This window comes from Streptomyces sp. NPDC059917, from assembly GCF_042730635.1.
Taxonomy (GTDB): Bacteria; Actinomycetota; Actinomycetes; order Streptomycetales; family Streptomycetaceae; genus Streptomyces.
On record NZ_JBHWLC010000003.1, the window covers coordinates 55,918 to 101,218 of the forward strand.

The 45,301-nt window shown below is 74.3% G+C and carries 36 protein-coding genes; 20 read left to right on the forward strand and 16 right to left on the reverse strand.

The genetic code is table 11. The features are described 5' to 3' along the window. Nucleotides 1-54: 54 nt before the first annotated feature. Together ACFWAR_RS02505 and ACFWAR_RS02510 are read right to left on the reverse strand one after the other, a co-directional pair. Entirely contained in the window at nucleotides 55-2,367 is a 2,313-nt protein-coding gene (locus ACFWAR_RS02505; protein WP_385772424.1) for an FdhF/YdeP family oxidoreductase, read from the reverse strand. A 244-nt stretch (nucleotides 2,368-2,611) separates the two neighbouring features. Continuing rightward, the gene (locus ACFWAR_RS02510; RefSeq protein ID WP_385772425.1) at nucleotides 2,612-3,307 is read right to left on the reverse strand and encodes a DUF3152 domain-containing protein; all 696 of its coding nucleotides are present in this window, start codon (nucleotides 3,305-3,307) and stop codon (nucleotides 2,612-2,614) included. A gap of 259 nt (nucleotides 3,308-3,566) precedes the next feature. Here ACFWAR_RS02510 and ACFWAR_RS02515 point away from each other — a divergent pair, with 259 nt between their 5' ends. After that, nucleotides 3,567-4,451 (forward strand): aminoglycoside phosphotransferase family protein, encoded by an 885-nt coding sequence (locus tag ACFWAR_RS02515; protein WP_385772577.1) that lies wholly within the window; start codon nucleotides 3,567-3,569, stop codon nucleotides 4,449-4,451. Between the two features lie 33 nt (nucleotides 4,452-4,484). Here the strand turns inward: ACFWAR_RS02515 and ACFWAR_RS02520 are convergent, their stop codons facing one another. Next, on the reverse strand, nucleotides 4,485-5,759 hold the full coding sequence (locus ACFWAR_RS02520) for a GDSL-type esterase/lipase family protein (RefSeq protein ID WP_385772426.1): 1,275 nt from the start codon (nucleotides 5,757-5,759) through the stop codon (nucleotides 4,485-4,487). Next, a complete protein-coding gene (locus ACFWAR_RS02525) occupies nucleotides 5,756-6,394 on the reverse strand; it encodes a TetR/AcrR family transcriptional regulator (RefSeq protein ID WP_385772427.1) in 639 nt (212 codons plus the stop codon). The genes ACFWAR_RS02520 and ACFWAR_RS02525 overlap by 4 nt, the downstream gene beginning before the upstream one ends. 203 nt (nucleotides 6,395-6,597) lie before the next feature. Between ACFWAR_RS02525 and ACFWAR_RS02530 the strand changes: the two genes are divergently transcribed. From ACFWAR_RS02530 to ACFWAR_RS02540, 3 genes are all read left to right on the forward strand, one after another. Continuing rightward, nucleotides 6,598-8,514 carry a hypothetical protein gene (locus ACFWAR_RS02530; RefSeq protein WP_385772428.1) on the forward strand — a complete coding sequence of 639 codons (1,917 nt, stop codon included), beginning with the start codon at nucleotides 6,598-6,600 and terminating at the stop codon, nucleotides 8,512-8,514. A 161-nt stretch (nucleotides 8,515-8,675) separates the two neighbouring features. Continuing rightward, on the forward strand, nucleotides 8,676-9,158 hold the full coding sequence (locus tag ACFWAR_RS02535; protein ID WP_385772429.1) for a hypothetical protein: 483 nt from the start codon (nucleotides 8,676-8,678) through the stop codon (nucleotides 9,156-9,158). 270 nt (nucleotides 9,159-9,428) lie between these two features. Next, a complete protein-coding gene (locus tag ACFWAR_RS02540; RefSeq protein WP_385772430.1) occupies nucleotides 9,429-11,036 on the forward strand; it encodes an alpha/beta hydrolase in 1,608 nt (535 codons plus the stop codon). A 69-nt stretch (nucleotides 11,037-11,105) separates the two neighbouring features. Here ACFWAR_RS02540 and ACFWAR_RS02545 read toward each other — a convergent pair whose 3' ends face one another. Next, nucleotides 11,106-12,440, reverse strand: a complete 1,335-nt coding sequence (locus ACFWAR_RS02545) for an alpha/beta fold hydrolase (protein WP_385772431.1) — start codon at nucleotides 12,438-12,440, stop codon at nucleotides 11,106-11,108. A 68-nt stretch (nucleotides 12,441-12,508) separates the two neighbouring features. On the opposite strand from ACFWAR_RS02545, the gene ACFWAR_RS02550 reads away from it, so the two are divergent. Continuing rightward, complete coding sequence (locus ACFWAR_RS02550; RefSeq protein WP_385772432.1) at nucleotides 12,509-13,126, forward strand: TetR/AcrR family transcriptional regulator; 618 nt, start codon at nucleotides 12,509-12,511, stop codon at nucleotides 13,124-13,126. A gap of 86 nt (nucleotides 13,127-13,212) precedes the next feature. Here the strand turns inward: ACFWAR_RS02550 and ACFWAR_RS02555 are convergent, their stop codons facing one another. Continuing rightward, complete coding sequence (locus tag ACFWAR_RS02555) at nucleotides 13,213-14,304, reverse strand: alpha/beta fold hydrolase (RefSeq protein ID WP_385772433.1); 1,092 nt, start codon at nucleotides 14,302-14,304, stop codon at nucleotides 13,213-13,215. 101 nt (nucleotides 14,305-14,405) lie between these two features. Here ACFWAR_RS02555 and ACFWAR_RS02560 point away from each other — a divergent pair, with 101 nt between their 5' ends. Next, nucleotides 14,406-15,158 (forward strand): TetR/AcrR family transcriptional regulator, encoded by a 753-nt coding sequence (locus ACFWAR_RS02560; RefSeq protein ID WP_385772434.1) that lies wholly within the window; start codon nucleotides 14,406-14,408, stop codon nucleotides 15,156-15,158. 245 nt (nucleotides 15,159-15,403) lie between these two features. Continuing rightward, entirely contained in the window at nucleotides 15,404-16,066 is a 663-nt protein-coding gene (locus tag ACFWAR_RS02565) for a DUF4232 domain-containing protein (RefSeq protein WP_385772435.1), read from the forward strand. Between the two features lie 43 nt (nucleotides 16,067-16,109). On the opposite strand, the gene ACFWAR_RS02570 is transcribed toward ACFWAR_RS02565, so the two are convergent. Further along, on the reverse strand, nucleotides 16,110-17,147 hold the full coding sequence (locus ACFWAR_RS02570) for a PP2C family protein-serine/threonine phosphatase (protein ID WP_385772436.1): 1,038 nt from the start codon (nucleotides 17,145-17,147) through the stop codon (nucleotides 16,110-16,112). Between the two features lie 112 nt (nucleotides 17,148-17,259). Then, nucleotides 17,260-18,654 (reverse strand): serine/threonine-protein kinase, encoded by a 1,395-nt coding sequence (locus ACFWAR_RS02575; RefSeq protein WP_385772437.1) that lies wholly within the window; start codon nucleotides 18,652-18,654, stop codon nucleotides 17,260-17,262. Between the two features lie 116 nt (nucleotides 18,655-18,770). Between ACFWAR_RS02575 and ACFWAR_RS02580 the strand changes: the two genes are divergently transcribed. After that, the gene (locus ACFWAR_RS02580; protein ID WP_385772438.1) at nucleotides 18,771-19,328 is read left to right on the forward strand and encodes a hypothetical protein; all 558 of its coding nucleotides are present in this window, start codon (nucleotides 18,771-18,773) and stop codon (nucleotides 19,326-19,328) included. A gap of 44 nt (nucleotides 19,329-19,372) precedes the next feature. Here the strand turns inward: ACFWAR_RS02580 and ACFWAR_RS02585 are convergent, their stop codons facing one another. The 5 genes from ACFWAR_RS02585 to ACFWAR_RS02605 form a co-directional block, all read right to left on the reverse strand. Then, entirely contained in the window at nucleotides 19,373-19,663 is a 291-nt protein-coding gene (locus ACFWAR_RS02585; RefSeq protein WP_385772439.1) for a hypothetical protein, read from the reverse strand. After that, nucleotides 19,660-20,415 (reverse strand): DUF1524 domain-containing protein, encoded by a 756-nt coding sequence (locus tag ACFWAR_RS02590; RefSeq protein ID WP_385772440.1) that lies wholly within the window; start codon nucleotides 20,413-20,415, stop codon nucleotides 19,660-19,662. The genes ACFWAR_RS02585 and ACFWAR_RS02590 overlap by 4 nt, the downstream gene beginning before the upstream one ends. A 192-nt stretch (nucleotides 20,416-20,607) precedes the next feature. Then, entirely contained in the window at nucleotides 20,608-22,218 is a 1,611-nt protein-coding gene (locus ACFWAR_RS02595; protein WP_385772441.1) for an alpha/beta hydrolase, read from the reverse strand. 310 nt (nucleotides 22,219-22,528) lie between these two features. Next, nucleotides 22,529-24,172: a hypothetical protein gene (locus ACFWAR_RS02600; RefSeq protein ID WP_385772442.1), complete on the reverse strand. Its 1,644-nt coding sequence runs from the start codon at nucleotides 24,170-24,172 to the stop codon at nucleotides 22,529-22,531. A 52-nt stretch (nucleotides 24,173-24,224) separates the two neighbouring features. Beyond that, the gene (locus ACFWAR_RS02605; RefSeq protein ID WP_385772443.1) at nucleotides 24,225-26,387 is read right to left on the reverse strand and encodes a hypothetical protein; all 2,163 of its coding nucleotides are present in this window, start codon (nucleotides 26,385-26,387) and stop codon (nucleotides 24,225-24,227) included. A gap of 283 nt (nucleotides 26,388-26,670) precedes the next feature. Here ACFWAR_RS02605 and ACFWAR_RS02610 point away from each other — a divergent pair, with 283 nt between their 5' ends. From ACFWAR_RS02610 to ACFWAR_RS02645, 8 genes are all read left to right on the forward strand, one after another. After that, nucleotides 26,671-27,372, forward strand: coding sequence for an NPP1 family protein (locus ACFWAR_RS02610; protein WP_385772578.1), 702 nt, complete (start codon nucleotides 26,671-26,673; stop codon nucleotides 27,370-27,372). 108 nt (nucleotides 27,373-27,480) lie between these two features. After that, nucleotides 27,481-31,359 (forward strand): helix-turn-helix domain-containing protein, encoded by a 3,879-nt coding sequence (locus ACFWAR_RS02615; protein WP_385772444.1) that lies wholly within the window; start codon nucleotides 27,481-27,483, stop codon nucleotides 31,357-31,359. Nucleotides 31,360-31,548: 189 nt separating this feature from the next. Next, nucleotides 31,549-32,439, forward strand: a complete 891-nt coding sequence (locus ACFWAR_RS02620) for a C40 family peptidase (protein WP_385772445.1) — start codon at nucleotides 31,549-31,551, stop codon at nucleotides 32,437-32,439. A 44-nt stretch (nucleotides 32,440-32,483) separates the two neighbouring features. Further along, nucleotides 32,484-32,867 (forward strand): hypothetical protein, encoded by a 384-nt coding sequence (locus ACFWAR_RS02625; protein ID WP_385772446.1) that lies wholly within the window; start codon nucleotides 32,484-32,486, stop codon nucleotides 32,865-32,867. 161 nt (nucleotides 32,868-33,028) lie between these two features. Continuing rightward, nucleotides 33,029-33,739 (forward strand): response regulator transcription factor, encoded by a 711-nt coding sequence (locus tag ACFWAR_RS02630; protein WP_385772447.1) that lies wholly within the window; start codon nucleotides 33,029-33,031, stop codon nucleotides 33,737-33,739. After that, entirely contained in the window at nucleotides 33,736-35,235 is a 1,500-nt protein-coding gene (locus ACFWAR_RS02635) for a sensor histidine kinase (protein WP_385772448.1), read from the forward strand. The genes ACFWAR_RS02630 and ACFWAR_RS02635 overlap by 4 nt, the downstream gene beginning before the upstream one ends. 60 nt (nucleotides 35,236-35,295) lie before the next feature. Continuing rightward, a complete protein-coding gene (locus ACFWAR_RS02640) occupies nucleotides 35,296-35,712 on the forward strand; it encodes a hypothetical protein (RefSeq protein ID WP_385772449.1) in 417 nt (138 codons plus the stop codon). Continuing rightward, nucleotides 35,709-35,906: a hypothetical protein gene (locus ACFWAR_RS02645; protein ID WP_385772450.1), complete on the forward strand. Its 198-nt coding sequence runs from the start codon at nucleotides 35,709-35,711 to the stop codon at nucleotides 35,904-35,906. The genes ACFWAR_RS02640 and ACFWAR_RS02645 overlap by 4 nt, the downstream gene beginning before the upstream one ends. A gap of 5 nt (nucleotides 35,907-35,911) precedes the next feature. Here ACFWAR_RS02645 and ACFWAR_RS02650 read toward each other — a convergent pair whose 3' ends face one another. Further along, nucleotides 35,912-36,262 carry a hypothetical protein gene (locus ACFWAR_RS02650; protein WP_385772451.1) on the reverse strand — a complete coding sequence of 117 codons (351 nt, stop codon included), beginning with the start codon at nucleotides 36,260-36,262 and terminating at the stop codon, nucleotides 35,912-35,914. Between the two features lie 129 nt (nucleotides 36,263-36,391). Next, nucleotides 36,392-36,901, reverse strand: a complete 510-nt coding sequence (locus ACFWAR_RS02655; RefSeq protein ID WP_385772452.1) for a DUF664 domain-containing protein — start codon at nucleotides 36,899-36,901, stop codon at nucleotides 36,392-36,394. Nucleotides 36,902-37,180: 279 nt separating this feature from the next. Here ACFWAR_RS02655 and ACFWAR_RS02660 point away from each other — a divergent pair, with 279 nt between their 5' ends. Next, nucleotides 37,181-38,017, forward strand: a complete 837-nt coding sequence (locus ACFWAR_RS02660; protein WP_385772453.1) for an undecaprenyl-diphosphate phosphatase — start codon at nucleotides 37,181-37,183, stop codon at nucleotides 38,015-38,017. A gap of 76 nt (nucleotides 38,018-38,093) precedes the next feature. Beyond that, on the forward strand, nucleotides 38,094-39,341 hold the full coding sequence (locus ACFWAR_RS02665) for a monooxygenase (protein ID WP_385772454.1): 1,248 nt from the start codon (nucleotides 38,094-38,096) through the stop codon (nucleotides 39,339-39,341). A 114-nt stretch (nucleotides 39,342-39,455) separates the two neighbouring features. On the opposite strand, the gene ACFWAR_RS02670 is transcribed toward ACFWAR_RS02665, so the two are convergent. Next, the gene (locus ACFWAR_RS02670; protein ID WP_385772455.1) at nucleotides 39,456-42,260 is read right to left on the reverse strand and encodes a LuxR C-terminal-related transcriptional regulator; all 2,805 of its coding nucleotides are present in this window, start codon (nucleotides 42,258-42,260) and stop codon (nucleotides 39,456-39,458) included. Between the two features lie 159 nt (nucleotides 42,261-42,419). Here ACFWAR_RS02670 and ACFWAR_RS02675 point away from each other — a divergent pair, with 159 nt between their 5' ends. Together ACFWAR_RS02675 and ACFWAR_RS02680 are read left to right on the forward strand one after the other, a co-directional pair. Beyond that, a complete protein-coding gene (locus ACFWAR_RS02675; RefSeq protein ID WP_385772456.1) occupies nucleotides 42,420-42,992 on the forward strand; it encodes an exonuclease domain-containing protein in 573 nt (190 codons plus the stop codon). A 321-nt stretch (nucleotides 42,993-43,313) separates the two neighbouring features. Then, on the forward strand, nucleotides 43,314-45,080 hold the full coding sequence (locus tag ACFWAR_RS02680) for a putative Ig domain-containing protein (protein ID WP_385772457.1): 1,767 nt from the start codon (nucleotides 43,314-43,316) through the stop codon (nucleotides 45,078-45,080). The last annotated feature ends 221 nt before the right edge of the window (nucleotides 45,081-45,301 follow it).

The window sequence follows — 45,301 nt, forward strand, 5'->3', positions numbered from 1 at the left end:
GCCGCCCCGGCGGGCCGGTGCGGTCGGCCCGGCCGGGGCGTCGGCGGTCGGTCCTCAGATCACCACGACCGCGTCCGGTCCGCTGTCCGGCTCGAAGCGGATGACGACCGACTTGTACGCGGGGGTGTTGCTGATGTCCGAGGTGTGGTCGAGGGGCACCAGGACGGTCGCCTCCGGCATGTAGGCGGCCGCGCAGCCCCGCGCCGTGGGGTAGGACACCACCTTGAAGTGGGCGGCCCGGCGCTCGCGGCCGTCGGGCCACTCGGAGACGAGGTCGACGTAGGCCCCCGCGGTCAGGCGGAGCGCGGCGATGTCCGCGGGGCTGACCAGGACCACGCGCCGTCCGTCGTGGACCCCGCGGTAGCGGTCGTCGAGGCCGTAGATCGTGGTGTTGTACTGGTCGTGCGAGCGCAGCGTCTGGAGCAGCAGCCGCCCTTCGGGGACGTCGAGCACCACCATGTCGTTGACCGTGAAGTTGGCCCTGCCCGTGTGGGTGGGGAAGCTGCGCGCGTCCCGGGGCGCGTGCGGCAGCACGAATCCGCCGGACCGGCGCACCCGGGCGTTGAAGTCGTCGAAGCCCGGGACCACCCGCTCGATGCGGTCCCGCAGCCGGTCGTAGTCGGCGGCGAACTCCTCCCAGGGGACGTCGTCGCCGGGGCCGAGCGCCGCGCGGGCCATCGCGCAGACGATGGCGGTCTCCGAGCGCAGCATCGGTTCGGGCCTCAGCCGCCCGCGCGAGGCGTGCACCCGTCCCATCGAGTCCTCCACGGTCACGAACTGCGGCCCCGCCTGCGTGCGGTCCTCGTCCGAGCGTCCCAGCGTGGGCAGGATCAGCGCGCGCCGGCCCGTGACCAGGTGGGACCGGTTGGGCTTGGTGGAGATCTGCACCGTCAGGGAGCAGCGGCGCAGGGCCTCCTCGGTGACCGGGGTGTCGGGGGCGGCGGCCGCGAAGTTGCCGCCCATGCCGACGAAGACCTTCACCTTGCCGTCACGCATCGCCTTGATGGCGCTCACCGAGTCGTAGCCGTGGTGGCGCGGCGAGGTGAAGCCGAACTCCGCGCCCAGCGCCCGGTGGAAGGCCTCGGTGGGGCGCTCGTAGATGCCCATCGTGCGGTCGCCCTGCACATTGGAGTGGCCGCGGACCGGGCAGACGCCCGCGCCCGGGCGGCCCACGTTGCCGCGCAGCAGCAGGAAGTTGACGATCTCCCGCAGCGTGGGCACGGAGTGCTTGTGCTGGGTCAGGCCGAGCGCCCAGCACACGATCACGCTCTTGGACTCCAGGACCATCCGCGCGGCCGCTTCGATCTGCTCCATGGGCAGACCGGTGGCGGCCAGCACCTCGTCCCGGTCGGTGGCGCGGGCGTCCCGCTCCCAGGCCTCGAAGCCGAGGGTGTGTTCGGCGATGAACTCCCGGTCGAGGACGGTGCCCGGGGCCTCGTCCTCCGCGCGCAACAGCAGCTGGTTCAGGGCCCGGAACAGGGCGAGGTCGCCGCCCGTACGGATCTGGAGGAACAGGTCGGTGAGCCGGGTGCCCTCGCCCACGACGCCGCGCGGGCGCTGGGGGTTCTTGAACCGCTCAAGTCCGGCTTCGGGCAGCGGGTTCACGCTGATGACCCGGCCGCCGTTGCCCTTGGTCTGTTCCAGCGCGGCCATCATCCGGGGGTGGTTGGTGCCGGGGTTCTGCCCGGCGACGATGACCAGGTCGGCGTGGTGGATGTCCTCCAGGGAGACGCTCCCCTTGCCGACGCCGAGGGTCTCCACCAGGGCGTCCCCAGTGGCCTCGTGGCACATGTTGGCGCAGTCCGGCAGGTTGTTGGTGCCCAGCCGCCGGGCGAAGAGCTGGAGTGCGAAGGCCGGCTCGTTCGGGGTCCGCCCGGAGGTGTAGAAGACGGCCTCGTCGGGCGAGTCGAGGGCGGCGAACTCCTCGCCGATGATCTCGTACGCCCGCTCCCAGCTGACCGGGACGTAGTGCGTGGCGCCCTCGTCCAGCAGCATCGGGTGGGTGAGGCGGCCCTGTTGTCCCAGCCAGTAGCCGGACCTGCCGAGCAGGTCGGCCACCGCGTGTTCGGCGAAGAAGGCGGGCGTCACCCGCCGCCGGGTGGCCTCCTCGGCCACGGCCTTGGCGCCGTTCTCGCAGAACTCCGCCCGGTGCACCCGGTCTTCCTCGGGCCAGGCGCAGCCGGGGCAGTCGAAGCCGTCCGGCTGGTTGACCCGCAACAGGGTGCGGGCGCTGCGCAGGACGCCCATCTGCCGCTGTGCCAGCCGCATCGCGGTGGTCACGGCGTGCACGCCGACGGCGTGGTGGCTGGGCTCCGTGATGCGGGGGGCGTCCTGGGCGGGGTCGGATCCGGGCGCGCGGCCGGCCATCGTGCTCCTTGGGTTGGTACCGGACCCGCCGCGCCGTGGGCGTCGTCCCGCGGGGCACGGTGGGACCGCCGGTGCGTTCTCCGTATCGGCCTTCGAAGGCTACGGGGACGGGAGCGGCCCGATCATGAGGCGAAGGCCCCGCCGTCCCCACGACCAAGGGACCCCCTTCCACGTGCCGAAGGCCCGTGCCGAAGGCCCGTGGGGCAGGCCCGGACCGCGGGCGTGTGCCGGGGCCCGGGCGCCGTCACTGCGTGTCGGGGCCCGTGAGGAAGGTGCCGTCCGCGGTGTAGGGCCAGGCGTTGGACACGCAGCCGTCCAGGCCCTTGATCTGCTGCATCATCACCGGCGCCGGTCGGCCGGGGCCCGGGCACCCCATGTGCCGGCGGTAGCCGATCATGTGACCCACCTCGTGGTTGATGATGAGGTGCCGGTACTCGGTGGCCGGTCCGTCGTACTGCGGCGAACCCTGCGTCCAGCGCTTGAGGTTGACGACGACTCCCCCGGTGATCTCGCAGTTCAGCTCCCCGCGGGTGTTGCCGACCGGCGCGCAGAGGGTGTCGGTGGTCTTCGGGGTGGCGATCTTGATGGTGACGTCGGCATCGGCGTCGACCAGCTGGAACCGGCCCTGGCCGTGCGCGGCCCAGCTCCTCGGGTCGGAGAGGATCGCCTGGATCTCCGTGGCCGCCTGTACGGGCGACACGTCGATGCCGTCCTCGACCTCGACCCGGTAGCGCCGCAGCGGCCCGCCGCTCCCGATGACGGCTCCGGACGCCTGCGCGCTGGTGAAGGTGCCGGGCCCGGAGGCGGGCACCGCGGGCGAACCGTGCCCGGGGGGCGGCGTGCCGCTCCCGGACCGCTGGGATAGGGCGAAACCGCCGGTGAGCGCCAACCCCAGGAGGGAGAGGGCGATGACCGGCAGTCGGCTGTGCCGCGCTGCCACGGTGTGGATCCTGCCTTTCCTGGGCGCCGGTCACGGCGGTCGGTTCCGCCGACCGGTGCGTCCTTCGAGCAGTCTGGGAGACCGACGTTTCCAGCATCGCGGGGTCACCGGTCGGGAACCGCACGATCATGTATCAACCGCGTATCAGGGCCCGGAGCGGTTCGCCGCGCACCTTTCGAGCGGGAAACCCGTTTGACGCCCGCGGTGCCCGACGGTCGGATGGGCTGCCATGAGCACAGACGCAGTGGGCACCGAACCGATGCACGCGGACTGCCACCCGATCGACGACGACCTCGTACGGCGCCTGGTCGCCCGCCGGTTCCCGCAGTGGGCCGGGCTGCCGGTGCGGCGGATCGCGTCGGGCGGCACGGTCAACGCCGTGTACCGGCTGGGCGGGACGAGGCTGGTCCGGTTGCCGCTGACGGCCGACGGCGCGGGGGACGTACCGCACGAGCAGGCGTGGCTGCCCCGGCTGGCCCCGCTGCTCCCGACGGCCGTCCCCGAGGTGCTGGGGGTCGGCGGGCCCGCCGAGGGGTACCCGTGGTCGTGGTCGGTGTACCGGTGGTTGGAGGGCGAGAACCCCGAGGCGGGGGCGCTGGACGCGCCCGGGGCACTGGCCGGGGACCTGGCCGCCTTCGTGGCGGCGATGCGGAAGGTCACGCTGGCACCGGCGCCGCGGGCCCACCGCGGCGGGCCGCTCGCCTCGCTCGACGCGGCGACCCGGGCGGCCCTCGCGGAGTTGCGCGGGATCCCGGGCGAGGCCGTCGACTGCGACGCGCTGACGGCCGTATGGGACGCGGCGTCGCGCGCCCCGGCGTGGGACGGACCTCCCGTGTGGCTGCACGCCGACCTCATGCCGGGGAACGTGCTGGTGCGCGACGGGCGGCTCGCCTCGGTGATCGACTTCGGGTGTGCGGGGGTGGGCGATCCGGCCTGCGACCTGTTCCCCGCCTGGAACCTGCTGCCCGCCGACGCCCGGGAGGTGTTCCGCACGGCCCTCGGCGTGGACGACGCGACCTGGCTGCGCGGCCGCGCCCGGGCTCTGTCCCAGGCGGTGATCGCGCTGCCGTACTACCGCAACACGAACCCGGCGATGGCCCGCAACGCCCGGCACGTGATCGGGGCGGTGCTGGCGCAGGGGTGAGGCCGCGGGCCCGGCCGGTCCCGGGCCGCGGGTTCAGGCGGTCGGGTCCGCGAAGGGGCCCTCGGGTGCGAAGGCGCGTGCGGCGAAGCGCTCGCCGATGCGGCGGTGGGTGGCCGCGTCCGGGTGCAGCTCGTCGGGCAGCGGCAGCTCGGCGTTGTCGGCCTCGCCGTACAGCTCGCGGCCGTCCAGGTAGTGCAGGTTCGGGTCCTCGACCGCCCGCTCGGCCACGATCCGGGCCAGTTCCTCCCGGACGACGCCGAGGGTCAGCTTGCCGCTCGCGCGCTCCGCCGGATCACCGGTGGCCAGGAAGCGCAGTCGACCGGCGCTGAAAGCGGCGTAGTCGGGGGCGCTGGGGCCCGGGGTGTCCTCGTGGATCGGGCACAGGATGGAGGACACCACCAGCAGCGGCACGTCGGGGTGGCCCTCGCGGATGGTGTCCAGGAAGCCGTGGACGGCGGGGCCGAAGGCCCGCAGCCGCATCACGTCGGTGTTGACCAGGTTGATGCCGATCTTGAGGCTGATCAGGTCGGCGGGGGCGTCGCGCATGGCGCGGGCGGTGAACGGGTCGAGCAGGGCGCTGCCGCCCAGGCCCAGGTTGGTCAGCTCCACCCCGCCGAGGGCGGCGGCCAGCGCGGGCCAGGTGGTGCTGGGGCTCGCGGCGTCGGATCCGTGGCTGATCGAGCTGCCGTGGTGCAGCCACACCCTGCGTCCGCGGTCCGGCGCGGGCTCGACGGGCGCGTCGGAGCGCAGGGCCACCAGGCGGGTGGTCTCGTTGTGCGGCAGCCAGATCTCCACGTCCTTGTCCGTGGCGGCGAGGCCGGTGAAGCGCAGGGTGCCGACCGGGCCGCGCTGTTCGGTGGTGGTGCCCGTCGCCAGGTCGATGGTCAGGGTGGCGCCCCCGGCGACACCGGCCCGCCCGGCCAGGCTGCCGTCGACCAGCAGGTCGTAGACGCCCTCCGGGCGCGGCGGGGCGCCCACGTAGACGCGCTTGGTGGGGAGGGTGTCGAGTTCGAGGGCGGTGGCCCGGGTGCGGAAGACGAGCCGTACGCCGGAGGGCTGCGACTGCGCCATGGCGAGCTGGCCGTCGGTGTTCTGGGCGCGGGCCCGGGCGGGCAGCCGGTGCGGCAGGAGGCCCTCTTCGGTGTGCTCCAGGTCCAGCGCTCCGCGCAGGAGGTCCGCAGTGATCCGCGTGGTGATCCACCGGCGCTCGGCGCGGCGACCGCCGGTGTGCGGAGCATCGCTGTTCGGGGCGCCGCTGTTGGGTGCGTCGGTGTTGGTTTCGTCGGTGTTCGTCGCGTCGGTGCTCATGGTGTCATCGGCCTGTCCGTCGAGGGGGCCGCATCGCTGGGATGCGGCGGGGCGCCACCACTGTGCGCCGGTGCGGTCCAGCTGCGCAGGAGGGCGTCCAGCCGGTCGAGGATCCACGACCAGGTCTCCTGCGAGCCGGGAGCGCTGTGGCTGAAGCCGCCGGACAGCTCCAGGGTGACGTAACCGTGGAAGACGCTCCCCAACAGCCGCACCGCGTGCGTCTGGTCGGGCTCCGTCAGGTCGTACCCGCGCAGGATCGCCCGGGTCATCCGGGCGTGCCGGCCGCCCGCGCTCGCGGCGGCCGCCTCCGGGTCGAGCGGGAACTGCGCCGCGGCGTACCGTCCGGGGTGTTGGCGGGCGTAGTCGCGGTAGACGTTCGCGAAGGCCGCCAGGGCGTCCTTGCCCGCCCGCCCGGCGAGGGCGACGGCGACCGCGTCGGCGAGTTCCTCCAGCGCGAGCAGGGCGATCCCGGTCTTGAGGTCGTGGGAGTTCTTCACGTGCGAGTAGAGGCTCGCGACCTTGACGTCGAACTGTCGGGCGAGCGCCGAGACGGTCACCTGCTCGAAGCCGACCTCGTCGGCCAGCTCCGCCCCCGCCCGCACCAGTCGGGCCGTCGTCAATCCCGCGCGTGCCATGTCCATCCCTCCATCAACCTGAAGCCATTATGGATTTACCTAAATGCTTTAGGCAAATCTCGTGCTCCTTGGTCTCTCCGGGTCGATCCTGCGAGCCGGGAGGAACGCGGTGCGCCGGCCCTCGTTACCCACGCATGACGTGCGTCCGCGGCGCCCCCGCGGTGTAGCGGCGGTGACGGCACGTCACCGAACGAGGGAGGCTCATGGCCCCGTCCATCACCCTGTCGGCCGTCCTGGCGACAGCCCTGCTGAGCATTCCCGGACCCACCACGGACACCACCACCGACACCACCGGCACCGGCGCCGGAGCGGCCGCCTCCGCCCCGCGCGCGGAACAGGTCCGGCACGACGTCGGCCTGTTCGACGTCAAGGCCGCGGACCACGCGGCGGCGCAGGAGTTCACCGCCGCCACCTCCCGTCTCGACCGGGTCGGGTTCTACCTGACCAGCGCGGCCGCCACCGGCACGGTGACCGTGCAGGTGCGCACGGCGCTGGACGGCGCCGCGTCCGCCGTCGCCACCCGGACGCTGGACCTGGCCGCCCTCGGCGGTGCGGGAGCGGGCTGGATCGAGGTTCCCTTCGGCGCACCGCTCACGGCGGGGAACCCGTACTACCTGTTCGTCCAGGCCACCACCCGCGAGGGCAAGGCGGTCGTCTGGCACGGCACGCGGACCGCCGATCCCGGGGCCCCCGTCAGCTGGAACTACGACCGGGCCCACTGGGGAGGCTGGCACGCCGATGCCGCCCGCCTGGCCTTCCGCGTCAACCCCGTCGGCGCCGACCGCTGCGGGGAGAGCGAGCCCTGCTACGTGCCCACCTCCTCGCTGGCCGCCCGTACGGCCGGGCTGCTGACGAACCAGCAGGTGACGGAGGCCGTCGCGCCCGCGTTCGCGGTGGGCGCCGGCTACGTCGAGGGCAGCAACGTCCTGCGGCTGCCGTCGGGCCGCTGGCGCCACCTGCCCGCCGGTCGCGGGGCGTCGGTGGTGACCGAGGCCGACGACCCGGGCGCGCTGAAGCAGATCGCCGAGAGCCGCGCCTGGCTGGCCGCCGGCAAGGTGCCCGGGACGACGCCCGCGCGCCGGGAGGCCTCCCGGCGGGCCCTGCTGTCCATGCGGGCCCTGCTGCGCCCGAACGGGGCGTTCGCCGCCGCCTGGTCACCGGCGTGGGAGTACTCCTGGCCCCGCGACGGGGGCTTCGCCGCAGCCGCCTTCGCCGCGACCGGCCACGACGCCGAGGCGTACCGGATGCTGCGCCACGACCAGGCGACCCAGCGTCCGGACGGCACCTGGGAGGCGCGCACCACGCTCGACGGCGCGGGTCCGCCCGACGCGCGGACCTGGCAGCTCGACGGCAACGGCTGGGTGCCCTGGGCGACCTGGCAGTGGTACCGGGCCGCGCCGACCAAGGACCGGGCCGCCAGGCTGGCCGCGCTGTACCCGATGGTCCGCAAGGCCGCCGACTACGCGGCCGACTCGCTGGACGCGGACGGACTGCCGCCCGCCGGACCGGACTACTGGGAGCTGCCGACGGACACCGCCAACATCGGCACCGCCGCGCCCCTGCTCGCGGGGCTCAACTCGGCCGCCGACCTCGCCCGGGCGTCCGGCCGCGGCGCCGACGCCACGCGCTGGGCGACGGCCGCCCGGCGCCTGGCCGACGGCATCGCGACGCACTTCGCCCCCCTGGGCTACCCGCGGACGAGCGACGGGCTGCACGGTCGCGACAGCGCCGCCGCCTTCATGGCGCCGCCCTTCAACACCGCGCCCGCCGACCTGGCCACGGCCCTCGACTCCACCCACCGCGCACTGCTGCTGCCGAACGGGGGGCTCACGCCCGGCAACGACCCCGGGTTCAGTTGGGGGGCGTACGCCTGGACGCCCAGCACCACCTTCTTCGCGCTGGCCTGGGCCGGTACGGGCGAGCGGCAGAAGGCCGAACGCGTCCTGGACTGGGTCCTGTCCAAGCGCAACGGGCTCGGCGAGCTGCCCGAGACCGTCAACGGCAGCGGGCGGCCCTCCTCGGTCGCGCCGCTCGGCTGGACCGATTCCCTGGTCCTCCTCACCGCCCTGGCCCTCGACGGCACCCCGGCCCCGACCCCGCCCACGACACCGGCGCCGTAGACCGTCCCCGGCGGATCCTGCCGGGCCGGGGGCCGGGACGGGGCTCCCGGCCCGGGCCCGACCGTACGGACGAGGTCCAGCGGGTGCGGGGTCCGCGCCGGTGGGGGAAGCTGGACGTGCCGTAGTGCCCACGGCGGGCGCAGTGGTGAGGAAGGCCCTTCGTGAACGTTTCAGCATCCGACCGTCCCGCGCGCGCCCCCCGGCGCGGGGCGCGGATGACCGCGGTGGTGTGCGCGGCGGTGGCCGTGACGGCCGTCGCCGCGCTCCCCGGTGGGACGTCATCGGCGCGGGCGCTGGACCCGCCGGACCCGGTGGTGGTCGTCGACTGTTCCGCACAGGCCCGCATGCGCCCCCAGGAGTACCTCCTGGCCTGCGGTGACGGGAACAACAACCTCGTCGACCTGCGGTGGGACACCTGGGGCGCGCGGACCGCGACGGCCACCGGCACCGACATGGTGAACGACTGCCGCCCCTACTGCGCGGCCGGACGCTTCCACGCCTACCCGGTTTCGGTGACGCTGAGCGACCCGCAGGTCTGGCCCGCGCACCCGGACGTGCGGCGCTTCACGACGATCAGGCTCCTCTACACCGACACCTCTCCGGGCCCGGTCCCCAAGGACGTGACCTACAAGCTCGTGTACTGAGCGAGCGGGCCCGCCCGCGACGACCTGCCGTCTTGTCGTCGGCTGTCCTCCTCAAGGGGGACGGGACTACGCGCGGGCGGGGCAGGTCGTTCCGCGAAGTGACGGCGGATTCGGGGGTCTTGGGGGCGAATCTCGGCCATGTGTCTTGATTCCAGGTGGTACGCGCGGGGGACTCCAGGTCGGCTCCTGGGAGGGATCCGGTCTCGTCAGGTGATCCAACACAGTGGAGGCGCACACGATTTCACCTGACGAAGGAACGGCACCACGCGCATGAAACGCCTCGCACCGCTGCTCGCCGCCGCCGGGCTCCTGGCCACCGCTCTGCCCGGACTGACGGCGTCCCCCGCATCCGCCGCCCCGACTTCCGAGTACCCGCGCCAGAAACTGGCGTGGCACCGCTGCAGTCCCGATCGGCCGGCCGAGTACGAGTGCGCGACCGTCAAGGTGCCGCTCGACTACCAGCGCCCCGAAGGCCGCACCCTCGACATCGCCATATCCCGGATGAAGAGCGAGAACCCGGCCAAGCGGCGCGGCGTCCTCCTCCTCAATCCCGGCGGCCCCGGGACCGCCGGTCTCTTCCGGCCGATCCGGGCGAACGCCGAGATGCCCAAGGACGTCCGCGACCGCTACGACCTCATCGGCTTCGACCCCCGCGGCGTCGCCGAGAGCAGCCCGATCAGCTGCGGCGACCTGAGCGAGGCGGAGGTGGGCGCCGGCGGGGCCTACCGGCCCGAGACCTTCGCCTCGGACGTGGCCTGGGCGCGCGGGATCGCCGACAAGTGCCGTGAGAAGTCGGGCGATGTGATCCCCTACATCACCACCCGCAACACGGCGCGCGACATGGACGTCATCCGCGCCGCACTGGGCGAGCGGACGCTCTCGTACCTGGGCTACTCGTACGGGACCTACCTCGGCGCGGTGTACTCGCAGATGTTCCCGGACCGCACCGACCGGTTCGTCCTGGACAGCGGCGTGGACCCGGGGCGCACCTGGCGCGGCATGATCCAGGTGCAGGGGACCGGAGCCGAGCCCGCTTTCGAGCGGTGGACGCGCTGGGCGGCGGAGCGCTCGGACACCTACGGCCTCGGCACGACGCCCGAGGCGGTCTCCGCCAGCTTCTGGGCCCTGGTGGCGCGGGCCGACCGGGAACCGATCATGCACTACGGACAGAAGATGACGGGTGACGACATCAGGGCCGACCCGTCGCTCTACTTCGATCCGGAAGCCGCCTCGGTCGTCATCAAGTCCATCAGGGCATCCGCCGACAAGGCGCCCCAGCCGCCGGTGAACCCGGCTCCGGGCGCCGTCGGGAAGGCCGCCGGCACGGTGCCCGGCGCGCGGTCACCGCTCGGCGGCGTCCGGGCCGCCGGTCCGGGGGGCGACGCTACGGGGGCCTCGGAGGCGCCGGACCCCACTCCCCCGGGCAACGCCACCGCCGCGTACTGGTCCGTGGTCTGCGGGGACGCGGACAACTGGCCCCGCGATCCGGACCAGTACGCGCGGGAGGCCGCGCAGGACAAGATCAAGCACCCGCTGTACGGGGACTTCGCCTCGAACATCAAGCCGTGCGCCTTCTGGCAGCGGCCGCTGGAGCCCGCCACCCCCATGAAGACCCGCGCCAATGTCCTGACCGTGCAGAACGAGTGGGATCCGATGACCCCGCTGAGCAGCGGCCAGGGGATGCACCAAGCACTCAAGGGATCGCGGATGGTGCTCGCGCTGGGAGGCGTGGGGCACGGCGTGTACCTCTCCAAGCCCACGGCCTGCGCCAACATACCCGTGAACGCGTACCTGTCGACGGGACGGCTGCCCGCCAAGGACGTCACCTGCGAGAACCCGCCGCCCGCCCCGAACCCGGAGGGTGCCGGAGCCCGCTGACGGCGGGGCCCACGCCGCTCGCCGTCACCATCTCGGCTGGTCGGCGGCGTGGGCCGGGCTGCGATGACTTCATTTGTGGTCGCGCATGAAGGCGGGGATCTCGTCGCGGGTCGGGTAGTTCGGCAAGGGGGCAGGCTTGTCCTGAAGGAACGCGGTGATGACGGCGGCGGCCCGGTCGTTGTTGTCGTCGAGGCCGTTCCACAGGTGATGGCCGACTCCGGGCATGTACTGCGTGCGCTGGACAGCGGGGTCATCGGCGAGGGTGGCGGTCGCCCACTGACGGACCTGGGAGGAGCATTCGGCGATCATCAGCATCGCGGGGGTCCGGGACTGCCTCAGTAGCGGTGCGATGGAGGGCGAGTCCTTGACCGTCTGCTGGACGCGGAGGCTGGCGGCGGGGCTGAAGGAGAAGTTCTGTGCGGTGTCCTCGCTGGGCATGCGGTGCGCGTCGCGCGCGCAGTAGGCGGATGCGGTGTCGCTGCCGAGGTCTGCGGCGGTGAAGGCGTTGTCGCCTTCGGCCTGTCCGATCAGTCCGGTGTCGGGGGTGAGGAGTCCGAGTCGCATGAGGCCGAATGCCACGGCGTACCGGGGGACGTGCGTCGATCGCGGTCCGGTCGGGTCGGGGGCGAGGCCTTGTGCGGATGCTCGGCCCTTGTGCCCGGCGATGTGCGCGGTGGGGCCGTCCATGGGCCCGGGCTCGGCGATGATCGCCCGGTGCAGGCGTGCGGCGGCGCCCGGGTCGGCCAGGGCCCGGGTCAGCACGACTGCACCCCCGGAGAATCCGAGGATGTCCACCTTGCCCTTGTCCAGACGGTCGACGAAGGCGGCGAGGTCACGGACCGCCCTGGAGATCGTGTACTGGTCCATGGGGAGCAGGTCGCTTCGTCCGCCGCCGGCCTGTTCGTAGGCGTAGACGTCGTGGCCCTGGCGTGCCAGGAGTTGCAGAAAGGTGTGGTCCTGCACCGAGATGCCGCGAATGGGGCCTCCGTGGAGGTACACGAACGGGACGGGATGCCGGGGGCCGGGGCTCGCGGGCGGGTAGTGGTAGACCGCGACCCGGCTGCCCGTGGCCAGGTTCCAGTGCTGAGTGGACACGAACGCCAGCGCGGGCGGATGCCGCCGGGCCGTCGGTGCGGTCGGGACGCAGACCGCCGCCGTCAGCGCCGCCGCGACGACCACCGGCAGGAACGGCACCAGCCGCGCCGGCCAGGTGCGGCGCCGACCCCGCCACAGCGCGAGGACGCTCCCGGTCCCGAGGGTCGCCAACCACGCGGCGAGCCCCGAACCCGCCCCGTCCGTGAGCGCGATCAGTGCGAGGAAGACGACGACCAGCGCCACGACGGCGGCCAGGGCCAACAGGAGGCGTCCGGTTAAGCGGACGAGACGTATCGCGGACGTGGGCACGGCGGACCTCCGACAGTTTCAGAACGCTGTTTCAAAACGACGTTATCAGAGGAGGTAGGCTGCTGACCGTGGGTAGGCCCAGAACGAACGACGAGGCCGTCAAAGAGCGGCTTGTGGAGTGCGCGACCGAGATGCTCGCCACCCGTCCGCGGGAGTCCGTCACGGTCCGCGCCGTGGCCACTGCCGCCGAGGCGTCGACGACGGCGGTGTACTCCCTGTTCGGCGGCAAGGACGGGCTGATCCGCGCGGTGCGCGACAGAGCCGTCGCCGGCCTGTTCCAGGAGCTGTCGGCGGTGCAGACCTCCGCGGACCCTCTCGCCGACCTCTACGCACTGGCCGTCGCCTACCGTCGCTGGGGGCGCGGCCACAGCCACCTGTACACAGTGCTGTTCGGTGGTGTGCAGTCCTTCGACCCGTCGGGAGAGGCCGGTGCCGGTGACCCGATCCGCCCGCTCCTCGCGGCGATCGATCGCGCCTTGACGGCGTCCGTCCTCGCCGGTGAGGCAACGTCGATCGCCCTGTCGATCTGGGCTTCCCTGCACGGGCTCGTGACTCTCGAACTCGCCGGGGCCCTCGACGCCACCACGGCCGAGGCCGCCTTCCGCTCGACGACGCACGCCACCCTGCGCGGATGGACGACCCCGGAGGTGTTCCGCGGTCTTCGCCGAGCCGAACTCGGCCGGTGACCGGATCAGGGCCGAAATCCCGGCCCTGATCCGGTCACCGGGGGTGTCCAGCCGGACGGCGGGACATCGGCCGGCCCCACACGGGGTCAGATGCCCGCTGTACCTGCCGGCTCCGCGGCGACCACGGGCCGCACACGGGTCAGCAGGAGTTCCAGGAACCGCTCCGGCCGCCGGAACGCCGCGAAATGGCTGCAGTCCTCGATCAGCGCGAAGCCCTTGACCGGCGCCTGGACGTCGTCGAAGAAGCGGCGGGCGAGCTCCGGCGGCGTGAGGACGTCCTTGTCTCCCTGGAAGATGAAGAGGGGAAGCTCGAACTTCGTGCCCTCGGCCCAGTCGTCGAAGCCGGTGGTGGCCTCAGTGATCTGCTCCGAGATGGCCATCCCCTTGACGAAGCGCCCCAGCTCGCGCAGCGAGTGCAGCGGCGAGAACCACAGGGACCCCATGACGACCTTCTTCATCGTGTCCAGCGTCAGCGGGTCGCTGGTGGCCACCAGCTTGGCGTGCATGGCGCGCTGACGGGCGGTCCACTGCCGCTCGTCGGGGTCGAGCGCCTCGACCGCCGCCAGCTCCTTGCGCTTTCCGGTCGTACGCAGCCGGGTGAGCAGGGCCTGGTGCACGGAGTCGTCACGGCCGGCGTCGTGGATGTTCTGGTCGGTGCCGACGTACGCGGAGTAGCGTTCGGGGAACTCCCGGGCGAGCCGCAGGCCGAAGGCGCTTCCGTAGGACTGGCCGAGCAGGACGATCTTCTCGGCGCCCAGGCGCACGCGTACGTGGTCGGTGACCTCGATCGCGTCCGCGTAGATCCGATCGAAGGTCAGTTCCCCCTGGCCTTCCGGACCGCTGCGGCCGAGGGTCTTGAGGGCGCCGCGCATGTCCCAGCGGACGATCGTGAAGTGCTTCTCCCAGGATCTGGTGCGGGGTCCGAAGATCGCGGTCGAGGCCCCGGGGCCGCCGTGCAGTTCCAGAACCACCGGGTTGGCCAGATCCTCGCCGCGGACCGAAATCCACTGGTCGATGCCGCCGATGCTGACGAAGCCCTGCTCGTCGATGCCGTTCGGAGTGTCGATCTTCATCAGTGAGGCGTTGCGGGAACGCTTGATGGCGCGGTGGCCGAGGGCGCCGACCGCGGGTGCGGCGAGGAGGACAGCTGCGGACGTGGCGGCGATGGTGGCGATCACGATGACTCCCTGGAGCAGAACTGTATATGCCGTAAGCGGTTGGCTATACGGTATAAACAGTTAGGGTGAGGTGTCAACGGGGTGCAGCAGAGGAGGCGGAAGTGGCCACGAAGAAGGTCGGGAAGCAGGCCGGTGTGAAGGAGAGCTTCGCGCTGCTGTGGGGTGAGCAGGAGCCGCCGAGCCGGGGCCCGAAGCCTTCGCTCACCGCGGGCCGCATCGCAGAGGCGGCCATCGCGATCGCCGACGCGGAGGGCCTGCAGGCGGTCTCGCTCGCTCGGGTGGCCAAGGAATTCGGCGTCACCGCGATGGCGCTCTACCGGTACGTTCCCGGTAAGACGGAGCTCCTCGACCTGATGGTCGACCTTGCGATCGGCCCCCCGACCGCGGTCGCCAACCTCCCCGGCGGCTGGCGCCCGCAGCTGACCGAGTGGGCCCGGCAGTGCCTGGCGACGTACCACCGCCACCCGTGGATCCTGGCAGCGACGGGCATGCGCCGCCAGATCATGGGCCCCCATCAACTCGGCTGGCTGGACGCGGCCTTGGCCGCGCTGGCCGCGACGGGGCTGTCGGCCGCCCAGCAACACGACACGTTCCTGCTGCTCGTCGGCCATGTTCGCAATGTCGCCCATCAGTACGTCGATGACGACGAGGCGGCGAACGAGGAGTGGGCCCACCTGACGGCCACGGTCCTGGAGCGACAGAAGGAGCGCTTTCCCGCCCTGACGGCGGTGGTCGCGGCAGGCGGCTTCGCCCCGCAAGGCGGGAACCCGTTGGACTTCGGCCTGGAACGCATCCTCGATGGGGTAGCGACCCTGATCCCCGGCGACCCGGGCACTCGCGGAGCTTCTGGATGATCTCCAGAAGGCGGGGCCGCCGACGAGGATCCATCCGGAGGACCGGGGAACGGAGGCAAGCACGCTCGTGTGGACGCCGCCCGGGCATGTGTGGTCCGGGCATGTGTGTAACAGGAAGGTAATGAGGCGGGGGCGGACGGAACGGATCGGCGGGCGGACGGGTCCTCCGGGGCAGAAGTACCCGCTCCCACTGGCCCGTTCGGGCCCGAGCCGCCCCGGCCACCAACCGATTCCGAGGAAAAACGATGCGCGTCCACAAGATCACCTTCGCCGCCCTGGCCGTCGCCGCCGGTCTCTCGCTGACGGCGTGCCAGAACGGCGACGACGCCGCGGCGGGTGGCGGCCCGTCGTCCGCGTCCACCGCGTCCCCGTCCGCGCCTTCGACCACGGGCGGCGCCGACCAGAGCGCCGGCAAGGGCTCCCCGGCGGTCGCGGGCGGCAAGGGCACGGCGGCCGGGACCGGCTCCGACAAGGGCGGCGCGTCCGGCTCCGCCAAGTGCCGCACCGCCGACCTGGAGATCACGGCGATCGACGCCACCATCGGCGGCGACACCGACGGTACGGTCGCGGTGCAGTTCAAGAACCGCGGCGGCCGGGACTGCACGCTCGCCGAGTACGCCGGGGTCGATCTCAAGACCAGCGCGGGATCGATCTCCGCGAAGCGTACCGACCAGCATCCCGGCCCGACCACCCTGAAGAAGGGCGCGGCGGTCTCCTTCGGCGTCACCTACCCGCTCAACACGTCGGGCGGTTCCGGTGTCCGCATCACCGGCCTGGTCGTCACCCCGCCGGACGAGACGAAGTCGGTCACCCTCGCCTGGCCGGGCGCGGCCACCCTGCCCGTCACGGACGGCAGCGGCTCCTCGGTCAAGGTCGGCCCGATCGGCAGCGCCGGCCAGGGCGGCTGACCCGGCGCGAGGCGTCGTACCGCTCGCGCTCCGGGCAGACGTCTCAGGCCGCGCGCAGGCGGACGGCGAGGGCGGCGATGTCGTCGTCCAGCCGCCCCCTGCTGTAGCGCAGGAGATCGCGGTGGAGGGCGGTGAGGAGTTCGCGGGGCGGCGTCCCGGACTGCCGCCGCATCCAGGTCGCCAGCGGGAAGAACTCGCCGTCGCGGGCGCGCGCCTCCGCGATCCCGTCGGTGTAGAGGAGCAGCAGGTCGTCGGGGGCGAGATCGAAGGTGTCGACGGTGTAGTGGTCGCCGATCAGCTCCGCGAGGCTCAGCAACGGCGATGGCGTCGCCGTTTCGAGGACGTGCAGCCTGGCGCCGTTCAGGAGCAGCGGTGGAGGGTGGCCGCAGTTGAGGACGTTCACGCGCCCGCCCCCGTGCGGGATCTCGGCGAGCAGCGCCGTGGCGAAGCGCTCCATGGCGCCTTCGGGGGGAAAGGCCGCGTTGTACCGGGTGCTGCTGGCGTCCAGCCTGCGGGCGACGGCGACCATGTCGTCCTCGTCGTACGCCGCCTCCCGGAAGGCGTTGACGATCGCGGCGGCCGCTCCGACGGCCGGCAGGCCCTTCCCCCGGACGTCACCGATGAGCAGCCTGACCCCGTACTTCGTGTCCACGACCTCGTAGAAGTCCCCGCCGATGCGCGCCTCCGCCGCGGCCGCGAGGTACAGCGACTCGATCTCGATGTCGCCGATGCGGCGCGGCAGCGGGCTCAGCACCACCTGCTGCGCCGCATCGGCGACGAGCCGCAGCTGGAAGAGCGTGCGCTCGCGCTGCAGCCGGGCGTGGCTCCCGTACGCGGCGGCGACGGTCACCGCGATGATCCCCGCGGCCGTCCACCACGTGCCCAGGTCGGGGAAGACGAGGCCGAGGCCGATCATCAGCAGGAGGCAGACCGTCCCGAGCAGCACGGTCGGCAGGACCGGCCACATGGCGGCGGCGAGGGCCGGCGCCGCGGGCAGGAGTCGGCTGAACGCCATCTCGGGCGGTGTGGCATAGGCCAGACTGGCGATGACGACGGTCAGGACGACCGGCGACAGACGCACGAGGCTTCCCGGGTCGGGGCGCCTGGGGAGCCGCGGCCGTCCGGACTCGATCACACTGACCAGAATAGAGGCGCATCAGGGGTACGGCGCTCTGACCGGCGTCACCCTGCGCTCACGCGGGACGACTGCCGGGCACCTTCCACCAGAGCAGCCAGGCTCCGGTGCCCAGGATCAGGACGTTGGCCAGCATCATCAGGGGACGCGTGGCGAAGCCGATCTCCCACCAGCCCAGCAGCCGCCGCAGCAGCTCCAGCGTGAGGAAGTACAGCACCACGTCGGCGACGATGACGACGGCCCAGCAGACCGCGGGGCTCCAGCGCGGCCTGGGCAGGGCGTGCGGCAGACAGAGGACGAGGGTCACGGTGACGGCCGCCGTCACGTGCCCCCGGCGCACCACCTCCCCCAGGTCGTTCCAGGGCAGGGCCACGCCGGTGACCCACAGCAGCGCGTAGCAGCCGACGAGGCGCAGCAGGCGCGCGGTGGCCGGGGACGGTGGGGCGGTACGGGCGGTGGGCCGGGTGGGGTCCGGGGGCGCGGGGTCGAGCACGGTGGGGCGCGGGGGGACGGGACCGGGGCCCGGGGCGTGTGCGGGCGGGGCTCCCGGTACGGGTCCGAGCCGGTGCGGGGTCGCGTCGTGGTGCGGGGCCGCGTCGTGGTGCGGGGGACCCGCCGGGGCGGGGATCGGCCGCGCCCGCGCCAGCTCCTCCAGCGCGGCCAGTGCCTGCGCGGCGCCGATCCGGTGTCGCGGGTCCTTCGTCAGCAGCGCCACCAGCAGCGGGGCGAGCGCGCCCGCGCGCCGCGTCGGCCGGGGTTCCTCGGTGGCGACGGCGATGCACAGCGCGGTGAAGCTGGGCGCGCCGAAGGGGGGTACGCCCTCGACGGCGCAGTAGAGGGTCGCGCCCAGTGCCCACAGGTCGGTCGCGGGTTCGGGCGACCGGCCCGTCAGCTGCTCGGGGGCCATGTAGGCCGGGGTGCCGATGAGCGCACCGGTGCGGGTGAGCGCCGTGGTCGCGTCCGCCGTGTGCGCGATGCCGAAATCGGTGAGGACCACCCGGTCCTCCGCGAGCAGGACGTTGTCCGGTTTGACGTCCCGGTGGACGACGCCCGACGCGTGGGCGCGCCCCAGTGCCTTCAGCATCGCCGCGCCGATCTCCGCGACCCGCTGGACGGGCAGTGCGCCGTCGCGCGCGATGGCCGCGGCGAGGGAGGTGCCGCGCACGTACTCCATGACGATCACGGGCGCGCCCTCGTGCTCGACCACGTCGTGGACGGTGATGATCCCGGGGTGGCCCAGCCGCGCCGCCGAGCGGGCCTCGCGCACCACCCGCCGGAGCAGGACCTCCCGCTGATCGGCGGTGGTGCCCGGCGCGAACGTCACCTCCTTGAGGGCCACTTCCCGGCCGAGCACCTCGTCCGTCCCCCGCCACACGCGGCCCATGCCGCCCTGGCCGACCAGCTCCAGGGGCCGGTACCGGCCCCCGATCAGCACACCGCTCGCCTCAGTCACCGCGCCAGCCTAGGGAACTCCCGCCGTTCGCGTGGCGGTCCGGGCGGTCCGGGCGGTCCGAGCACCGGCCGGGCGGTTCTGTAGGGTCGGGTGATCCACGAACACGGGGGAAGAACATGTTCACGTCCACAGCGCGGGGCGCGGCGATCGTCGTCGCGGCCCTGGCGGCACTCACCGTTTCCTGCGGCCCGGGCTCCCAGCAGGCCGGGCCGACCGCGCCCACCACCGCGGGCTCGGCCACCACCGGCGCCACGAGCCCGGCCACGAGCCCCGGCACGGGTGCCGCCGCCGAAGCCACGACCGGGGGCTCGCCGTCGGCCGGCGCACCGGCCCCGTCGGCAGCGGCGGTCGACCCGGCGGCCGCGCCCCCGGTGAAGGTCCGCGACGCCTTCGCCGGGCTCCAGGCGACCCTCGGGGGCTCCTGCACGCCGGGCGAGTGCGCCTTCTTCCTGGGCCGGGTGTACGACGAACTGCACCAGCTGGACAGGTCCATGAAGGCGGACCCGAAGGGGCCGGGCCACTTCCCCGAGCCCATCGCCCTGGTCGCGAAGCTCGACGCGGAACTCGCCGGGGACCGGTCCTTCGACAACCTCAAGGAGCACCAGGGCGTGCTGCTCGGCACCCGGGACAAGATCAACACCTGGATGCAGGGCCACCCCGACGACTACCGCTGACGACTACCGCTGACGACCAGCGCTGACGACCGCCGCCGAAGCGGTCAGCCGTCGGCCTGCTCCTGGGCCCGGTATCCGGCCCGGACCAGGGCGAGGGCCGCGCGGTGCACGGCGTGGGGAGTGGCTTCGAGCCGGTGCGGCCCGGAGGTGAGCCGGTACCACTCCTCCGCGCCGGTGTACTGGATCTCCACCAGCGCACCACCGCCCGACCGGGCGGTGGTGCGCAGGGTCAGGTCCCCGGTGACGACCCCGACCTCGTCGGTCATCGCTCCGCCGGGTCCCGCGACGACCTCGTCCACCCACTGCTCGGCGGCGCCCGCCCGGTCGTCGCTCATGAGGCGCAGGTGTCCAGCATCGTCGTCAGCATCTGCTTCTCCGCTTCCGTCACCGTCAGGCCGTACGCCGACTTGACGGTGGTCCAGGCCCTGCCGTACTGGCACCAGGCGCTCTTGTCGGTGGGCTGCCAGCTGTCCGGGGTCTGGTCGCCCTTGGACCGGTTGGCGGACGCGCTCACCGCGATCAGCTGCGGGCGGACGAGATCGTTGGCGAACTCCTTGCGGCGCTGCGCGTCCCAGGCGGCGGCGCCGGAGCGCCACGCCGCGGCGAGGGGCACCATGTGGTCGATGTCCAGCTTCCCCGCGTCGGTGACCGTGACCCCGTCGTAGAGGCTGCGCCAGGTGCCGGACGCGGCCTTGCAGTCCGCGTTCACGGTGACGTCCTTGCCGTCGCGCTTGATGACGGTCTCGCGCGTGTCGCACTTGCTGCCCTGGTCGATCCAGTGCGTGAACTTGTCCCGGGAGTACCCGGACATCGAGCCGACGGGACCGACCTTGAGCGCGGCCAACTGGGTGCGGGCCACCTGCACGGTGACCATGCCCGGCAGGACGTCGCCGGTGACCGGCTTGCCGTCGTCGCCGCCGGAGCCCTTCTTGGACGCGGACGGCGAGGGCGACTTGGCGCCGGACGCCGACGCCGACGGCTTGCCGTCGCCCGCGGCCCGGTCGCTCGCGGGCTGCGAGCACCCGGCCAGGGCCAGCAGAACCGTTACCGCCAGGATCCCACCGGGCACCCGCATCTGACGTCCCATGTCCCCCACCCCACCCAGAACCGCACCGAACCCGTTGTCCGGTTCACCCTACCCAGTACCGATACCTCTCAAGAGGGCGGCTCGCCCGCACTCCTGCCCCACCGTCACCACGGGGCCGTCCGCACCGCCGTGACACGGCAGCGGGGCCGCGCTCGACCCGAGGTCGACCGCGGCCCCGCTCCTCGGAGCTGTTCAGCGCGACAGGGTGGGAATCACGTCGCGCGTCTCGTCGACGCCGGCGTACGCGCTGCGGCGGGCCGACGACACCGCGGGCGCCTCGTCCGCGCAGACCGTGCCCCGCGCGGGCAGGGCCAGGGTGGCGAGGTAGTCGTTGACGAGCGCGCTGACGCACGCGCTCCGGTTGTAGGCGGTGTGTCCCTCGGCGGCGAAGGTGACCAGCCGTCCGTTCTCCAGCGTCCCCGCGAGGGCCACGGCGTCCTGGTACGGGGTGTCCGGGTCCCCGGTGTTCCCGAGGACCAGGATCGGCGCGGAACCCGCGGCCCGGTAGGAGCCCTCGAAGCGGCTCGCGCGCTCCGCCGGCCACTGGGCGCAGGTGGGCGCGTGGTTGTGGTCGTAGGTGGGCGGCCCCAGGCCGATGGGGGTTCCCAACAGCGGCGTCGTGGCGGACTCGGCGCCGACCATCGCGCCGAGGAGCAGCCGGTTGCCCGGGTAGACGCGGTCGGCGCACTCGACGGCCATGTTGACGTTGAGGAAGTCGAAGGAACCGGGCGAGGGCGGGTTCAGCAGCCAGGTGGTCCGGTGCTCCTGCGCCGCCCGCAGGCTCTCGCCCAGGGCGGGCCAGATCTCCTTGCCCGAGTTGATGTTGAACATCATCCGGTAGGCGAGGGTGTAGCCGGTGGCCGGGCGTCCGCTCGCGGTGACGACCGGGTCGGCGTCGAGGTCCCGCTTGAGCTGCTCGAAGGCCTGCCGGGCCTTGCCGTCGCCGAAGCCGCAGGCCGCGGGGTTCTGCGAACACCAGTCGAGGAAGCGGCCGACCGCCGCGTCCAGGGCGACGAACTGGCCCGCGTCGTAGGCGTACGGGACGTCCGCGTAGTGCCGCGGGTCGTAGGAGCCGTCCAGGACCATGGCGCGCACGCGCCGGGGGAACTGGGCGGCGTAGACGGTGCCGACGTAGCTGCCGAAGGACCGGCCGTAGAAGGTGAGCGTCTGCTCGCCGAGGGCCTGGCGCAGCAGGTCGATGTCCTTGGCGTTCGAGGCGGTGCCGATGAAGGGCAGCAGGTCGCCGGAGCGCGCCGCGCAGGCGGCGCCGACCTCGCGGCCCTGTCGGACGGCGAGTTGCAGGGCCCCCGGGCCGGGCACGCCGCGCGCGGCGTCGACGGCGGCCGCGTACTCCTGGTCGTTCCAGCACTCGATCTGGCCGCTGCGCTTGACCCCGCGCATGTCGTAGCCAACGACGTCGAAGCCGTCCCGGAGCGCGGCGGGCAGCGCGTCGTAGCTGTCGCGGGCGAAGTCCACGCCGGAATTGCCGGGGCCGCCGGGGTGCAGCAGCAGGACGCCCGTGCGGTGGGCCGGGTCGGCGGCGAGGTGCCGGGTGACCGCGATCGGGATGGTGCGTCCGGTGGGATCGCGGTAGTCGAGCGGGACCTGGGCGGTCGCGCACTCGAAGCCGTCACCCGGGTCGGCGCAGGGCCCCCAGGTCAGTGTGGGAACCGGCGGGGCGGCGAGCGGCGTCGCCCCGGCCGCGCCGGGGACGCCCCCGAGGAGGGCCGTGACCGCGACCAGGACGAGGGTGGTCCCCCAGGCTCCTCGCTTGCGCGGACGGTCGGTCGAGCGGATCTGCATGCGGTGCGACTCCCTGCGTGGAAGGTCGGTGGAGGGCCGCGCACGAGGTCGACGCGCACCGGGCCGGGGGGAGGGACCCTGCGCGCCCTCGCTTGGCTGAGCGGCGGCACGCCCAGGCTCCCACTGGTCGGGCCGGCCGGGATAGACGTTCGGCCGCACAAGATCCGGAACGCTCGGCCCCGCTCGGTGGAGCCCCCGCCGACCGCGCGCGCCCTTGGGACGCGCACGGGGCGGCCGGCGGCGCCCGGAGGACGACCCGCCCGCGAGGGGCGGGCGGGTCGGGGCGGGCGTCGGGGGGCGGGGGCGGGCCTCAACAGCCCGGGGCGCCGGTGCCGCCGCGTTGCGGCAGGCTCAGGTTGGGTGCGGAGTTCGGCCAGGTGAGCGAGACCGTCTTGGTCTTCCCGTCCGGCTGGATCTCCACGATGGGGGCCGGTTTGCCGACGGGGTTGCCGTCGCTGCCGAAGGACAGCCAGCCGCTGGCGCCCGGCAGCATCTGGGCGCAGTAGAACTGGTGCAGGATCCCGGTCTCCAGGCCCGGGTTCTTCAGCCCCGCGCTGTCCTGCCGGGCCGCGCTGATGGCGGCCACCGTGGCGTCGTGGGTGAGCATCGCCTGGCCGTTGGCGAGGTCGGCCGGGTCGAAGGCGAGGGCCGACGCGTCGCCCTGGGTGGTGAGGCGCTGGCCGGTGCACGGGTCGGGCCGTCCGGTGTACGCCGCCCAGAACTGGTCGTAGTTGTGCTTCGCGTCCGAGCCGGGGCACGCGGTGCCCCACTGGTCCGGGCTGGCCAGCGCCGTGTAGGCCACGGCGACCCGGCCGGAGGCGACCCCCTTGAGGACCGCTTCGTCGTGGATGGCCTCGGAGGCGTCGTCCCCGGCGAGGATGTGCAGCTGGGTGATCCCGCAGGGCGAGCCCTGGACCCAGTTCTCCACGAAGGCGCCGAGGTCGCGGCCGCGCCCGGCGAAGTAGACGATCGACGGCTGGGCCTGGCAGAGGTTCGCGTGCATCAGGTTGAACTGCTGGATCAGGTACGCCTTGCGGCCGGAGCCGCTGGGCAGGCTCTTGGGCGAGGTGTACGGCAGGACGGTGACGGTGCGGTTCGGCGCCTGGAGGCGGACCTTCGCCTCGGCCCCGAGGGTGGCCGTGTAGTCGTCGCCCACGACCCCGTCGACGACCACGGCGAGCGAACCGACGGCCGGGCGCAGTCCGGCGACGTACTGGTTGGCGGCGATCACCGAGTCGGTGTTGGTCGGCGAGACCCGGAACATGTCCGTGATCAGCCGCTTGCCCGCCGGGTCGGTGGGGTCGAGGTTCATCGAGTTGCCGGTCACCGTCGAGCCGATGACGGGGATGTGCAGCTTGGCGGAGATCGTCGCGGCGGCCTGCCGGGTCTCCTCGGTGCTCTGGCCGAGGCCGACGACCGCGGAGATGTGTTCGGCCTCCGCGTGCTTCTCGATGCGGGCCACCGTCTCCTTCCAGGCGCCGTACTGGCTGCCCAGGTTGGCCAGGTAGAGCTTCACGCCGGGCGTACTGCCGTACGCGGCCGTGTTGTTGGCCCGCCAGACCGCGGCGATGGCCCCTTCGATGTTGGGGTAGAGCGAGTCGTAGGTGAGGGTGTCCACGTCGGCGACGGGCGAGAGGTCGAGCATCAGCACGACGCTGGTGGAGGGGCCCTTGACGGCCGCGTTGGCCGTCTTGATCGACTCCTCCAGCTTGCGCATGCGCTCCGGTTCGGCCTTGGTGAAGGGGGCGCTCTCCAGGTTCACCCCGACGCAGGCAGGCGGCGAGCCGGCCGCGGTCATCCCGGACCCGCACCTCAGGGCGGGCCGGTTGAAGTACTCGTAGACCCAACGCCCCCCGAAGACCAGACCGACGAGGACGACGAGGGCGACGGCCAGGGACAGCACCCGATGACGGCGCAGCACTCCGAACCGGGGATTGTGGACACCTACGGTCATGAACCACTCCTAGCGGTGCGCCCGGGCCCGCCCCTCGGCGGGCCCGGAGGGGTCAGGCGAAGAGCGCGCCAGCTTGCTGGAGTGCGCTGACGTCCAATAAGCGGGAGTTGTGCGACAGCCGTTCGAAGCCCTCTTCGATCTGGGCGTCCCAGCCGTGGCTGTGTTCGGTGAGCGGGTCGTTGTAGAGCCAGAGCAGGGCCAGCAGCTTGGCCGTGGCCACCGTCACCACGCCGCTCCCCCGCCCCTCGATCCCGGCGAGCAGGAGCGCGTACACCTGCGGGGCGGACCGTTCGTGGACCAACCGGCAGGGCGCCGACGCCAGGTAGTCGAGCAGCCGCACCCACGCCCGGTGGTCGCGGTCGAAGCGGGCGGCCAGCGCGTCGGCCACCGGGGCGAACCGGCCCAGGCACAGCTCGTAGAAGAGGCGTTGTTCCTCGACGGACTCGGGCGAGCGGCCGCGGGCCGCCGACATCGCCGCCAGCGCCTCGGCCTGGCGGACGAACACCGCGTCCCAGGGGTCGACGGGCGGCGCGTGGCCGCCCGCCGGCGGTTCGGCGGGCGCGGCGGACAGCGCGGTCAGGACGCAGCGGCTCAGCCACGGGTGCAGGGTCGGGGGCCGGTCGGCCGGGCCCCAGCCGACCTCGCGGATCCGGGAGGGCGCGTGGGCGTGCGTGCTGACCCACAGGTTGCGCCGGAGCAGCTCCAAGCTGTGCGGGAGGTCGGTGAGTTCGGCCGGTACCCACGGGTCGTCGGCGGTGCGCGCGTCGGCGAGGTAGGCCGCGGCCAGCACGACGGCGGGCACCGGCGTCCAGCGCGCGGCGGGCACGGCGAGCCCCTCGGGCAGGCTGGTCTCCAGGGCGCGCGACCACAGCGGTCTGCCGCCCGGGTCGAGGGCGGCGGGCAGGGATCTCTCGACCGCGGTGGCGTCGCCGTCCGGCAGCGCGCCCTCGCGCTGTTCCTTCACGGCGGTGGCGGCGCCCCAGTGACCACCGGTGAGCCGGTGGGCGGCGGAGGCGGCCAGCGGCGGCGCGAGCGGTCCCGGGGCGCCCGTGACGTACCCGACCTGTTCCTCGGTCATCGGGTCGAGCCACACCGGGTACCAGTGGGATGCCACCGAGTCCGGGTCCGCGGCGGCGCCCGCGTCGTCCTCCCGGGCCCACTGGGCGCGGTCGGCGCGCGAGAGCAGCGGGACGCGGCGCTGCGAGGTGCCCGCGATCGGGGTGGTCCGCCAGGGCTCGCACCAGCGGGTGGTCCACTCGGGCTGCCACTGGTCGCAGGCGGCGAGCACGACCAGCGGGTCGGGCTTGGCCGAAGCGCCCTGTCCGGTCTGCCGGTTGCGGATGCGGGCGTTGATGAGGGCGCCCAGGAAGCGGCGTCCGGCGGCGGTCTGCGCGCCGTCCACCAGGAGGACCCACGCGTGGTCGTGGCGGCCGCGGGCCGCTTCGTGCTCGGGCACCTCGCAGGAGCAGGTGGACCGCAGGGCCGGGTGGCGTTCGGCCTGTTCCTGGGCGTCGGCGAGGAAGGCGGAGAGGAGCGGGGCCACGGCGGCCGAGCGGGACGCGGAGCTGAGCCGGATCAGGGCGTCGACGTAGCCCGCGTCCTCCGCCTCCGGGATGCTGACGTGCCAGCGCAGGGCGTCGCGCAGGCCCCAGCGGGCCGCGCTCTGGAGCAGGGAGCCGATGACGGGTCGGGCCTGGTCCCGGACGGCGGCTACCACTTGGCTGCCGGTCCCGGAGACCAACGGGCTGAGTGCGCCGGTGGCCACGACGTCCATGGTGGTGACCGCGGCGCCCTCGACCCGGGTGGCGAAGCGGCCCGGCCGGGTGCCCCGCGTGTAGGCCTGGATCAGGCCCCTGATCTGGTCGGTGGCCCGGGTGCGGTCGGTCTCCAGGTTCTCGTTGAGCGCGAGCAGTCCGAGGGCGAAGCGGTGGAAGACGGGGCTGCGGCGCAGGGTGTCCCAGCCGCGCATCATCTGGAAGGCCGCCAGGGTCGCGGCGGACACCGGGTCCACCGGATTCTCGTTGAAGTCGAGGTGGGCGTGCACCACCGTCGAGCCGCAGCCCTGGGACAGGTGGCCCAGCAGGGTGGACTTGCCCGATCCGCGCGGTCCGAGCAGCGCCACGACGGGCTGCCGCTGTTGTGGATATCGCCAGATCATGTGCCGCAGGAACGCCTCGGTCCCCTGCGCGTGGCCCGGCTCCGTCGTTGTGCTCACCATTGCCCCCGCCCCCCAGCTGGTCGCGTCGCCCGCGTCGACGCAACGGAAGTAAACACCGAACGGACGCTCCGTGACGGGCATACCGCGGATATCGAGGATCGCGAGAACTGCCGGTGCCGGGCCTCGTGTTCGCCGCCGCGGGGCCGCAGAATGCCAGCACCCCCACACAGGTCGAGGAGTTGATGTGCGCACACTGCCCCCTTCCGCGACGGCGCCCGGGCGCCGTCGCGGGATACGACGGTTCGTGACCACCGCCGCACTGGGCGCGGCGGCCCTCGTGATGACGCTGCCGGCCCTCGCCTCCGCCGACGTGCTGCCCTCGCTGCCGCAGAACGCGGACGGCCTGGAACAGACGTTCTCCCCGGCGTACGACTACGACCGGGACGGCTGTTACGCGACCGCGGCCATCAGCGGCGACGGGCGGCTCAACCCCGGACTGAAGCTCGGCGGGGACGTGAACGGTCACTGCCGGGACGCCGCGCAGCTGCAGAACTCCAACACGTACGCGCGCGAGAAGTGCGACAACGGCTGGTGCGCGGTCATGTACGCGAGCTACTTCGAGAAGGACCAGGCCACCCTCGGCCCGGCGGCCATCGGGCACCGGCACGACTTCGAGCACGTGGTGGTGTGGATCAAGGACAACCAGGTCCAGTACGTGTCGACTTCGCAGCACAGCGGCTGGAAGTGGTACCCCCGCTCCGCCGTCCGCTTCGACGGGACGCACCCCAAGGCCGTCTACCACAAGGACGGCGCCTCGACCCACTTCTTCCGGCTGGCCAACACCAACGACGAGCCGCCCGAGAACCACACCGGTGGCTGGTTCTACCCCCGCCTCGTCGGCTGGAACGGCTATCCGGCCGGTCTGCGGGACAAGCTGATGAACGCGGACTTCGGGTCGGCCACCATCAAGATCACCGATGGCCGCTTCGGCGACGCCCTCATCGCGGCCAAGCCCCCCATCCCGTTCAACCCCTACGGCTAGGCCGTCGAGGCGGGCGGGGAACCGCCCGCCGGACGGTCGGCCGACCCTCAAGCGGAGGAACTCCTCCCCGTTATGCGTACGTCCCTCCCCTGCGGGAAAGTACGCCCCGTGCCGACCGATGATGGGACGACCGGTGGATTCCCGGCGGAGCTGCGGCGCATGCGCCAGCTGCGCAAGATGTCGCTCTCGGCTCTTGCCCGCTCCGTCCACTACAGCAAGGGGTACCTGAGCAAGATCGAGAACGGCGGCAAGCCGCCGACCCCCGACCTCGCCCGCCGCTGCGACGAGGCGCTCGACGCCGGCGGCGAGCTGGCCCGGCTGGTCCCGGCCCAGCGTCCGGCGGCGGGCGCCGCCGCGCGCACGGACGAGGTCCGCGCGGACGAGGGCGGGCTCCCGCCGGGATCGGCCGCGGTCTGCCCCTACCGGGGGCTCGCGGCGTACGGGCCCCAGGACGCCCAGTGGTTCTTCGGCCGGGACGGGGACACGGCGGAGCTGGCGGCCCGGCTGGCCGAGCGGATCGGGCAGGGGGCGCTGGCCGTGGTGGCCCCGTCGGGGGCGGGGAAGTCCTCGCTGCTGCGGGCGGGCCTGCTGCCCGCGCTGCGGCGCGGGGTGCTGCCGGTGACGGGAGCGGGCGACTGGCCGGTGGTGCTGTGCACGCCGGGCGCGCACCCGCTGAAGGAACTGCTGCGCTGCGCGGCCGAGGTGCTGGGAGCCGCGGCCGCGGGGATCACCCCCGAGGAGTTGGCCGGGCGGCCGGAGGTGCTGCTGGAGGCGGCGGCGGCCGCGCGCGGCCGGGGCGGACTGGTGCTCGTCGTCGACCAGTTCGAGGAGGTCTTCACGCTCTGCGAGGACGACCGGGAGCGCCGCTCCTTCGTCCGGGTGCTGCACACCCTGGCCGCGGCGCCCGGGGCGGCCCGCGCGCCGCACGACCCGACCGGCGGGGCGGGCCGGGCCCCGGGGCCGGGTCCGGCGCGCGGGCCCGGCGCGGGCGGCGCGGTGGACACCGGCGCCGCCACGACCGCCGTGGTGATCGGGATCCGCGCGGACTTCTGCGGTCACTGCCTGGACCACCCCGAGCTCGTCGAGGTCTTCACGCACGGGCTGTTCGCCCTCGGACCGATGTCCGGCGCGCAGCTGCGCGAGGCGATCACCGGACCGGCCGCCCGGGCCGGGCTCAGCCTGGAGGGCGGCCTCGTCGAACTGCTGCTGCGCGACCTCGGGGACGGCTCCGCGGCCGACGCCGGATCGCTGCCGCTGCTGGCCCACGCCCTGCTCATCACCTGGCAGCAGCGCGCCGGTACGACCCTGACGGTCGCGGGGTACGAGATGACGGGCGGCATCCACGGAGCGGTCGCCCGCACCGCGGAGTCCGTCTTCGGCCTGCTCGACCCGGCCGAGCGCCGGATGACGCGCGAACTCCTCGTCCGGCTGGTCCACATCGCCGAGGGCGCGGCGCAGACGCGCCGCCCGGTGGAGCGCGGCCGCCTGCTGCGCCAGCTGCCCGAGCCCGCGGCCGGGGGCCGGGCCCTCGACGCCTTCATCGAGGCCCGGCTCGTGACGGCGGGCGGCGCGACCGTGGAGATCACCCACGAGGCGCTGCTGCACGCCTGGCCGCGGCTGCGCGAGTGGACCGAACGGGACCGGGCCTCGCTGCGGATGCGCCAGCAGCTCTCCGAGGCGGGGGCCGAGTGGGCCGCCGGGGGGCGCGATCCGAGCCTGCTCTACCGGGGGACCCGACTGGCGGGCGTACGGGAGTGGCTGGACCGGGCCGCCGACCGCTCCGGGCTGGGGCCCGAGGAGCGGGAGTTCGTCGACGCGTGCGAGGCGGAGGAGGACCGGCGCGAGCGGGCGGCGGCGCGCCAGAGCCGGGTCCGCCGGGCCATGGTGGTCACGCTGGCCGGGCTGCTCGCCGTCGCCCTGACCGCCGGGGCCCTGGCCCTACAGCAGCGGTCGCAGGCGGTGGACCAGCGGCGCACCGCGCAGTCCCAGGCGATGGCGGTGCGGGCCGGGCTGCTCGCGGCGGGACAGCCCGAGGCCTCGATGCTGCTCGCGGCGGGCGCGTACGGCACCGCGCCGACCCCGCAGGCGCGCGACGCGCTGCTGAGCACCCAGGCGCAGTACTTCGCCGGTCGGCTCCCCGGGCACGAAGGGCCGGTCAACTCCGTCGCGTTCAGCCCGGACGGCAGGCTCGTCGCCTCGGCCAGCTCGGACACCACCGTCCGTTTGTGGGACGTCGCCGCGCGCACCCCGGTGGCCACGCTGCGGGGCCACACGGGAGCGGTGACCTCGGTCGCCTTCAGCCCCGACGGGCTGCGGCTGGCGACGGCGAGCGCGGACGGGACGGTGCGGCTCTGGGACACGGGCGCGCACCGGATCACCGCGACGCTGACGGGGCACCGCGGTGCGGTGCGTTCGGTGGCCTTCGCCCCGGACGGCCGGACGCTGGCCAGCGGCGGCCTCGACCGCACCGTCCGGCTGTGGAACCTGCCCGAGGGCACCGTCCGGGCCGTGCTGGGCGGGCACGAGGACACGGTCATGGGCGTGGCCTTCAGCCCCGACGGCGCCACGGTCGCCTCGGCCGGGGCCGACCGCACCGTACGCCTGTGGAGCGTGGCCGGGGAGCGGCAGGCGGCGGTCCTCGCCGACCACACCGACCAGGTCCTCGGGGTCGCGTTCAGCCCGGACGGGCGCACGCTGGCCTCCGGCGGCGCCGACCGGACCGTCCGGCTGTGGGACCTGCCGGCGGGCACGGTGCGCGCCGTGCTCACCGGGCACGGCGACGACGTCAACGGGGTGGCCTTCACCCGCAGCGGTGACACGGTCATCAGCGCGAGCGGCGACGGCACGGTGAAGCTGTGGGACCCGGTCACCCGCAAGACGGTCACCACCCTGTCCGGCCACACCGACTACGTGCAGGCCGTCGCCGCCGGACCCGGGCAGGAGTTGGCCACGGGCGGCTTCGACCAGTCCGTGGTCCTGTGGGACCCGGGCCGCACCGCGCTGGCCGCGCGGCCGTTCACCGAGTCGTGGCAGTCGGCCTTCTCCCCCGACGGGCGGCTGCTGGCCGCCGCCGAGGCGGACGGCACCGTGCGGATCTGGGACACCGCCCGGCGCCGGCTGCTCACCACCCTGACCGGGCAGGACGGTTCCGTCTTCGCCGTCGTCTTCTCCCCCGACGGGCGGTTCATCGCCTCCGCGGGGGCCGATCGGACGGTTCGGGTGTGGGAGGCGGCGACGGGCGCGCCGTACGCGAAGCTCACCGGCCACGTCGGTTCCGTGTTCGCCCTCGCCTTCTCCCCCGACGGCCGGGAACTCGCGTCGGCGAGCGCCGACCGCACGGTCGCGCTGTGGAACGTGGCGTCCCGGCGGCGCGACGCCGTGCTCGAAGGCCACCAGGACTTCGTCAACGCCGTCGCCTTCAGCCCGGACGGCCGCACCCTCGCCACCGGCAGCGACGACCTGACGGTGCGCCTGTGGGACGCGAAGGATCCCGGGCACCCGCAGCGCGCCGTGCTGCGCGGGCACACCGGATCGGTGCGCGGGATCGCCTTCGCACCGGACGGGCGGACCCTGGCCAGCGGGGGCAACGACGGGCTGGTGCGGCTGTGGGACATCGCGCGGCGGGCGGCGGCCGGCACCCTCGCGGGCCACAACGGCTCGGTGCGGGCGGTGGCGTTCAGCCCGGACGGCGCGGTCCTGGCGAGCAGCGGCAGCGATCAGACGGTGAAGCTGTGGGACCCCGTGGGCGACCGTCAGCTGGCCACGCTGAGCGGACACACCGGCCCCGTCTGGGGAGTCGTCTTCGACCCGGTCCTCCCGGGCACGCTCGCGAGCAGCAGCAACGACGGGACCGTTCGGCTGTGGAACACGGACGTCACCCGGCGCAAGGCCGAGTTGTGCCGACTGGTGGGTGACACCGGGAGCGCGCGGTGGGCGCGGATCCTGCCGGACGAGCCCTACCAACGGGTCTGCCCGGCCCGGCGGTAGGGGGCCGCGGCCCCCGCGGGCGCGCCGACGGGGGCCGTTTCCCGGGGGTTTCCCGTTTCCCACTCCTACGGGCGACGCGTGGCTCCTCGACACAGACCCCGGCCGCGGACCAGTCTCGGAGCACCGCAGCCGGTGACCGCGTTCGGTCCCGGCACTCGCGGCAGCACCACGAAACGGGGGAACAACGGCATGCGCAGCATCCTTTCCAGAGCGAAACGGTCCGCGGTCGTCGCGGGGATCCTGGCGGTATGCGCCGTCGGGGCGATCGCTCCGCCCGCCGCGGCGGCGCCCGCCGCGCCGTCGGCGGTGTCGGCCCGCCCCACGCAGGCCGAAGCCGCCTGCGGGGTCCTGGCGACCGGGGCCTCGGCCGCGGCGGAGGCCGCGGTCCGGGCGGCCTGCACCCAGATCGGCGTCTGGTACACCTGGGGCGGCGGCCACGGGCCGCAGCCGGGCGCCACCTACGGTCAGGTCGACCCCACCGACCCGGCCAGCGAGCACGATCCCGAGCGGATCGGCTTCGACTGCTCGGGCCTGGTGCGGTACGCCTACGCCCAGGCGACCGGACAGGACCCGCTGGCGGGCAACGCCAACAGCCAGTACCACTCGCCGCGGGTCTCCGTGCGCATCCCCGCGTCGCAGGGGACCGGGGCGCTGCTCCCCGGTGACCTGCTGGCCTGGGGCGGCGACAACAGCATCCACCACATCGCCATCTACCTCGGCGCCGGAAAGATGGTCCAGGCCAAACAGTCCGGCACCCGCGTGATGGTCAGCGACCTGACGCCGGGCGGGGACTACAACGGGGCGGTGCGGATCGCCGCCGCACCGGGCCAGGGCACCAACTTCTCCACCTGGGGCACGGACGTGTGGACCCACACCGAGCCGTCCACGACGAGCCCGCGGGCCGTCAAGTTCCCCGGACCCACCCGGATCCGCGTCAGCTGCCAGAAGCACGCCCAGTGGGTGGACGCCGAGGGTTACCACAACGACGCCTGGTCGTACCTGCCCGACTACAACGCCTGGCTCACCAACATCTACATCCAGGGCCCGGCCTGGCTGGACGGCGTCCCGACCTGCAAGTGACCGGATCCACCGCACCCACAGTTCGTCATTCAGAGGAGCACGCAGTGAACGCACGCAAGAAGCTCGCCCTCCTGGCCGCGTCCGGCACCCTCGCCCTGGGCCTGGCCGCCTCGGTCGCCCCGACGGCGGTGGCCTCGGCCACCGCCAGCTCGCACGGCTGCCCGTCGGGAGCCGTGTGCATCTACCCCCAGAACGCGGGGTGGAACAACGACCACCCGGACCCCAACAACATCTTCTACAGCTACGGGGCCCACAACCTCTCCAACCAGGAGGGCCAGCACTACGTCTACAACAACCAGACCGGCGGCGCGACCGCGCGCACCTGTCTCGGTTACAACGGCGTCAACTGCGAGGGCTACCTGGGCGCCGGCTACTTCATCGACAAGAACCTCACGCCGATCAACTCGATCGTCCTCGTCCGGCCCTGACCCCGCCCCGCTCCACCCGCTGACCGCTGCCCCCGGGGGACCTCCCCCCGGGGGCAGCGGCACGCGTCCGGGCGGGCGGCCACCCCGGCCGCCCGCCGCACAGGATGCCGTGAGAGGGTTCGGGCCGGTCCCGGAGGGGGCCCGGGCGGAAGGAGGCGGGCGTGGACGCGGACGTACGGACCGGTGTGGTGTTGGTCGCGGACGACGACGCCGCCATCCGCCGTTCCCTGGAGCGGGGGCTGCGCCTGAGCGGCTTCACCGTGCTGCTCGCCGAGGACGGGAGCGCCGCCCTCGACCTGTTCGCCGAGCGGTCCCCGGACGTCCTGGTGCTGGACGTGTGCATGCCGGGCCTGACCGGCACGGAGGTCTGCCGACGGCTGCGGGAGCGGGGGGACGCGACGCCCGTCCTGATGCTCTCGGCCCTCGACGAGCTGGCGGACCGGGTCGCCGGCCTCCAGGCCGGAGCCGACGACTACCTGGTCAAACCCTTCGCGCTGGAGGAGCTGGTGCTGCGGCTGCGCGCCATCCTGCGGCGGCGACCGCAGCAGACCCCCTCGGAGGTGCTGCGCGAGGGCCCGCTGGTGATCGACCAGGCGACCCGCCAGGTGCGCCATCACGGCGTCGAGCTCCACCTCACCCGGCGGGAGTTCGAGCTGCTGGTGCAGCTGGTCCGCAACGCCCGGATCGTCCTCACCCGGGACCAGCTGCTGGACCGGGTCTGGGGCTACGACTTCGAGGTGCGCACGGACGCCGTCGACACCTTCGTCAGCTATCTGCGCCGCAAGCTGGAGGAGGGCGGGCGCCCGCGCCTGATCCACACGGTCCGCGGCGTCGGCTTCGTGCTGCGCGTGCCCGGGGAGGAGGGCCCGTGAAGCTGGCCACCCGGATCGCGCTCTCGGTGACCGTGGTCGTGCCGTTGCTGGTGCTCGGCGCGGGCCTGCTGGTCCTGGGGCTGGTCAGCCGGGACCTGCACCGCCAGCAGGACACCCGGCTCCAGGACCTGGCCGCCGCCGCGCTGCCCGACGTACGGACCCTGCTCGCGGCCGACCTGCGCGGGCGGCCCAAAGTGGAGCAGAACCAGCACCGCAAGGTGCTCGACGCCGTCCTCGACGCCGGGATCCTGGTGCGCTCCGCGGACGGCGCCGACGTCCTGGAGGGCGGCCCGCGGCCCGCGGACCCGGCCCGGCTGCCCGAGCCGGGAACGGGCGGGCCCGTCACCGTACGGGCCAAGGGCCACGCCTGGCGGGTGCTGACCGTCGCGGTGGCCGGACCGGCGCCGGGGACGTTGTGGCTGTTCACCCCCGCCTCGGCCGCCGACCCGCAGCTGACGGCGGTCCGCGGGCGGGTCCTGCTGGTCGCCCTGCTCTCGGCCCCGGTCTCCGGCCTGCTCGCCCGCGCCCTCGCCGGGCGCGCGACCGCCTCGGTGCGGCGGCTGAGCCGACGCGCGGCGGCGCTGGACCCGGGAGCCGGTGCGGCCGCCTTCGCCACCGCTCCCGTCCACATCGCCGAGGTGGACGAACTGTCCGCAGCCATCGGGCAGTTGCTCGCCCGCTACGAGGAGCAGGCGGCGCGGACGGCGCAGGCGCTGGACACCGCCCGGTCGTTCTCCTCGGCCGCCTCGCACGAACTGCGCACCCCGCTGATGAGCATGCGGACCGACCTGGACGTGCTCGCCGCGCACCCCGACCTCTCCCCCGCCGAACGGGCCGAAGTCGTCAAGGACCTGCAGGGCGATCACGCCCGGCTGCTCGAACTGCTCACCGCCCTCCAGATGCTCGCCCGGGGCGATCTGGTGGAGGCGTCGGCCTTCGGCCCGCTGGACCTCGCCGAGCTGGTGGACACGGCGGTCGCCGAGGTCGCCCGGCGTCATCCGCGGGCCCGCACGAGCACCGATCTCCCCGCCGAGCTGCGGGTCTTCGGCTGGGACGCCGGGCTGATGATCCTGCTGACCAACCTGTTGGGCAACGCGGTGGTCCACGGTCACCGGCCGGACCGGGCGCCGGTGGTCCGCGTACGGCTGCGCGCGCGGGGCCCGTACGCCGTGCTCACCGTGGACGACGAGGGCCCCGGGATCCCGCCGCAGGACCACGACAGCGTCTTCCGGCGCTTCCACCACCGGCCCGGCAGTCCCGGGTCGGGACTCGGGCTGACCCTGGTGGCCCAGCAGGCGGCGCTGCACGGCGCCACGGTCACGATCGGGACCCCGGAGGGCGGGGCGGGCGCCCGGATCGAGGTGCGGCTGCCGCTGGCCGCCGCCGACGGCGGGGCCCTCCCGGCGCTGCCCGCGCGGCGCGACTGGATCTCCCGGGGCGACGCCCCGGCGGCGGGCCCGGCCGACTCACAAAGAAACCACAAGGACGGTCCCTAGCGTCGGGCGCGGCCGGCCCGTCCGGGTGCCGGCCCGTCCGCACTTGAGGAGATCACGACCATGCCCGCGAACCGCACGACCGTCGCCGCGATCGGCGCCCTCGCCCTGGCCGGAGCCCTGCTCGCCGTCGCTCCCGCGCAGGCCGACTCGTCGCCCTCGGGCTCGGGCAAGGACGGCAAGGGCGTCAAGTCCGCGCCGAAGGGGGACGGATCCAAGGAGATCTGCAAGCGCCTGCCGAAGACCAGGGCCCGGGTCGACGCCGCGATCACCCGCCTCGGCGGCGACGCGACCGTGGCCGGGTCGGTCACGCGCCTGGAGCAGCGCGTCGCCAACGCCAAGACCGCCGGCCACACCGAGGTCTACACCTACCTGGGCGACCGCCTCACCGCGCGCAAGGCCCTGCTGCCCACGCTGCAGAAGCGACAGGGCGACCTGAAGGCCGTGAGCACCTGGTGCGCGGCGCAGGGCGCCAAGTGAGCGTGGCGCGCCGCGCCGCCGTCGCACTCGCCGTCCTGGCCACCGGGGCGGCGCTGCTGGTCACCGGATGTTCGCCGGCGGACCGGTCCGCCGGCGCGGGCGACGACGCCCAGCGGGCGCGGATGCAGCAGCAGCTCGACGACGCCGACAGGGCGGCGGACGACGCCGACGCGGACACCGGCCGCGGCGACTGACGCGCTCAGCCAGCGGGCACGGCGGCGGGGGCCGCGTCGAGTTCCCACGCGTGCCGCTTGAACTCCCGCACGAAGTCGGGGTGGTCCTCCCACTGGCGGGCCACCCCGCGCAGGACGTCCCAGTGCTGCTCGACCGCCTGGTCGATGACCCGGCGCACCGCCGGTTCGGCGGTCGGGCGCTTCTCCAGGAGCCCCTTGACCGCGGACGCCTCCAGCACCGCGTTGCGCAGCGCGCGCAGCGCCCGCGAGGTGTCGTCCATCCCGAATCCGTTCTCGCTGCCGGTCTCCTCGGCGAACAGCGGGGTCAGGCGCTCCTCGATGAACGCGGTGATCCGCTCGAAGTGCCGTACATCCATCGGGAACTCCCTCTCCTGTCGCGCGGGGCGACGAAACGTGTGTCTGAGCGCAGTTCTATCAGCGCGCCCCGGGCCCGTCCCACCGCGGGTCGGACCGTACGCGCCGCCCGCCCCGGCCGCCGCGCCCGGTCACCGGCGGCGCAGGGCGCCCCGGACGAAGGCCGCCTGTCCGGCGTGCTGGAGGTCGTCGGCCAGGACGCTGACCAGGCGGGCTCCGAGGGTGACCGGCGGATCCCAGCGCTCGTCGACGACCCGGTCCAGGTCGGTGGCGGCGAGGCCGTGCAGGAAGGCGACGGTCCGCTCGTGCACGGCGTCGAAGTACCCCAGCAGCAGCGCGTCCGAGTCGACCCGGACGGAGCCGACCTGGCGGGCGGTGTGACCGTACCCGGTCTCCTCGACGGGCAGCGGCAGGTCGAACCGTGCGGCCCAGCCCTGCGCGGTCCACACCTGCTCCCGCTCCGCGACCTCGGCCACGTGGTCGTCCTGGACCCGCGTCAGGTGCCACACGAGCCAGGCGATCGAGTTGGCCGTCGGGTCGAGGCGGGCGCCGAGTTCGTCGGCCGAGAGGCCCTCGACGCTCTCGTGCACCACCTCCCGGATGCGCCCGAACGCGTCGGCCAGTACGTCGGTGGCCTTCATGGGTCCTCCTCGTCCGTGCTGTCCGGCGCCGCCGGTCCGGCGGTCGCCGCCCGGCCACCATGCCCGGCCCGCCGCCCGCGGGGGCGCGAGCGACACGCGGTGGGACCGTCTCCGGGACGGGTGCGCGCGGGTCGGTCGCCGGGGCGGGGGCGCGCGGCGGCGGGGTCCGGGTCAGGCACCATCTATGCCGACGGGGACGGCCACCGGGACGGCCCGTACCGCACCTGCGGCGGCCGCCCGGGCCGACGCCACTTCGACGACACCGCGAAGGTGATGCACGTGAGCGCGATCAGCATCGGTCAGGCCGTGATTCTGGGCGTGGTCGAGGGGGTGACGGAATTCCTGCCGGTCTCCTCGACCGGCCATCTGAAGATCACCGAGGGGTTGATGGGGATCCCCGTCGACGACAAGAGCGTGGTCGCGTTCACGGCCGTGATCCAGGTGGGGGCCATCGCGGCGGTCCTCGTGTACTTCTTCAAGGACATCGTGCGGATCGTCTCCGCGTGGGGACGGGGCCTGCGCGACCCGGAGGAGCGCTACCACCACGACTACAAGTTCGCCTGGTGGGTCATCTACGCCACGATCCCCATCGTCGTCGTCGGACTGGCCGCCAAGCCCCTGATCGAAGGACCGCTCGCCTCGCTGTGGGTGGTGGCCGGCTCCCTGATCGTCGGCAGCGGCCTGATGTGGGCCGCCGACCGGATGGGACGGCACAAGCGCGGCGAGGACGACACCTCGCTGAGGGACGCGATGCTCGTGGGGTCCTCGCAGATCCTCGCGCTGCTCTTCCCCGGCTTCTCGCGCTCGGGCGCCACCATGTCCACCGGGCTCATCCTGGACCTCGAACGGGTCGCCGCCACCCGCCTGTCCTTCTTCCTCGGCATCCCCGCCCTGACCGGCGCCGGACTGTACGAGCTCAAGGACGCGGTCGGCGCCGGGGTGGGCGCCGTGCCGCTGCTCGTGGGGACGCTGGTGTCCTTCGTGGTCGCCTACGCCTCGATCGCCTGGCTGCTGCGGTTCGTCGCCAAGCACTCCTTCAACGCCTTCGTGGCCTACCGGATCGCCGTCGGCGTCCTGCTCTTCGGCCTGCTGGGAACGGGCATCCTGCAGGCCTGAGGCGGCCGTCGCGCGTGCGTCCGCCCTCCGGTGGGCAGGGTCAGCCCGGCGGACGTACCTCCTGGAGGGAGCGGACATGCGAGGTGGCGGTTCGGTCGCGGTGATCGGCGGGAGCATCGCGGGCTGTGCCTTCGCCGCGGCGGCCGTGCGGGCCGGGGCGCGCGAGGTGGTGGTGCTGGAGCGGACCCTGGGGCGGCTCCAGGACCGGGGGCTCGGGCTCTGCGTCCACGACGAACGGGCCGCCGAGCTGTCGGCCACCGGCGCGCTCCCCGCCGAGATCCCCGCGCACCGGCTGGTGCGGCGCCGGTGGGTGGTCCGGGACGGGGCCGACGCGGGCGGGCGGGTGATCTGGGAGCAGCCGTTCCCCTTCCACTCCTACCACTGGGGTCTGCTGTGGCGCGGGCTGCGCGACGGGATGCCCGCCTCCGTGGCCTACCGCCAGGGGGAGGCGGTCACGGCGGTGGTCCGCTCCGGCGACCGGGCCGAGGTCCGCCTGGACTCCGGCGCGGTCGAGCGCTACGACCTGGCCGTCGGCGCCGACGGCTACCGCTCGGTCGTGCGCCGGACCGTCTGCCCCGCATCACGCCCCCGTTACGCGGGATACGTCTGCTGGCGCGGGAACCTCGACGCGCGCGGGGCCGCCGCCCTCGACCCCTCGGCCGGGGGGTGGGACGACGCGGTCACCACCGTCTGCTTCCCCGGCGGGAGTTGCGTGGTCTACCGCATCCCGGGGCCGGACGGCCCCCGGGTGAACTGGGTCCTCTACGCCGCCCCGCCGCGCGGCGCGCTGCGCCTGGACGATCCGGCGAGCGATCCGACGAGCTTCCCGGCGGGCCGACTCGGCCCGGAAATGGCCGTCCACCTGGCCGCGCTGCTGGCGCGGGAGTTCCCGCCGTACTGGGCCGCCGTGCTCTCCCTGACGAAGCCGCAGGACACCTTCGTACAGCCCATCTACGACCTGGAGACCCCGCGGACCACGTCGGGGCGCCTGCTGCTGGGCGGTGACGCCGCCACCGTGGTGCGGCCGCACAACACCAGCGGGGCCGCGAAGGCCCTCCAGGACGCGAGTGCCTTCGAGAGCGCCTGGCGCGGGGCCGGTTCCTGGGAGGGGCTGTCGCAGGGCTACGAGGAGGCCCGCGGCCCGGCGGGGCGGGAGCTGGTCGCACTGGCCCGGCGGCTCGGCCGGGCCCAGGTGGAGCGCACGCCCGCGTGGGCCGAGATGGACGAGCGCGACGTGGAGTCGTGGTGGCGGGAGCAGCTCGGCGGGGCCCCGGGGATCGGCGGACAGTCGATGGAGCCCACCGGGGGCAACTCCTTCGAGTGAAAGATCCGCCCCGCTCCATCCGACGGGACGGCCGGGCGCGAAGGGGGGGTGCGCGGGTGACGGTTGTCGGCACCGCCACCCGCGCTCCCGACCGCCGCCGCCGGGGCCCGTGGGTCAGGGGCGGTCGGCCAGGGCGGCGGCGAGCTGGGTGCGCGAGCGGACGCCGAGCTTGCGGTAGATCCGGCTGAGCATGCCCTCGACCGTCTTGACGGAGAGGAAGAGGTACCGGGCCGCGTCCTGGTTGGACGCGCCGCGCCGCACGAGGTCCGCGAGGCGCGCCTCCGACTCGGTCAGATCGGCGCGGCCGGAGCCGGACCCCGTGTGCGGGGCGGCCGCCGCGCGGTCGAGGAGTTCCCGGGTGATCTCCTGCCAGGGGCGGGCGCCGGTCTCCTCGAAGACGTCGAGGGCCGCCTCCCAGGCGCTGCGGGCGGCCGCCTGTCGGCGTCGGGCGCGCTCGACCCGGCCCAGGGCGACCAGGGTGCGGGCCCGTTCGAGCGGCTGGTCCAGCCGCTCGAACCCGGCGGCGGCGCGGCGCAGGCAGTCGGTGGCCTCGTCACCGGCGGCGGCCGGGGCGGCGCCCGTACGACCGGGGGCACCGGCCAGGAGCACCCCGTGGGCCCGGGTCAGGGCGGCGCCCGTCCCGCAGTCCGCGCCCGGCGCGCCCAGCGCGGCCCGGGTCCGGTCGAGCAACTGCCGCGCGCGGGGCAGCCGACCGGCGCGGGTGAAGGCCTCGATCGCGTCCGGCTGCCACCGGAAGGTGCTGGGCTCCGCCGGCGGTCCGCTCTCCTCCGCTTCGGCGAGGGCGAGGAAGGTCGCCGCGGCGCGCGTGATCTCCCCGGTGTGCAGGTGCACCGCGCCCGTGATCCACAGGTTGCGCGCGACGTACAGCCCGTCCCCCTCCTCCCGGGAGGCCCGGGCCCCGCAGGCGGCGGAGCGCAGCGCGGCCGCGAACGAACCGGCGGCGCTCTGCGTCAGGGCGGCGGTGTACCAGGCCGGTCCCATCGACAGCGCCGCGGTGGTGGACAGTCGCACCGCCCGGTCGGCCCAGGCGAGGGCGGGGCCGCAGGCGCCGAGGCGGGTGTCGACCTCGGCGAGGCTGCGCCAGACGTCGACAAGGTCCTCGGCGTCCCCCTCGTGCTCCGCGAGCGCGAGGAGCGCGGTCAACCGGCTGCGCGCCTCGTGCAGCCGGTCGTCGAAGACGGCGTGCCGGGCGGCGAGGTACTGGGCACTGTTGCGGATGCCCGACTGCTGGGCGGGGACCCCGAGGGCCAGGGCCCGGGCCAGGGTGTCGGGGGCGTCGGCCGTACCGAGGACGCGCTCCATGCGGGCCCGCATCGTCAAGGCGGCCGCCTCCAGGGGGCGGTGGCCGCCGCGGCGGGCCAGTTCGGCGGCGCGCGCGGCGGCGCGCAGGGCCCGTTCCGGGGCCCCGTGCGCGATGTTGGCGACGATGGCCGCCCTGATCTCCACGGCCGCCAGCAGCTCCGGGTGGCCCGCGGCCAGCTCCCGGCAGCGGGCCAGCAGCGGCTCCACGCCGGTCAGCGCCTGGCCGTGCGCGTCGACGAGCGCGAGCAGCGCGGTGACCTGGTGGACCGGCTCGGCCCGGGCGGCGATGACGGCGTCGGCCGCCTGCCGGGCGAGGTCCGTGGCTCCCGCGGCCGCGGCTTCCCGCGCCGAGGCGGTGAGTCTGCGGGTCCGCGGAGCGGGCCGGTCCACCGGGGTGATCTCGGCGGCGAGCAGGAAGAGTTCGGCGGCCAGTGCCCGCTCCCCCGCGTCGCGCGCGACGGTCGCGGCGAGTTCGGTGTCCTCGGCGAGGCCCTGGTCGGGGCGGTCCTGGGCCAGGGCGCGGTGCCGGGCCTCGTGCACCGGGTCGTCCACGGCCAGCGCGAGGGTCCGGTGCGCGCGGGAGCGCCCGCGCCGGTCCTGCGCGCGGGCGGCGGCCCGGGCGAGCGCGGTGGCGGTGAAGTGGACGCCGTCCCCGGGGCCGGTGCGCAGCACCCCGGCCTCGACGGCCTGCGCGAGGTGTTCTTCGGCGTCGGGGCAGCCGGCGCGGAGCAGCAGGGACGCGGAGGGACGTACGGTCAGCGCGGCCAGCATGAGGGTCCGGCGGGCCCTCGGGTCGAGGGTCTCTCGCAGCCAGGCCGCCGCGGCGGCGACCGCCTGCGGCGCCAGGGGCGGGCAGTGCCCGGGCGCCGACGGGAGCCGGGCGAGGGCGTGGCAGGTCAGGGCGGTCAGCAACCGGTGGCCTCCGCAGTGCCGTTGCAGCGCCGCGGCCCACCGGGTGGGCAGACCGTGCGCGGTGAGCAGGGCGGCGCTCTCCTCGGCGTCCAGCGGGGCGAGGTCCACCTGGGGCGGATGTCCGCCGAGCAGGTCGGTGGCGGCCTGCGCCCGGCCCTGGGTGCGTTCGGTCACGACGGCCCGCAGGCGGGGCGCGGGCAGGGTCCGCAGGACGTAGCCGAGGGCGGCGGCGCTGTCGGGGTCGAGCCATTGGGCTCCGTCCACGGCGAGCAGGTGGTCGCGGCTGCCGAGCAGGTCGGTCAGCGCGAGCCGGAGGGGGAGGCGGTCCCCGTCCGTCAGGGGTCGCTCGTCCGGCCCGCGGTGCAGGAGCCGGTCGACCAGCCGGGCCTGCTGGGGAGCCAGGCTCGCGAGTTCGGACGCCGGGCGGGAGGAGAGCAACTGCGCGAGCGCGCCGAAGGACTGGTCCTGGTCGCCGCGCGCGGTGGTGATCCGCAGCGCGCTCCGGTCGGCGGACCCGGGCAGCGCGCGCAGGACCCCGTCGAGGACGGTGGTCCGGCCCGCCCCCCAGGCCCCCGCGACCGCTACCCGGCCGCCGCGCCCGAGCTCCCGCAGGACCCGCTCCACGTCCCCGGCACCCGGCGGACCGGAGCCCGCCCCCGCCTCCGCGTCCACGTCTGCGCCCACGTCGAACCTCCCGACAGCGCACGGTAGGCCGCCCCCGCCCCCGCCACAACGCCCCCGACCGGGCCGCCCGCGATCAAGGGTTTCCCCTGGTGCCCCGACCGGTGCCCCGACGGACAAAACCAGGTGCCCCGGCCGCCTCCCCTGCCTACCCTTCCCCTCATGGGGAGCACCGGGGCGGAGCGCCTCTTGAACGTCGTGGACGTCGAGGCCACTTGTTGGGCCGGCGGCACACCGCCCGGCGCGGTCAGCGAGATCATCGAGATCGGGCTGACCGTCGTCGACCTGGCCGCCGGGGAGCGGCTCGCCCGGCATCGGATCCTGGTGCGGCCCGTCCGGTCCCGGGTCAGCGCGTTCTGCACCGAGTTGACCGGTCTCACCCAGGACGAGGTCGACGCGGGGCTCGGCTTCGCCGAGGCATGTCGACTGCTCGCGAAGGAGCACCGCGCGGGGGTCCGCCCGTGGGCGAGTTGGGGCGATTACGACCGCCACCAGTTCACCCGGCAGTGCGCGGCCACCCGGACGCCCTATCCCTTCGGCCGGCACCACACCAACGCCAAGGCGGCCTTCACCGGGGCACACGCCCTGCGCAAACGCCCCGGTATGGCGCGGGCCCTGGAGATCGCCGGGCTGCCGCTGGAAGGCCGCCACCACCGGGGCGAGGACGACGCCTGGAACATCGCCGCGCTCGTCCTCCACCTGTCCGAGCGGGGTGGCCTGCCCGACCCGTGCTGAGCGCACCGGGTCGAAGGCGGCGTGCGCCTCGTCCTTGAACCGCGCGTGCGGGACGGTGCGTCGAAGGCCGCCTGGGCGGCCCGGCCGATCTCGGCCGCCCCGCCATCGGACACCCGGGCGCGCAGGGGCCCTTGGCCCGCAGTCCACGGGCCGGGGCGGCTCCGGCCCCCTCGGGACCGCAAGGGATTCCTCCGATGCCCGCAACGAACCTTCCGGCGGATGGTGTTGACCGTCCCCAGGTCTCGGCTCCGCGGCTCCCCCCGCGGGTCCGGCCTCCGTGCCGGGCGATCGCACCGGCACGCCCCCCACGAAGGGATCGTCATGCGCACTCTGCCCACCGGGCCCCTGCGGGCCGCCGTCACGACGGCCGTCGCGGCCGTCGTCCTCGGCGGACTGGGGGTCCTGCCCGCCGGCGCGAGCCCCGCCGATCGGACCGCACCCGAACCCTCTCCCGCCGCCTCCGTATCGCCCCTGGTGCTGCGGTCGATGCAGCGCGACCTCCACCTCTCCGCCGACGAGGTGCGCGCCCGCGTCTCGGACGAGGCCGCCGCCGCGCGGGCCGCCACGCTGGTGCGGGGACGGGTCGGCGACCGGGTCGCCGGGCTGTGGTTCGACCCGGCCACGGGGCTGCTGAACGCCGCCGTCACCGACGCCGCGGACGCGGCGACCGTGCGCGCGGCCGGAGCCGTGGCCCGGCAGGTGCGCTACGGGCGCGCCGAACTGGACGCCGCCGCCCGCGCGGTGACCCGTACCGTGGGCTCCGGCGTGCCGGGCGTGCTCTCCTGGGGCCCGGACGCGCGGGACAACCGCATCACCGTCACCGTGGACCGGTCGGCGGGCGATGCCTCCACCGCCGCCTTCCTGACCCGGGTGGCCGCCCTGGGGCCGATCGTCCGGATCGCCGAGAGCGCCGAGCACCCGCGTCAGCAGGCGGACGTCGTCGGCGGCGAGAAGTGGGTCCCCGGTACGGAGAGCCCCTGCTCCATCGGCTTCCCCGTGACCCGCACCAGCGGCGGCGCCAAGGCCTTCCTGACCGCGGGTCACTGCACCAACGACGCCGACCAGGCCGCGTACGGCAAGGACGGCACCCGGGTCGGCACGTCCAATCGGAACGGCACGGGCAGCGTCAACGCCCGTGAGGGGGACATGGGGATCGTCGACGTGGACCAGCCCGGCTGGAACGTGGTCCCCACCGTGTCGGGGTACGGGCAGGGCGACGTGACCCTCACGGGCTCCGCGGACGCCGTGGTCGGGACCGCGATATGCCGCTCCGGCCAGACCACCGGGATGCGGTGCGGCGAGGTCACCAAGGTCGACCAGAGCGTCGACTACGGCAACGTGGTCATCGACGGCCTGTCCTACTCCAGCGCCTGTTCCGCCGGTGGCGATTCGGGCGGCTCCTACGTCACCGCGAGCGGCGGCAAGGCGGTCGGCCTGCATTCCGGTGGCGGCAGCGCCACCTGCACCTCGGGCTCCGGCGAGAAGTTCACCATCTTCCAGCCCGTGAACGAGGCCCTGAGCCGCTTCGGCGCGAGCCTGGTCACCTCCACCCCGCAGCCCGGCGGCGTGACCGTGGCCGCCGTGTCCGCGCAGTCCGGGGCCGTCGGCGCCGCGGTCGAGTTGCGCAACGCCGCGGAGGGCGGCACCGCGCCCTACACCTGGACCGCCTCCGGCCTGCCCGGCGGCCTGGCCATCGCCGCCAGCACCGGGACCGTCACCGGCACCCCGACCGCCGCGGGTTCCTTCCAGGTCACGGTGACCGCCACCGACCGCGCGGGCAAGGCCGGTTCCGCCTCCTTCACCTGGACGATCACCCCGGCGAACGGCACCGGTCCGGTGCTGCGGAACCCGGGCAACCAGGTCGCCTACATCGGCAAGCAGGTCAGCCTCGCCCTCCAGGCCACCGGCGGGAGCGCGCCGTACGCCTTCAAGGCGACCGGCCTGCCCGCGGGGCTGCGCGTCAACCCCTCGACCGGCCTCATCACCGGCGCCCCGACCACCTGGGGCTTCGGCAGCAGCACCGTGACAGTGACCGACGCCACGGGCAGGTCGTCCTCGGCGACCGTCACCTGGAACGTCTACTTCTAGGCCGCGCCCGACGCTGGGCGTGCCGTCTGACGTGGGACGTTGACGACAGGCCCGGCTGAGGGAACCAGATATTCCGCTTTTCTGGAGTACGGTCGAGGGGGCGGGCGGCGCGGGGGGCCCCGGCCCGCCCCCCCCCCGGCTCGGCATCGCCGTCCCCGGCGATCTCTCCGTGGTCGGCTACGACGACCAGGAGCACATGGCCGCCTTCCTCACCCCGGCGC

Excerpts from the sequence above, each read along its gene's own strand:
- ACFWAR_RS02585 (WP_385772439.1), bottom strand. The coding sequence starts at position 19,663 with ATGAGCGACGACCGGGCGGGCGCCGCCGAGCAGTGGGTGGACGAGGTC.
- ACFWAR_RS02505 (WP_385772424.1), bottom strand. The coding sequence starts at position 2,367 with ATGGCCGGCCGCGCGCCCGGATCCGACCCCGCCCAGGACGCCCCCCGC.
- ACFWAR_RS02590 (WP_385772440.1), bottom strand. The coding sequence starts at position 20,415 with ATGGGACGTCAGATGCGGGTGCCCGGTGGGATCCTGGCGGTAACGGTT.
- ACFWAR_RS02680 (WP_385772457.1), top strand. The coding sequence starts at position 43,314 with ATGCGCACTCTGCCCACCGGGCCCCTGCGGGCCGCCGTCACGACGGCC.
- ACFWAR_RS02620 (WP_385772445.1), top strand. The coding sequence starts at position 31,549 with ATGCGCAGCATCCTTTCCAGAGCGAAACGGTCCGCGGTCGTCGCGGGG.
- ACFWAR_RS02665 (WP_385772454.1), top strand. The coding sequence starts at position 38,094 with ATGCGAGGTGGCGGTTCGGTCGCGGTGATCGGCGGGAGCATCGCGGGC.
- ACFWAR_RS02640 (WP_385772449.1), top strand. The coding sequence starts at position 35,296 with ATGCCCGCGAACCGCACGACCGTCGCCGCGATCGGCGCCCTCGCCCTG.
- ACFWAR_RS02600 (WP_385772442.1), bottom strand. The coding sequence starts at position 24,172 with ATGACCGTAGGTGTCCACAATCCCCGGTTCGGAGTGCTGCGCCGTCAT.
- ACFWAR_RS02530 (WP_385772428.1), top strand. The coding sequence starts at position 6,598 with ATGGCCCCGTCCATCACCCTGTCGGCCGTCCTGGCGACAGCCCTGCTG.
- ACFWAR_RS02515 (WP_385772577.1), top strand. The coding sequence starts at position 3,567 with ATGCACGCGGACTGCCACCCGATCGACGACGACCTCGTACGGCGCCTG.
- ACFWAR_RS02655 (WP_385772452.1), bottom strand. The coding sequence starts at position 36,901 with ATGAAGGCCACCGACGTACTGGCCGACGCGTTCGGGCGCATCCGGGAG.
- ACFWAR_RS02520 (WP_385772426.1), bottom strand. The coding sequence starts at position 5,759 with ATGAGCACCGACGCGACGAACACCGACGAAACCAACACCGACGCACCC.
- ACFWAR_RS02650 (WP_385772451.1), bottom strand. The coding sequence starts at position 36,262 with ATGGATGTACGGCACTTCGAGCGGATCACCGCGTTCATCGAGGAGCGC.
- ACFWAR_RS02540 (WP_385772430.1), top strand. The coding sequence starts at position 9,429 with ATGAAACGCCTCGCACCGCTGCTCGCCGCCGCCGGGCTCCTGGCCACC.
- ACFWAR_RS02675 (WP_385772456.1), top strand. The coding sequence starts at position 42,420 with ATGGGGAGCACCGGGGCGGAGCGCCTCTTGAACGTCGTGGACGTCGAG.
- ACFWAR_RS02565 (WP_385772435.1), top strand. The coding sequence starts at position 15,404 with ATGCGCGTCCACAAGATCACCTTCGCCGCCCTGGCCGTCGCCGCCGGT.
- ACFWAR_RS02525 (WP_385772427.1), bottom strand. The coding sequence starts at position 6,394 with ATGGCACGCGCGGGATTGACGACGGCCCGACTGGTGCGGGCGGGGGCG.
- ACFWAR_RS02580 (WP_385772438.1), top strand. The coding sequence starts at position 18,771 with ATGTTCACGTCCACAGCGCGGGGCGCGGCGATCGTCGTCGCGGCCCTG.
- ACFWAR_RS02610 (WP_385772578.1), top strand. The coding sequence starts at position 26,671 with ATGACGCTGCCGGCCCTCGCCTCCGCCGACGTGCTGCCCTCGCTGCCG.
- ACFWAR_RS02595 (WP_385772441.1), bottom strand. The coding sequence starts at position 22,218 with ATGCAGATCCGCTCGACCGACCGTCCGCGCAAGCGAGGAGCCTGGGGG.